The organism is Stenotrophomonas sp. YJH_SMC_14-1, assembly GCF_059372275.1.
The window spans coordinates 617037-674329 of the sequence record NZ_JCAFVK010000002.1 but is presented as its reverse complement, the minus strand read 5'-3'; the positions used below and the strand labels follow the sequence as shown (position 1 = coordinate 674329).

The following is a 57293-nucleotide window of genomic DNA, read 5'->3' as shown; positions in this document are numbered from 1 at the left end:
GCCATGTCGCTGGCGCTGGCGTTGACGCCAGCCGCCGGGGCAACACGGTAGTAGGTCGGCTTCGGTGTCAGCGACACCCAGCCGTTGCGGCTGCGCACGTGCGGACGCGCCCAGCGCGAGCTGGCCTGGATGCCGGCCAGGCCGAGGCTGGCATCGTTCATGCCCAGCGGCTTGAAGATGCGGCGCTCGACCGACTGCTCGTAGAAGCTGCCGGAGGCGGCATAGACGACGTCGCCGATCAGGCTGAAGGCCACGTTCTGGTAGGCGTAGCAGTCGCCCGGCAGGCACTTCAGGCTGGTGTTGGCCAGCTTCTGGGTCAGCGCGTAGTACTCGGCGTTGCCTTCGATGTCGCGGTCGTAGGCGTTGTAGGGCAGCCCGACGCGGTGGCTGAGCACATCGGCCACGGTCAGGCGGTCGGTGGCTTCGGGCGAGTTGAGGCGGAAGCCCGGCACATAGTCGGTGACCTTGCTGTCCCAGCGCAGCGTGCCGTCGTTGACCAGCAGGCCGGCCATGGTGCCGGCGAAGGCCTTGGACAGCGACGCCAGGCGGAACACGGTGTGGGCGTCGACCGGCAGCGGATTGTTGACGTCAGTGACGCCATAGCCGCGCGCGCTGAGGATGCGGCCGCCCTGCACGATGGCCACGGCCATGCCCGGCACGCGCTCGCCATAGGTGAGCTGCTGCGCCATCGATTCGATATTGGCGACGTTGAAGCCTGCGGCGGGCGCCTGCACCTGCGGCACCAGCCCGGTACGGTAGGCTGCCGGCTGGGTGTGGGCAACGGCGGTGGCCGCAGCGGACTCGATGTTGGCCGGCATCGGCGGCAACGGCGGCGGGGTCTGCGCGGTGGTGGACAAGGCAACGGGCATCAACATGCCCAGCAAACCGGTGGCCGCCGAACGGATCGGACGACGCAGGCTGTTCTTTTTCATCGGTGGGACCCGTGCGCGACTGCTGACGGCGATTCTAGCGCCGCTTTTCCTCTGTGCACAAAAAAAGCGAAGATGAATGCGCATCTCGTTGAAAAAGTTGGGATTTTGACGCCTCGAAAGCGTGTATCGGAACGTGTCATCCGGACCCGGTCATGACACCGCGTTGCGGCCTTCAAACGGCTACCTGCTGGCGATGTTGCAGTGCATTGGATAACGTACGCGCTTCACCGCCCCGGAGCCTGCCATGCCGCTGTCCAACCGCCGTCATCTGGCGAGGGACGCCGCGTGAGCGCGGTACGAGGGAAGGGCCCGCTGCAGGGGCTGATGGCGGCACTGCGCGAGTCCCCGGCGCTGTGGTGGTCGTTCCTGTACTTCTTCTGCCTGCTCAGCGGCTACTACGTGCTGCGTCCGGTGCGTGAAGCCATGGCCGCCTCGGCGGACCTGGAAACGGTGTTCCCGCCAATGCTGATTGCCTGGTTCGCCGGTCACGGCATCGCGCTGAAGGACTTCGTCCTGCAGTTCCTGTTCTCCTGTGTGTTCGTGATCATGCTGGTGCTGCAGCCGGTGTACGGCTGGCTGGTCAGCCGCTTCCCGCGACGGGTGTTCCTGCCGGCGGTGTATGGGTTCTTCATCGTGACCCTGCTTGGCTTCTACATGATGTTCGACAGCGGCGTGCCTGGCCGCGGCATGGCTTTCTTCTTCTGGATCACCGTCTTCAACCTGTTCGCAGTGGCGGTGTTCTGGAGTTTCATGGCCGATGTCTTCTCCAATGTGCAGGCCCGGGCCTTCTATGGCTACATCGGCGCGGCGGGCACCGTCGGTGCCTTCCTTGGTCCGGTCATCACCAGTGCGCTGGTGCAGCGCGTGGGCATCGCCAACCTGATGCTGGTGTCGGCCGGTTTCCTGGCGATCTGCTTGTTCTGCATCTGGCGCCTGCGGCACTGGGCGGTGCTGCGCGAGCAGGAGCAGCAGTTGGTATCGGGTGAGAAGCCGATGGGCGGCAGTGTGCTGGATGGCCTGAAACTGATCGTGCGCGAGCCGTTGCTGCGCTGGCTGGCGATCATGGTGGTGTTCGGCGTGGGCGTGGGGACGCTGCTCTACAACCAGCAGGCTGCAATCGTGCGCGCGGCGTTCACCGACCCGGCGGCCAGTACCGCGTTCTTCTCGCGCATCGACCTGGCGGTGAACGCGCTGGCGCTGCTGATGCAGGTAGGCCTGACCCGCTGGCTGCTGTCGCGCCACGGCATCGCGCCGGCGCTGCTGATTCCCGGTTTCGCGATCCTGATCGGCTTCTCGGTGCTGGCAGCCTCGCCGATGCCGTTGATGGTCGCGGTGGTGCAGGTGATGACCCGCGCCAGCGAATTTGCACTGGCCAAGCCGGCGCGCGAGACCATCTACACGCGCGTGGACCGGCAGTGGCGCTACAAGGCCGGCGCAGCGATCGACACCGTGGTCTACCGCGGTGCGGACCTGAGCTTTGCCTGGGTGCACAAGGGCCTGTCATTGTTCGGCTCGCACGTGGTGTTCATCGGCGGCATGCTGGTGGCCGCGTGCATGACCGCAGCCGCGTTCGGTGTACTGCGCGAAGAAAAGAAACTGCCGCGCGACCGCTGATTTTCCGGGGCCCGATCCCCATCCCTGTCCAAGGAACTGCCCATGTACTGGATCGCACTCACCCTGACGTTGCTCGTCGCCCTGCTGCACGTCTATTTCCTGGTGCTGGAGATGTTCCTGTGGACCCGCCCGCTGGGCCTGAAGACCTTCCGCAACACGCCGGAGAAGGCGGAGACCACGCGGGTGCTGGCGGCCAACCAGGGCCTGTACAACGGCTTCCTGGCAGCAGGCATCGTGGTGGGGCTGGTGATCGGGCAGCCGGTGCTGGTGACGTTCTCGCTGGCCTGTGTGATGGTGGCGGGGTGCTATGGCGCGTACAGCGTGAGCCGGCGCATTTTCATGATCCAGGCGGTGCCGGCGATCCTGGCGTTGGTGTTTCGCGCGCTGGCGTAGTTTCCAGCCAACGGCGCAGCCCCTCGTGGGTTGGTCGCGGAATGCGGGTCGTGGATCTTGCCGGGCGGATGGGCTGGGCAGGGGACGCCGTAAACCCGTCCCTGGGGGCTTGGCCGCGGCATCCATGCCGCGGACACCCCTGCCCAGCCCATCCGCCCGACCCCGGACAGGTTCCGTGTGCGGCCAGCCCACGGAGAAGAAAAAGAAGATCAAGAGCAACAGCGGGTCGCTGCGCTCGTGGGTTCTGCGCGCACGAAAAAAGCGGCCAGTGGGCCGCTTTTGCTTTTGTTCTTATTTTTTTCTTGCGTGGGTGGACGCCGCAGAAATCTGTCAGAGGCTGGGGGCGGTGAGTTCGCGGGGGTGTCCGCGGCATGGATGCCGCGGCCAAGCCCCCAAGGACGGGTTCACGGCGTCCCCCGCGAACTCACCGCCCCCAGCCAAACCAAGGCTTTCCGCGATCAACCGTCCACCCACGAGGAGCTGCGCCGTTCGCGGGAACACTACTTCGCCGGCGACATCCACATGTCGATGACCGCGCTGAACACCTCCGTCCCCGCGCGGTCGCGCACACTCACCGTCACCGGCAGTGCATAGCCCTCGGCAGCGGCCACGATCGGCTGGGCCGGCAATGCCACCGCCTGCAGCATGCCCCGTGCCTTGGCCAGGTACTGCACCTGCATCCCCTTCGGAATCCAGCGCATGCCCTTCGGCAGCGAGGCGTCGACCATCAGCCCGGCGGTCAGTTCGGCCAGGTTGCACATCGCGATCGCGTGCACCGTGCCGATGTGGTTGCGCACCCTGCGGCGGTCGGCCAGCGTGCCTTCGCAGCGGCCGTGTTCCAGGCGGGTGATGCGCGGCGCGATGCTGGCGAAGTAGGGCGCCTTGAAGCAGACCGCGCGCGAGAACAGCCAGGTGCCGGCAGGCCAGCGTTGCAGCCGGTGGTAGAGCGAGAGCAGAGGCGTGGACATGGTCGGTGTTCCGGTCGTCGGATAGAGCGACGGCGGGCCGAGGCCCGCCGTCGAAGGCAACGCGTATCGCGGGCGATCAGGCGGCCTGCGAATGCGGATCCTTGTGCTGGCGGTCGTAGTAGCTGGCCGCGCGCAGTTCGTGGGTGTCGAAGTCGTCCACGGTGATCGTATCCAGAGTCAGCGTGCGCAGCTCTTCCAGCAGGCTGCGCTCGTCCTGGGTGATCACGCCCTCGGCCACGGCTTCGTCCAGCTGGCTCTTGAAGTCCAGCGCCTCGATGCCCTTGCTCTTCAGCGCCTTCAGGAACTTGCGCTCCACCGGCTCGGCCATGATCGCCTTGCTCAGGTAGCTGTTGATGCGGCCACCCGGGTTGTTCTCGCACGGGGTCAGGAACACGCCACTGGCCAAGCGGTCGCGGGCTTCGTTCGGCGCCATCAGCAGGGCGGCGACGCGGCGGCTCAGGCGGTCGCCCGGGGCCTCGGCACGACGGCCCAGCGGGAAGATCAGCGCCCACATCAGCCAGCCGATCGGGCGGATCGGGAAGTTGCGCAGGGCCGCCGACAGCGATTCCTCGATCTTGTGCACGCTGTCATGGAAGGCCCAGGCCAGCAGCGGCTGGTCGGCCTGCGGTGCGCCCTCGTCGTGGTAGCGCTTGAGCATGGCGCTGGTCATGTAGACGTGGCTCAGCACGTCGCCCAGGCGGCCGGACAGCGATTCCTTGAACTTCAGCTTGCCGCCGAGGGTCATCATCGAGATGTCGGCCATCAGCGCCAGGTTGGCCGAGTAACGGTCCAGCTTGCGGAAGTAGCGGCGGGTGTAGGCGTCACCCGGGGCGGCGCCGAAGCGCGCGCCGGTCAGGCCAAACCAGAACGAGCGCACGGCATTGGAGATGCCGAAGCGGATGTGGCCGAACAGGCTGCGGTCGAAGTCCTGCAGGCCGGCACGGGTATCCGGATCCTGCGCGGCCTTCATTTCCTTCAGTACCCACGGGTGGCAGAGGATCGCACCCTGGCCGAAGATCAGCAGGCTGCGGGTCATGATGTTGGCGCCTTCCACGGTGATCGCGATCGGCGCGGCCTGCCAGCTGCGGCCGGCGAAGTTGCGCGGCCCCAGGATGATGCCCTTGCCGCCGATCACGTCCATCATGTCCGAGATCACTTCGCGGCTCATGGTGGTGCAGTGGTACTTGGCGATGGCCGACGGTACCGACGGCACGTCACCACGGTCGACTGCAGCAGCGGTGGCCTGCGACAGCGCGCTGATCTTGTACGCCTTGCCGCCGATGCGGGCCAGCGCTTCTTCCACGCCTTCGAAGCGGCCGACCGACAGGCCGAACTGCTTGCGGATGCGTGCATAGGCGCCGGTCACGGCGGCACCGGCCTTGGCTCCGCCACTGGCGGTGGACGGCAGGGTGATCGAGCGGCCCACGGCCAGGCACTCGTTGAGCATGTTCCAGCCCTTGCCGGCCATGGCCGCGCCACCGATCAGCTGGGTCAGCGGAATGAACACGTCCTTGCCGCGGATCGGGCCGTTCTGGAACGTCGAGTTCAGCGGGAAGTGGCGACGGCCGATTTCAACGCCGGCGGTGTCGCGCGGCAGCAGGCCCAGGGTGATGCCGATGTCGCGGGTGTCGCCGATCAGGCCATCCGGGTCGTACATGCGGAAGGCCAGGCCGATCAGCGAAGCGACCGGGGCCAGGGTGATGTAACGCTTGTCGAAGGTCAGCTTGACGCCGAGCACCTGCTCGCCGTTCCACTCGCCCCTGCAGACGATGCCGTAGTCCGGAATCGAGGTGGCGTCGGAGCCGGCGAACGGACCGGTCAGGCCGAAGCAGGGCACTTCGCGGCCATCGGCCAGGCGTGGCAGGTACTGGTCCTTCTGTTCCTGGGTGCCGTAATGCACCAGCAGTTCACCCGGGCCCAGCGAGTTGGGCACACCGACGGTGGAGCTGACCACCGAGGACACCGAGGCCAGCTTCTGGATCACCTTGTGGTGGGCCAGCGCAGAGAAGCCCAGGCCGCCATATTCCTTCGGGATGATCATGCCGAAGAACTTGTTCTTCTTGATGAAGGCCCACAGCTCCGGCGGCAGGTCAGCGTGGACGTGGGTGATTTCCCAGTCGTTGACCATCGTGCACAGCTCTTCGACCGGGCCATCGAGGAAGGCCTGTTCTTCGGCGGTCAGCTGCGGCTTGGGGTAATTGAGCAGGATGTTCCAGTCCGGATCACCGGTGAACAGTTCGCCCTCGAAGCCAACCGAGCCGGTTTCCAGCGCGATGCGCTCGGTCTGCGACAGCGGCGGCAGCACCTTGCGGAACACCTTCATCATCGGGCCGGTCAGCAGCGGCTTGCGGATGAACGGCAGCAGCAGCGGCACGGCGATGACGGCCAATACGGCGGCAGCCACGATCGTGGCGGTCTGGTTGACGTAGGGAATGAACCAGCAGGCGACCAGCAGGGCCACGCTGATCAGCGTCCAGGTAACCAGCCGCATGCGGTGGTAGGCGACGAACGCGCCTGCCAGCAGCAGGGCGAGGAAGGGAAGAACGATGCTCATGAGCGTGCTCCGGTGACGTGCTCGTTTGTGGCGGACGAAGCTGCAGCATCCGCTGCGGGCAACACGTCCAGATAGTCCAACACAGTAGCGGTAAAGGCGTCGTTGTCATCGCCGGCGACCATGTGCGTGGCCTGCGGCAGCTGTACATGACGCGCGTGCGGTGCCAACGCCAGGAATTCGGCCACGGTCTGTGGCGTGACCAGGTCGCTTCGGCCGCCGCTGACCAGCAGCAGCGGGCACTTCACCTGGCGTGCGGCCTCGGCCAGCGCATCCTGGTGCTGCTCGCTGTCGCGCGCCAGTTCGGCCACCAGGCGCGGGTCCCAGTGCCAACGCCAGCGGCCGTGGCCGTCCTCGCGCAGCAGTGCGCGCAGCGACTGCTCGGATTTGCGCGGACGGTGCGGCATGTAGGCCGAGATCACATCGGCGGCCTGGGTGAGCGAGGCAAAGCCGTCGGGATGGGCGGTCATGAAGGCCAGGATGCGTTCAACACCGGCGGTATCCCAACGCGGGGTGATGTCCACCAGCACCATCGCCGAGAACAGGCCCGGCCAGCGCGATTCGGCCAGCAGGCCGAACAGGCCGCCCATCGAGGCTGCGACCAGCACCGGCGGGCGTGGCTGTTCCCCGGCCAGCACGATCAGGTCATCAGCGAACTGCTCGCCGTGATAGGGCAGTTCGGCAGAATTCCAGTCCGAATCGCCGTGGCCACGGGCGTCGTAGGCCAGCGTCTGCAGCCCCGCCGCAGACAGGGCCCGCGCGGTCGCGTTCCATGCGCGCCGGGTCTGGCCGAAGCCATGCGCGAACAACACGCGGCCACGGCGACCGTGGTCGCTGGCGGTTGCGGCCAGGCGTGCGCCATGGGCGGCCTCCAGGCGAAGATCATGGAACGCAGCGGGAGTAGGGGACGTAACCATACTTGCTAGTATGGATCGCTTGTGAGGGAAGTCAATACTGCACGGTATGGTGCGCTGCGGCAGGTGCCCAGGCGGGCGTCGCGACGGTTTCGGCCGCAACCGCGTACTGCAACGAACCCCGGCGTATGGTTAAATCAGCCCATGAATCAACCTGACGCTTCCGCCGGCGAACCGCGCGCCGGCCGCAACAGCCGCCTGAGTGCCGAAGACTGGGCCCAGGCCGCTCTCGATCTGATTGCTGAACAAGGTGTGGGGGCCGTCGCGGTGGAACCGTTGGCGCGGCGCCTGGGCGTGACCAAGGGCAGTTTCTACTGGCACTTCCCCTCGCGTGATGCACTGCTGCAGGCGGCGCTGGAACGCTGGGAACTGTTCGAACAGGAACAGGTGTTCGGCAGCCTGGAGGACGTGCCGGATCCGCGCGTGCGCCTGCGCCAGCTGTTCCAGATGGTGGCGCACGAAGTGCAGCCGCACATCATCTACAGCGAACTGCTGAAGGCGCTGGACCACCCGATGGTGCGCCCGGTGATCGACCGCGTTTCGCAGCGCCGGCTCGACTACCTGGTTGCTTCGTTCCGCCAGGCCGGGCTCAGCTCCACCGATGCACGGCATCGCGCGCGCCTGGCCTATGCCGCCTACGTCGGCTTCCTGCAGCTGTCGCTGCAGCTGCAGCAACCCAAGCAGGCCCGCGAGGATTTCGAGGCCTATGTCGAGCATCTGATCGAGACGCTCATTCCCAGCTGAATGGGAGAATGGCGCCCTGCAAGTGCCGAATGCGCCTTGCAGGCGACCTCAATGCGCCAACGTATGTCGTGGTGAGGCTGGTTTCACGCGATTTGGGCATTTTCTTAACGACTCTTTAATTCCAGATCAAGTGTGGCTACTATCGGGTCACCAGCCGTTTTTTGTGCCTCCCTTTTGGGGCACGTCGGTTGGACTCAGCACACAACCCAAGATCCATGGAGAGAGAGCCCATGAAGTTGAACAGCAACAAGCTGCGCGATGCAGTGTGCGTTGCGCTGGCCGCCAGCGCCGCATCCGTTGCCGGTACCGGGGTGGCGTCTGCCCAGACCGCCACCAACCTGGACCGCATCGAAGTCACCGGTTCGCGCATCCGTACCGTCGACGTCGAAACCGCCCAGCCGGTCCTGACCCTCAACCGCGCTGACATCGAGAAGCAGGGTTTCTCGTCGGTCGCTGACATCCTGCAGAACATCAGCGCCGTGGGTACGCCGCCGATCAGCCGTGCCCAGCCGCTGTCCTCGGGCGAAGCCGTCGGCGGCACCTACATCAGCCTGCGTGACCTGGGCGCCACCCGCACCCTGGTGCTGCTCAACGGCAAGCGCCTGGGCATCACCACCGGTGGCCTGCAGGACATCTCGACCGTGCCGGTCTCGGCCATCGAGCGCATCGAAGTGCTGAAGGACGGCGCTTCGTCGATCTACGGTTCCGATGCCATCGCCGGCGTCATCAACATCATCACCCGTACCAACTTCGAAGGCGCCACCGGCAGCGTCTACTACGGCCAGTACAGTGAAGGCGACGGTGCCACCCGCACCATGGACTTCACCATGGGCGTGAAGGGTGAGCGCGGTTCGCTGACCATCGGTGCCGAGTACGCCAAGGAAGACAAGGTGCGGGCGGCCGATCGTCCGTACGGTGCGTTCCCGCGCAGCTCCAACCACCCGGACTTCGGTTGGACCACCGTCGGTGAGTTCGGCGGTTTCGTCAGCCGTCCGGCCGATGGCCTGCCGGGCGTCACCTATCCGGCCGCCAGCGCATCCAACCCGAACCGCGAAGTGCGCGTGATCCTGCGTGAGGGTGGCAACGCGAACAACAAGGCCGACTACGTCGCGCAGAACGTCAACAGCTTCTCCACCAAGGACAAGACCAACACCAACCTGCAGACCGACCTGCGTACCCCGCAGGAACGCCGTGCAGTGTTCGTCGATGGCATCTACGACCTGACCGACAACGTGCGCCTGCGCACCAACATGCTGTACAGCTTCCGCGATTCGAACCGCCAGATCGCCGGCTACCCGTACGGCGCACTGGCCTTCGGTTCGCCGATTTCGGCCAGCAGTGTGTTCAATCCGCTGGGTGCTGACATCGCCAACTGGTGGCGTCGTACTTCGGAAGTGCCGCGCAACACCCGCGCCGAGCTGACCACCTTCCGCTTCAGCGGCGGCCTGGAAGGCAGCTTCGAGTTCTCCGACCGCCTGTTCGACTGGGATGTCGGCTACCTGTACAACAACAACAAGCTGGTCCAGACCAGCACCGGCGACCTCAACCTGACCGCGCTGCGTGCGGCGGTGGGTCCGTCCTTCATCAACAGCAGCGGCGTGGCGCAGTGCGGTACCGTGGCCAACCCGATCGGGCTGAACCAGTGCGTGCCGTACAACCCGTTCCTGCATGCCGGCATCCAGAGCAACGGTGCCAACGGCGCATTGACCGGCAACACCGCCCTGCAGAACCTGCTGTTCCCGTCCGCGCACTCCACCGCCGAGACCACCACCAAGGTCATCACCGCCAACCTGGCCGGCAGCCTGTTCACCCTGCCTGCCGGCGACCTGGGCTTCGCCGTGGGTGTCGAGCACCGCAAGGAAACCGGCAGCTTCAGCCCGGACGCGCTGGTGCAGTCGGGCAACACCTCCGGCCTGGCCAACTTCCCCACCGGTGGTGGCTACAAGGTTGACGAAGTCTATGCCGAGTTCAACGTGCCGATCCTGGCCGACCTGCCGGGCGCCCGCGAGCTGAGCCTCAACGCGGCCACCCGCCATTCGGACTACGACACCTTCGGCACCACGCTGAACAGCAAGTTCGGCTTCAAGTGGAAGCCGATCGACTCGCTGCTCATCCGCGGTACCTGGGCGGAAGGCTTCCGTGCCCCGACCATCGCCGACCTGTACAGCGGCGGTTCGCAGTCGTTCGACTTCTTCACCGATCCGTGCGATTCGGTCTACGGTGCGGCGCGCACCAATCCTGCGGTGCGTGCCCGTTGCGCCGCCGCACTGCCGGCCGGCGTAAATGCAGCCAACTTCCGCCAGCAGCAGCAGGGCTTCACCCCGACCACCGCTGCATCGTCGCAGACCCCGCTGGCCTTCGTCTCCGGCTCCAACGACCAGCTGACCCCGGAAACCTCGACGTCCAAGACCCTGGGCTTCGTCTGGAGCCCGGGTTTCATCCAGAACTTCAACATGTCGCTGGACTGGTGGGAAATCCGCGTCGAGAACACCATCATCTCGGACACGGCCAACCTGATCCTCAACGACTGCTACATCAACGACATCGCGGCACGCTGCTCGGCGTTCACGCGTGACCCGGTGACCGGCATCGTCAACAACCTCAAGCGCACCGGCATCAACGCCGGTTACCGCGAGGTGGAAGGCTTCGACCTGGATGTCAGCTACCGCCTGCCGACCGATCGTTTCGGCAACTTTAGCGCGCAGTGGACCAGCACCTACACCTCGCGTGATGACCTGGTCACCACCAAGAACGCGGTCACCCACCCGAACCCCCGCACCGGCGTGGGCTGGGCTGGCTACGCCTTCCGCGTGCGTTCGAACCTGAACCTGGGTTGGGAAATGGGTGACTTCGGCGCCAGCTGGACCGTCCGTTACTTCTCCGGCATGAAGGAAGCGTGCCTGAGTGCCGTGACGTTCCCGGAAGAGTGCAACCTGCCGAACTACGCTTCGCCGAACAACCAGGGCGTGGCGGTGGGCAGCGCGACCAACCAGCGTGGCGCGACCGTATTCAACGACGTCCAGCTGCGCTGGAACGCACCGTGGAATGCGACCGTGGCCGTGGGTGCCAACAACGTGTTCGGCCGCGTGGGCCCGACCATGTACAGCCAGCCGAGCGCGAACGTCTCCTACTACGGTGGCTTCGACATCGGTCGCTTCCTGTACATGAAGTACACCCAGCGCTTCTGATCGCGGCGTAATATGTATGTGTGACATGGCCACGCCCCGAAAGGGGCGTGGCTTTTTTCATGGGGCAGCCAGGCTTGATGGCGCAGGCCTTTGCGCAGCCGTGCTGGACCAGGCCGCGCACAGGCGCTTGCGCATCGCCGCGTGGTGGCGGCGAGGTGTCATTACGGGGATGGGCGAAGGGAGCGCGCGCGGAAACGTCGCGGTGAGGCAGCAGGGAGCTTACAGGTCCTGCTCGTAGCGCACGTACGGCACGGTGCCGTCGTCGTTGCTTTCGTTGCGTGGCGAGAACGGATTCTTGCCGCGGCTGATCACGTTCTCGGCGCCCACGGTGAGCTGGCCGGACCATGGCGTGCGCCAGGTCAGGCCGATACCCAGGCCTTCCCACTTGCCGGGCTTGCCGGGCACGTCGATGACGCGGCCGATGATGCTGCCGGTGAAATTGCCGTAGCCGGCGCCGATGCTCAGGCTCTTGCTGTCCCAGCGGTCGGCAATGGCCGGCGAGGCGTCGGCCAGCGGCACCAGGCGGGCCTTGGCGTAGGTGCCGGCGATGGACACGAAGCCTTCGCGGCCGATGTTCTTCTGCGCGAACACGGTCAGGTCATTCTGCTCGGCGCGCAGCGAAGGGGTCTTGTTCGGGCCTGCCAGCCATGCCGGCAGGGTTTCACGGCCGGTGCCGGCGGTGATGCCGAGGCGGCTGCTGCCACGGTTCAATGCGGCGGTGCCGGTGAAACGCCGGCTGTTGAGGTCGTCCTCGTCGCCGAGGCTGGCCAGCATGCAGTGGCTGGCCAGGCCGCTCATGCTGGTCCCGCTGCTGCTGCAGAGCAGGCCCAGCGAATCGCCGGAGGACAGGCCAAAGGCCGCATCCAGCGAGTTGCGGCCGAAATGCCAGCGCGCCCCGGCCGCCTGCTCACCGGTCGGCTCCAGGTACAGCAGGGCCTCGACCTTGCCGCTGCCCTTGTTCCATACCGGCAGCACGGTGCGGGTGTCCTTGCTCTGCGCATGCACGCCCGTGATCGCGCCAAGGGCGATCATCATGGCCAGCGGTAGACGCAGGAAGGTACGCATCGGACCAGTTCAGACAGGGACGGACAACGGAAGTTCCCGTGGGGACGGGAACTTGATCCTAGGGTGTTTATGAATTCTTAACAAGCCTTGATCCTCCCCAGGTACAAGACTGCCGTTCATTGAAGCCGTTCAGGCGCCGGTACAGCCCCCTGGGCGCCGTGGAACAGTATGCCGAACTCCGTCAATGGAAAGTGATACTCACGCCCGCAGAATTCGCAACGGACCTCGACGGCGCCGGTGTCTGCAGCCGCTGCACGGGCCTCTTCCTCACCCAGCGACTGCAGCATCGCCGCCACCCGCTCGCGGGAACAGGAGCAGGCAAAGGACAGCGGCTTTTCGCCCATCAGCGCCGGCTTCTCTTCGTGGAACAGGCGGTGCAGCAGCTGCTCGGCCGGGGTGGCCAGCAGTTCAGCCTTGCCCAGGGTCTCGAACAGGGCGCTGGCGCGCGCCCAGCCGTCCTCGTCGCCCTCGTCGCCCGGCAGCTTCTGCAGCAGCAGGCCGGCGGCACCATTGCGGTCGGCCGCCAGCAGCAGGCGGGTCGGCAGCTGCTCGGACTGGCGGAAGTAGTCCTCGAAGGCCTCGTCCAGTTCCGGCGCGGTCAGTCCGACCAGGCTCTGGTAGCGCTGTGGTTCACGCGGGTCCAGGCCGGGGTTCTCGATGGTGATGGCGAGGATCGCGTCATCGCCCAGGCTGGACAGGTCGCGCGGCGCGTCGCCGCCTTCGCTGAGCTGGGCGATGCCGCGCAGGGTGCCGGCGGCGGTGCATTCGGCGAACAGGGTGCGCAGGGCAGTGCTGCTGCGCAGCTGGATCGACAGGCGTCCATCGATCTTGGTATGGCCGGTGAACAGCGCCGAGGCCACGCAGGCCTCGCCGAGCAGTTCGGCGGCGGTATCCGGGTACTCGGCGTGGGACAGGATCTCCTGCCAGGTAGCCTGCAGGCGCACGTGGACGCCGCGGACGCCGGCGTCGGGGAGCAGGAAGCGGATCAGGGAATCGGAGTTGGCGGTCATCGGCTCACATCGCGCGTAAACGGGGGCAGTTGCCGGATAATGCGCCGACAACCAGATAGAAGAAGGATGCACCAGTAATGGGGGCAGGGGGAGAGCAGCACAAGGTGGAAGCTGTCGTAGAAGGCCCGCGCCGCAGGCGCTGGCGCTGGAAACGGCTGCTGTGGCTGCCGGTGCTGCTGGCTGCTTTCAGCTGCCTGCAGGTCCTGGTGCTGCGGTTCATCGACCCGCCCGTGTCCATGGTGATGCTGTGGCGCTATGGCGAGGCGCTGGGCGAGGCCGATTGGTCCTATCGCCTGCATTACCAGTGGCGCGACCTTGACCAGATGGCGCCGAGCCTGCCGATTTCGCTGGTGGCCGCCGAGGACCAGCGTTTCCCCGACCACAACGGCTTCGACCTGCAGGCCATCGAGAAGGCCCGCGACCACAATGCCAAGGGCGGGCGACTGCGTGGCGCCAGCACGATCAGCCAGCAGGTGGCCAAGAACCTGTTCCTCTGGCAGGGCCGCAGCTGGATCCGCAAGGGGCTGGAGGTCTGGTACACCGTGCTGATCGAAGCGCTGTGGCCAAAGGAGCGCATCCTGGAGATGTACGCCAACATCGCCGAGTTCGGTGATGGCGTGTACGGAGCTCAGGCGGCGGCGCAGAAGTTCTGGGGCAAGGACGCGGCCAGGTTGAGCCCGGCCGATAGCGCGCGGTTGGCGGCGGTGCTGCCGGCACCGCGGCGCTACAACGCCGCAAAGCCAGGGCCGTACGTGCAGCGGCGCGCCGCCTGGATCCAGCGGCAGGCACGGCAGCTGGGCGGGGCCGCGTACCTTTCGGAAGAGTGAGCGCGCGCCGCCTGATCTACGGCCGGCGGCAACGTACAATCCGGGCATGACCCGCGAACGGCTCACTTTCGTCATCGCCGCCTACAACGAGGCCCTGGCACTGCCGTTGCTGCATCCGCGGTTGTGCGCGGTGCTCGACGCGCTGCCCGACATCGACGGCCACATTCTGTACGTGGACGACGGCAGCCATGACGGGACCTGGGAGGTGATCGCCCGCCTGGCCCAATCCGACGCGCGGGTCTCCGCGCTGAAGCTGTCGCGCAATTTCGGCAAGGAAGCCGCACTGACCGCTGGCCTGGACCTGGTGCGCGAAGGGGCGGCGATGATCCTGGATGCCGATGGCCAGGACCCGCCGGAGATTGTGCCGCAGTTCGTCGCGCGCTGGCGCGAGGGCCATGACAACGTCTATGGCACGCGCCTGGCGCGCGATGGCGAGGCCTGGATCAAGCGTGCCACGGCGGCGATCTTCTACCGCGTGATGGGGCGCCTTTCGCGTACGCCGATCCCGGCCGATACCGGGGATTTCCGCCTGCTGTCACCACGCGCGCTGAGTGCGCTGCGCGAGATGCGTGAGCGCCATCGTTTCATGAAGGGGCTTTTCAGCTGGGTGGGTTTCAAGCGCGTGGCGGTGCCCTATCACCGCCACGCACGCGTGGCCGGCACCAGCAAGTTCAGCCTGTGGCGGCTGTGGAACTTCGCCCTGGAAGGCATTACCGGGTTCTCGACCGTGCCTCTGCGCGCGGCGACCTACCTGGGGCTGGCAACCGCGGCGGTGGCCTTCGTGTTCGGCATGTGGGTGATCGTCAAGGCCGCGCTGTACGGCGACCGGGTGGCGGGCTGGCCGACGATGATGGCGGTGATCCTGTTCCTGGGCGGGGTGCAGTTGATCGCGCTGGGCCTGATCGGTGAGTACCTGGGGCGCCTGTACGAAGAGTCCAAGCAGCGGCCGTTGTACCTGGTTGACGCGTGGCTAGCATCCGCCGTGGCAGACTCGGCCCTGCAACCCACCCTCGGAGGGCAGGCAGATGACCACGGTACGGCAACTGTTGGACGGCAAGTCTCCTGAAGTACATGCGGTCGCGCCGGATGCGGCGGTGATCGATGCGATCCGGTTGATGGCGGAAAAGGGCATTGGCGCGGTCCTGGTGATGGACGGGCCGCGGTTGGTCGGGATCCTTTCGGAGCGCGATTACGCGCGCAAGATCGTGTTGCGTGATCGTTCTTCGCGCGATACGGCGGTGGCCGAGATCATGACGACGCAGGTGGTGACGGTGTCGCCGGGCGAACAGGTGGAGCATTGCCTGCAGCTGGTGACCGACTACCGCATCCGCCACCTGCCGGTGGTGGAGGGCGTGCAGGTGCTGGGGGTGATTTCCATTGGCGACCTGGTGAAGTCGGTGATCGATGCGCAGCGCAGGGAGCTGGATCAGCTGCAGCAGTACATCGTGGCGGGATGAGTTTTTCGCTGGCGGGCCTGCGGCCCGCCGGCCCGCTTTTCGAAGCCAGAGCCACAGCCAAAGCCACAGCAGCGCCTTCCTGATACGTTGGGAGGCGGAGGGTGCGGCTGGGCAGGACACGCCGTAAACCCATCCATGGGGCTCGATGGCGCCATCCATGGCGCCAACGGTCCTGCCCAGCCGCACCCTCCGCCTCTGGACACATTTCTGCCAGCGCGGTGCGTACATGCGCGGTGCCTCGCCCTTGGTAGCGGCCAACCTTGGTTGGCAACAGCTTTTGACTTTGCTTTTTTCTTTTGACTTTGAATTTCCGCTCTCGTTCCGCGCGCGCAGGAAACTGTCGGAAGGGGGACGGGTGACGCAGGCAGGACCGTTGGCGCCATGGATGGCGCCATCGAGCCTACAGGGACGTACTTGCGGCGTGTCCTGCCTGCGTCACCCGTCCCCCTCAGGCCGCGATCAATGCAGGCGCCGCGAACAACGCTGTAAACCTACTTCGCATACTGCCCCCCGCAGTCGGCATCCTTCCCCGGCCCCAGTTCGATCGTCGCCAGCAACGCCGCCGGCGGGGCGATGCTGCCCAGCGCCAGGGCCACGGCGCCACGAATACCCAGCGCCTTGAAGTCCGGGCGGAACGACGGGTCCTTGAACGTGCCACTGATACGCAGCGGAGAGCGCAGCACCAGGATGCTCTTGTCCTTAGGGCGCGGTTTCAGCAGCAGGTCCAGGGTCTCGTCGCGCAGGCTGACCGTGCCTTCGCCGATGAGGATCGTGTCGGTGGTATCCACCGCCAGTGCCTGGCTGGTCATCAGGCCGTCGCGCACGCCGAAGTCGGCGAAGGCGCAGCGCAGGGGGATCTGCTTGTCGCCGGTCACCAGGAATTTCAGCGATTCGGTAATGTCCAGCCCCGCCAGTTCCATTACCAGGTTACCGACATGGCCGCGGCCCATCGCCAGGCCGACCTTGCCATCGCTGCTGCCCAGCATCGCGGCGATCGAGTTGCCACGGCCGCTCAGGTCCACTTCGCCGCCGATGCCGCCCTTGGCCTGCTCGGCCAGCTTCGCGTCCGGGAGCAGCTGGCCCAGCTGCACGCCGCGCACGCTGGCCTTCAGCGCGGTGCGGATCTGCGGCTGACGTGCATCCATGCGGATCGTGCTGCGGATATCGCCGCCGGCCACGCCGAAGTTCAGCGGGTCCAGCCGCAGCACGCCGTCATCCAGCAGCAGGTGCGCGTCCATGTCGTCCAGTGGCAACGAGGGCGCGTTGATGCGGTGGGCCTTCCAGCGCACGTCGGCATCCATCGCACGCAGCTTGCCGAGGTTGTAGGGCGTGTCGGGCAGCACGCGTGCACGGGCAGCAACGCGTGCGGCCTCGGCCTTCTGTTCTGCGTTGGCGGTTTCGCCGCCGCCGGTCTTCGGTGGCGCGCCGACGAAGCCGGCCAGGTCATCGAAGTCCAGGCGCCTGGATTCCAGTGTCGCGGTCAGCCGTGGACGGTCGCGTCCCACCTCGAACTGCAGGTTGCCAGCGAGGTCGCTGTCACCGACCTTGCCGGTGAAGCTGTCGTAGCGCCAGACGTTGTGGTCGCGCTTCAGGCGTCCGTCCAACGCATAGGGCGGTGAGGGCGGGATGGCGATGCCGAGCAGCGGGTAGAGATCGGCCAGATCCTGGCCACTGAGCGCGAACTGCAGGTCGAACACGCGCAGCTGGAAGGGGTTGGTGAGCGTGCCGCGGGCCACTGCGTGGGTGGCACCGGCGCGGCCGTCGAGGTGGATGCGGAACGGGTGGTCGCTGTCGGTCAGTTCCAGCGGTGATTCGGTACCGCCCTGGAGGGTGAACGGGTTGCCCTGCCAGCGGCCCTTGCCCCGCACCAGCAGCGGCGGCGAGGCATCGGCCTGTTTCGGTTGGCCGCTGCGCACGCCCACGCGGATGTCGGTGCGGCCCAGTGCGTCGAGGAACTGCAGCCGGCCGTCGTCGATGCGCAGGCGCTTGAGTTGCGGGCTGGTGCCGCCAGCGCTGTCACCGAGGAAATCCCAGTTGCCCGGCTCGCCCTTGCGCGGGGCGGTTTCCAGCAGCACGTCCGGTCGGGTCAGGCGCACTTCCGGCAGCTGCACGCTGCCGCGCAGCAGGGGCCATACCCGCACGTCGATCTCGACGCGGTCGGCCGTGGCCATATTCGGCTGCTTCGCCCAGGCGGCATTGGCGAAAGTGATCGCATCGGCACGGATGGTGCTGGTGCGGCCGAGGTCGACATCCAGGTGGCCGATGTGCAGTGCACGACCGGTGCGTGCATGCACCGCGCGCTCGACCGGACCCTTGAACCAGTTCCAGTCCCACAGCGCGATCACCACCAGGATCACTGCCAGCAGGAAGACCAGGACCGTGAGCCAGCGCCGGCCGCGCGGGCCAGGTCTGCGGAGGCGCCAGCGGCAAGCGCGCGTTGCGGCAGGGGAGGCGGCAGCATTCACGCTGCCATGGTTGCCCCTTCATCGTGGACGGGGCGCGAAGCGTCCATGTGCGTGGTGTGCACAACCCGCGCCGTTACAGCACCTGCATGGTCACCGCGACGAAGTGGCAGACGCTGCCGCCGATCACGAACAGGTGCCAGATCGCGTGCGAATAGGGGATCGATTCGCGGTGATAGAAATAGGTGCCCAGCGTGTACGACAGGCCGCCGGCCAGCAGCCAGCCCAGCGTCCAGCCGTCGATCGAGGCCAGCATCGGCTTGATGGCCACGATCACCAGCCAGCCCATGGCGATGTAGATGCCGGTGGAAAGCGCCTTGAAGCGGCCGGTGTAGAACAGCTTGAACACCACCCCGGCCAGGGCCAGGGTCCAGATCGCGGCGAACAGGCCCCAGCCCCACGGGCCACGCAGGCCGATCAGGGTGAACGGGGTATAGGTGCCGGCGATCAATACGTAGATTGCGCAGTGGTCGAACACCTTCAGGCGGCCCTTGGCGACCGGGTGCTGGATGGCGTGGTACAGCGTGGAGGCGGTGTACAGCAGCAGAAGCGCAATGCCGAATACGATCGCGCCGGCCAGCTGCCAGCCATCGCTGTAGATGGCGGCCAGGGTGATCAGTACCGCACCGGCGCCCAGGGCGAGCACGGCACCGAGGCCGTGGGTCAGGGCGCTGGCGATTTCTTCGCGGATCGAAGCAACGGAAGTCGTGGACATGGCGTAGGCATCGTTCGCGGGGAGGGGGACCCGCACCCCCCTATCATCGCCGCGATGGGCGGCGTCTGCACGCCCGTCACCGTATGGTCGATGAATTGCCGGCCTGCGCCGGGTCCATGGTAGATCCACGCCATGCGTGGATGAACGCCCGGCACTGCAGGAGTCAGAGCCCTTTCCTGCGGAAAGGGATCCGACCGCGTGGCATCAGCCCGCCGAAACCGTATGCGCCGCTTCGCGGGTGGCCGAGAAGCGCACGTCCGGCGAGCGTTCCTGCGCCAGCTGAAGGTTGACCCGGGTCGGTGCCAGGTAGACCAGGTGGCCGGCCGCATCCAGTGCCAGGTTCAGTGCGTTCTTCTCGCGGAACTCTTCCAGCTTCTTTTCGTTGCTGCAGTGGACCCAACGCGCAGTAGTCACGCTGACCGGCTCGAAGGTGGCTTCCACGCCGTACTCGTCCTTCAGGCGGTACGCGGCCACGTCGAACTGCAGCACACCGACCGCACCCAGGATCAGGTCGTTGCTGGTCAGCGGGCGGAAGAACTGGGTCGCACCTTCCTCGGACAGCTGGGCCAGGCCCTTCTGCAGCTGCTTGAGCTTGAGCGGATCACGCAGGCGTGCGCGACGGAACAGCTCCGGGGCGAAGTTCGGAATACCGGTGAAGGTGACCGCTTCGCCTTCGGTGAAGGTATCGCCGATGGAAATGGTGCCGTGGTTGTGGATGCCGATCACATCGCCCGGCCACGCTTCGGCGGCGATTTCACGATCGCTGGCCATGAAGGTCAGCGCGTTGGCCAGCTTCATTTCCTTGCCGGTGCGCACGTGGAAGGTCTTCATGCCGGCGCTGAAACGGCCCGAGCAGACGCGCATGAACGCCACGCGGTCACGGTGCTGCGGGTCCATGTTGGCCTGGATCTTGAACACGAAGCCGGTCAGCTTGTTCTCTTCCGGGGCAATCTCGCGGCCGGTGGTGGAGCGTGCCTGCGGCGACGGCGCATGCTCGACGAAGAAGTCCAGCAGCGGCTGCACGCCGAAGTTGTTCACGCCCGAGCCGAAGAACACCGGGGTCTGCTTGCCGGCGCGGTAGGCCTCCAGGTCGAACGGGTGGCTGGCGCCCTGCACCAGTTCCAGTTCGTCGCGCAGGTCGGCCAGCATCTGTGCACCGATCTTCTCGGCCAGGCCGGGGGCATCGATGGACGGGAAGATGGTCGAGTCCTGGCGGGTGAAGTTGCGGCCCGGTTCGTACAGGTGCACTTCGCCGGTGAGCAGATGCACCACGCCCTTCAGGCGCTGGCCCATGCCGATCGGCCAGGTGACCGGGGCGCACTGGATGCCCAGCACGGTTTCCACTTCATCCAGCAGCTCGATCGGGTCCTTGCCCTCGCGGTCGAGCTTGTTGATGAAGGTCATGATCGGGGTATCGCGCAGGCGGCACACTTCCATCAGCTTGATGGTGCGCTCTTCCACGCCCTTGGCCACGTCGATCACCATCAGCGCCGAGTCCACCGCAGTCAGCACGCGGTAGGTGTCCTCGCCGAAGTCGGCGTGGCCGGGGGTGTCGAGCAGGTTGACGATCTTGTCTTCGTACGGGAACTGCATCACCGAAGAGGTGACGGAGATGCCGCGTTCCTTTTCCAATGCCATCCAGTCGGAGGTGGCGTGGCGGGCGGCCTTGCGGCCCTTGACCGAACCGGCCATCTGGATCGCGCCTCCGAACAGCAGCAGCTTTTCGGTCAGCGTGGTCTTGCCGGCGTCAGGATGGGAAATGATGGCGAAGGTGCGGCGACGCGACGCTTCGTTGGCGACTTCGGACATGGCAGTGGCGCCCGCCCGGGGCGCTTTTCAAAGAGATAAGCGCCCGATTATACCGGCCGGGGCCGTTCAGCGCCCGATGCCGCCCTCGGCCTCGCCCTGGCGGGCGAACTGCAGCTGGCCCTGCTCGGCGAAGATGCGTGCCGGCACCGAACGCAGGCCCATGCCGCGGTTGACCTGCACCACGAAGTGCAGGTGCGGTGCGCTGCTGAAGCCGCTGTTGCCGGACAGGCCGATCGGCTGCCCGGTGCCCACCGCCTGGCCGCGACGCACGCGCATGCCGCCGGCCTGCAGGTGGCCGTACAGGGCCATGCTGCCGTCGCTGTGCAGCACGCGGATGAAGTTGGCGCGGGCACCATCACGTTCGCGGTCCTGGCCGTTGCCTCGGAAGCCATCCTGGATCTGCATCACCGTGCCCTCGCGCGCGGCCAGCACCAGTGTGCCCTCCGGCAGTGCGAAGTCGACCGCGTCGCGGTTTTCCTCGTCGTCGTGGCTGAACCGGCCCTGCGGCGCCTGGTCCACGCGCGGGCGTGCATCATCGAAGGGCAGGCGGTAGGCCACATCCTCGGCCTGTGCGGCGGGGTTGCCTGGTACCGACTGCAGGCGCAGGTCCAGCATCGGGCCGTTGACCGGCGCGGGGAGGTGGCCGACGACCAGGCTGCTGTCGCCCTGTATCAGTGACTGCACCGGCAAGCCGTCGACCGGGTGCCCAGGGGCGGCGCGCAGTTCGATCTGCAACGGCCCGGCCAGGGTGTTGTCGATCCGGGCCTGCCACTGTTCGCCGATCGACTGCAGGCGCAGCTGGGCCATCGGAAGGGGGGCCTTCGCCTCCGCGCTGGCGGGGGCAGGCGCCTTCGGCAGCATCCCCCAGCCCTGGCGCCAGTCGCTGGCGCCGGCAGAGGCGCTGGCCAGCAGCGGCAGGAGCAGGCAGGTCAAGGGCAGGCGTGGCATCAGCGGATTCAGGAAAACGGACCGTCCGGACTGTACCCGATCCTGAACGGAGCGACCGCGACGCCTCTCGCATACCTGTTGCGAAAATATTCATCGCTTTATCCGCATGAAGGGATTGACAGCGCCCGGAAGCGCTGGCATCGTGGCCTCACCATCGAGACCGGCAGAGGGACAGGCCCTTTGAAGCCGGGGCAGCCCGCGGATGCGAAAGCGTTCGCGTAGGTGCCAAATCCTGCGGGGACCGTGGCGTCCACCGAAAGATGGTTCGATCCATGCACCGCACGTGCATCTCGAACGCGAGCCCCGCGAAGGCTCGATGGCCGATTCCCCAACCGGATCCCGCCATGAGCTTCGCTGCCAGTACCGCCGTTCGCCCCGAACCCTTTGTCCCCGTCAGCGTGCCGGTCGAAGACCGCGTGCATGCCGAGCGCGGTGAGTTCGCCGCGGTGCTGTCGATGCGTCACGCTGGCCCCAGCCCGGTGCGCCTGCGCTATGAGTGGGTCGGCCCGGCCAATGCGCCGGTGGTGGTGCTGGCCGGCGGCATCTCCGCCCATCGCCATGTGGCGTCCAACGCACAGTTCAGCGAGAAGGGCTGGGCCGAAGACCTGGTCGGCAGTGGTCGCACGCTGGATCCGCAGCAGTTGCGCGTACTGGCGTTCGACTTCATCGGGGCCGACGGTGCGTTGGACGTGCCGATCGATACCGCTGACCAGGCCGATGCGCTGGCACTGCTGCTGGATCATCTGGGTATCCGCACGCTGAAGGCCTTCGTCGGCTACTCGTATGGCGCGCTGGTCGGCCAGCAGTTCGCGATCCGTCATCGAGCCCGGGTGCGCCAGCTGGTGCTGGCCAGCGGCGCGCATCGTCCGCACCCGTATGCCGCGGCCTGGCGCGCACTGCAGCGCCGCGCCGTCGCCCTCGGCCAACTGCAGTGCGGCGAAGACCACGGCCTGGCGCTGGCCCGGCAGTTCGCCATGCTCAGCTACCGCACCCCGGAAGAGTTCGGCGAGCGCTTCGACGCCGCGCCGGAAGTGATCAACGGCCGCGTGCGGGTCGCCGCCGAGGACTATCTGGACGCCGCCGGCGCGCAGTACGTCGCGCGCACGCCGGTGACCGCCTACCTGCGCCTGTCCGAATCGATCGACCTGCACCGCGTGGACCCCGCCGCCATCCTGCCGCCGACCGTGGTGGTCGCGGTGGAGGGTGACCGCCTGGTGCCGCTGGCCGACCTGGTCGGCCTGGTCGAGGGGCTGGGGCCGCGCGGAAGCCTGCGCGTGCTGCGCTCGCCCTATGGCCACGACGCCTTCCTCAAAGAAACCGATCGCATCGACGCGATCCTCGCCACCGCCTTCCGCACCTCTGGAGAGTCCGCATGAGCCTGCACGCCAACGAGCCGTCCTGTAGCCGCACCACTGCCGCCGTCCGTGCCGGCATCGATCGGGACACCGCGCATGGCGCGGTCACGCCGCCGATCGTGCTGTCGTCGAACTTCAGCTTTGAAGGCTTCGGCAACAAGCGCCAGTACGACTACACGCGCAGTGGCAACCCGACCCGCGACCTGTTGGGTGAAGCGCTGGCCGAGCTGGAAGGCGGTGCGGGCGGCGTGATCACCGCCACCGGCATGGGCGCGATCAACCTGGTGCTGAACGCGCTGCTTCAGCCGGGCGATACCCTGGTCGTGCCGCACGACGCGTACGGTGGCAGCTGGCGGCTGTTCAATGCGCTGGCGAAGAAGGGCCATTTCGAGCTGGTCACCGCCGACCTGACCGATCCGCGCGCGCTGTCGCAGTCGCTGGCCACCCAGCCGAAGCTGGTGCTGGTGGAAACGCCGTCCAATCCGCTGCTGCGCATCACCGACCTGCGCTTCGTCATCGATGCCGCGCACAAGGCAGGTGCTCTGGTTGTGGTCGACAACACCTTCCTGTCGCCGGCCCTGCAGCAACCACTGTCGTTCGGTGCGGATCTGGTGCTGCATTCCACCACCAAGTACATCAACGGCCACAGCGACGTGGTGGGTGGTGCGGTCGTCGCGCGCGATCCGGCACTGCATGAGCAGCTGGTGTGGTGGGGCAACGCGCTGGGCCTGACGGGTTCGCCGTTTGATGCCTTCCTGACCCTGCGTGGCCTGCGCACGCTGGATGCGCGCCTGCGCGTGCATCAGGAGAACACCACGTCGATCGTTGCGCTGCTGGATCAGCATCCGGCGGTCGGCCGCGTCTATTATCCGGGTCTGGCCGATCACCCGGGCCACTCCATCGCTGCTCGCCAGCAGAGTGGCTTTGGCGCGATGCTGTCGTTCGAACTGGCGCACTGCGCGGGTGATGATCCGCACGCGGCGGTGCGCGCGTTCGTCGATGGCCTGCGCTGTTTCACCCTGGCCGAATCGCTGGGCGGCGTCGAAAGCCTGATCGCGCACCCCGCCACCATGACCCATGCGGCGATGACCGCCGAAGCGCGTGCTGCGGCCGGCATCAGCGAAGGCCTGCTGCGCCTGTCCGTTGGTATCGAGGCCGAGCGTGACCTGTTGGCCGATCTCGGCGCCGCGCTGCAGCGTGCCGAAGCGGTGATTGATGCGGCTGCGCGCCGCAAACAGGTGGTGGATGCATGAGCGCGCTCGCCGCAGAAATTCCTGCTCTGGGCGTGGGACGCCTGGCGCTGCTGGGCACCGGCACGGTCGGCTCGGCCTTCGTACAGCGTTACCAGGCATTGCGGGCGCGTGGGCTGGAACTGCCCAGCGTGCAGTGGCTGGCCAATTCACGCACTGCGCTGGAGATCGATCGTGACCTGGCCTTGCCGCTGGAACTGGCACGGCGTGCACCGCGCGATGGCCAGAGTTCGCCACCGTGGGCGAGTGCGGAAGGACTGGAGCGTGGCGACGTGGTGGTCGACGCCACCGCCAGCGAAGACGTGGCCGCGCGCCACGTGCAGTGGCTGGCGCGGGGCGTGCATGTGGTGACCGCCAACAAGCTGGGGCGTGGTGCGCAGCTGGCCCGCGCGCAGGCCATTGCGGAAAGCTGTGCCGACAGTGGCGCACGCTATGGCGACAGCGCGACGGTGGGCGCGGGCCTGCCGCTGTTGAGCAGCCTGCGTGCACTGGTGGCCGGTGGCGATCACATCCATGCCATCGAAGGCGTGCTGTCCGGTTCGCTGGCGTGGCTGTTCCATCGTTATGACGGCCAGTCGCCGTTCTCGGCGGCGGTGCGCGAGGCGCTGGCTGCCGGCTACACCGAGCCCGATCCGCGCCTGGACCTTTCCGGTGAAGACGTGCGTCGCAAGCTGCTGATCCTCGCTCGCAGCAGCGGGTTGGCGCTGGATGCGTCGCAGGTAGAGGTGGATTCACTGGTGCCTGAAGCGCTGGCAGCGCTGCCGCTGGAGGATGCGGTGGCGGCGCTCGAGCAGCTGGATGCGCCGTTGCAGGCGCGCTGGCAGCAGGCGCATGACAATGGCCGCGTGCTGCGTTTCGTTGGCCGTGTTGATGGCGAGGGTGCGCAGGTGGGCCTGCGTGAGTTGCCTGCCGATCACCCGTTGGCGCAGGGCGCGGGCACCGACAATCGGGTGGCCATCCACAGCGATCGCTATCACCGCCAGCCGTTGTTGATCCAGGGCCCGGGCGCGGGCGCGGAAGTCACCGCCGCCGCGCTGCTGGATGACGTGTTGCGGATCGTCGGCTGATCGCACTGCTTCTGTAGAGCCGAGCCCATGCTCGGCTGCTACTGGCTAGATCCCTCTTGCTGGATAAGCCGAACATGGCTCGACTCTACAGGGGAGGGCTGCCGTTCAATGCGCCTTCAATGCCTTCAGCAACGCCGCGTTGAACTGCTTCGGGTCCTGCACCTGCGGCGAATGGCCCAGTTCGGCGAACTCGATCAGCGTCGCGCCGGGAATCGCCGCGGCTGCCGCCTTCCCGAGCACCGGATAGTTGCCCAGCGTCGCCTTCACCGCTGGTGGCGCCAGGTCGCGACCGATCGCGGTGCGGTCCTTCTGGCCGATGAACAGCGTGGTCGGCACCTGAACATTCTTGAGTTCGTAGACCACCGGCTGGTTGAACACCATGTCCGAGGCCAGTGCCTGGCTCCATGCAACGGCCTGCTTGCCGGGCCCTTCGTACATGCCCGACTGCATCCGTGCCCACGGTTCATACGCCGGCTTCCATTTTCCGTCGTAGTACACGTCCAGCTGGTAGCGGCGGATGCTGTCATAGCTGATGTTCATTTCGCCGGCGTACCACGCGTCCACGCTGCGCCAGGGAACACCCAGCGCCTTCCAGTCTTCCAGCCCGATCGGGTTGACCAGTGACAGGCTGCGCAGGTCCTGCGGGAACATCAGCGCATAGCGCACCGCCAGCATGCCGCCCATCGAATGACCGACCAGGTGCACCGGGACATCACCCAGTTGCAGCTGTTGCAGCAGGGCATGGGTGTTGGCGGCCAGCTGCGCGAACGAATACTGGTAACGCTCGGGCTTGCTGGATTTGCAGAAGCCCACCTGGTCCGGGGCGATCACCCGATAGCCGGCGGCAACCAGTGGCTTGATCGATTCCTTCCAGGTGGCGGCACAGAAGTTCTTGCCGTGCAGCAGCACCACCACGCCGATGGGTGCCTTCTTCGGCGCGATGTCGAGGTAGGCCATTTCCAGCGGCTGCCGCTGCGATTCCAGCGCGAAGGTCTTCACTGGATAGCCGTAGTCGAAACCCTCCAGCCGCGGCCCGTAAGTGGGTGCGGCCAGCGCAGGCAGTGGAAGGCAGGCAAGCAGGGCGGCAGCGATAACGCGCATGGGGCAGTCCTGGGTAGGGGAGCCCCGAGCCTAACCGGAACGCAGTGACGGTGTCGTCCGACCGGGCAAGGGCGACGAGGTAGAGTCGACTGTTAGGCGACTACCTTCCCCACAACGAGCGAAAATCCCGCGCCGCGCGCGATAGTCGACCAACGGTCGACTCTACCTGCGGCCCGGCGCCATCGCGCCGGGACCGGTCGACCTCAACACTCGATGACGTTCACCGCCAGGCCGCCACGGCTGGTTTCCTTGTACTTGTCCTGCATGTCGCGGCCGGTATCGCGCATGGTCTTGATCACCTTGTCCAGCGACACCTTGTGCTTGCCGTCGCCGCGCATCGCCATGCGCGAGGCATTGATCGCCTTCACCGCGCCCATCGCATTGCGCTCGATGCAGGGGATCTGCACCAGCCCGCCGATCGGGTCACAGGTCAGGCCGAGGTTGTGTTCCATGCCGATTTCCGCGGCGTTCTCGATCTGGCTCGGGTTGCCACCCAGCGCTGCGACCAGGCCACCGGCCGCCATCGAGCAGGCCACGCCCACTTCGCCCTGGCAGCCCACTTCGGCGCCGGAGATCGAGGCGTTTTCCTTGTACAGGATGCCGATCGCTGCCGAGGTCAGCAGGAAGTCGAATACGCGCTGTTCGTTGGCGCCGGGGCAGAAACGGTCGAAGTAATGCAGCACCGCCGGCAGCACGCCGGCAGCGCCGTTGGTCGGCGCAGTCACCACGCGACCACCGGCGGCGTTCTCTTCGTTCACCGCCAGCGCGTACAGGTTGACCCAGTCCAGCGTGGTCAGCGGATCGCGCATCGCTGCTTCCGGCTTCGACGACAGCTCGCGGTACAGCGCCGGTGCACGACGGCCGACCTTCAGGCCACCCGGCAGCACGCCTTCCTCGCGGATGCCGCGCGCCACGCACGACTGCATCGCGCTCCAGATCTCGCGCAGGTTGGCGCGGATCTCGTCTTCGCTGCGCCAGCACTTCTCGTTCTCGAACATCAGCTGGGCGATGCTCAGGCCGCTGCGCGCGGTCTGCGCCAGCAGCTCGTCGCCGCTCTTGAACGGGTAGGGCAGCGGGGTCTCGTCGGGCACGATGCGGTCATCGGCCGCGTCGTCCTGGTTGACCACGAAGCCGCCACCGACCGAGTAATAGTCACGGGTGGCGATCACTTCATCCTCGGCGTTGTACGCGGTGAAACGCATGCCGTTGGTGTGGTACGGCAACTTCTGGCGCTTGTTCATGCCGAGGTCGCGCTTCTCGTCGAAGGCGATCTCGTGCTGGCCCATCAGCTGGATGCGCTTGCTGCTGCGGATGCGCTCCAGGGTGGCCGGAATGATGTCCGGATCGATCAGGTTCGGCCGCTGGCCTTCCAGGCCCAGCAGGATCGCCTTGTCGGTGCCATGGCCGCGGCCGGTCAGCGCCAGCGAGCCATAGACATCGGCGCGGATGCGCGCGACCTCGTGCAGGCGGCCCGGGTCAAGCAGCCAGCGATGGATGAATCGCTCGGCGGCCTTCATCGGCCCGACGGTGTGCGAGGAGCTCGGGCCAATGCCGATCTTGAAAACGTCGAACGTGCTGACAGCCATGGTTGCCGTACTGCGGGTACCGGAGGAGACCGCTATTCTAGCGGTTCACGCCGCACTTCCATGGCTGCGGCGCAGCATTTCGGCAGAGGGAGCAAAACCGGTGTTGACCCTGTTCCAGCGCGATGACTGCCACCTGTGCGACATGGCCCTGGCCGAGCTGGCCAAGGCGCGGGCACCGGAGTTCGAATCGGTGTTCCTGGACGATCAGCCTGCGCTGGAAGCGCGCTACGGCGCGCGGGTGCCGGTGCTGCGTGACGAGACTGGCGGTCGTGAGCTGGACTGGCCGTTCGACGCGGCCACAGTGCAGGCCTGGCTGGCCGTCGACCGGTAGTGCCGGCCGTTGGCCGGCAACCCCGCGACGCCCGGTGATGCCGGCCAGCGGCCGGCACTACCAGACGCGGTTTATTTCGCGTCGAACTTCACGATCGTGCTGATCGCGGTTTCGTCCGGGATGGTCTTGGTGTCGGCCCAGTCGCCGCCGCCGACGCCGAAGTCCAGGCGCTTGACCGTGGCCTTGCCGGTCAGCACCGGCTGGGTGCCCGGCTTCCAGGTGAAGGTGAGGGTGACCGGCTTGCTGACGCCCCGCAGTTCCAGTGTGCCATCGGCGGCGAACTGGTCATTGCCCACCGCGCGGAAGCCCTTGGCGGTGTAGCGTGCGGTGGCGAACTTGCCAACATTGAAGAAGTCGGCGGTCTGCAGGGTCGAGTCACGGTCGCTGTTGCCGCTCTTGGCGCCGGCCAGCGGGATCACCACGTCCAGCGAACCGGCGGCAGGATTGGCCGGGTCGAAGCTGAGCTTGGTGGCAAAGCCCGGGAAGCTGCCGGTAAACACTTCGCCGTCGTACTTGGTGGCGAACACCAGGATCGAGCCGGCGCCGGGCGCCTGTGCGTAGTCGGCGGCGAACACCGGGGTGGTGGCCAGCATGCCGGCCAGGGCGGCGGCCACGGCGGCCGGAGTGGTCAGTTTCAGGTTCATCGGTCAGTCCTTCTGAGGGGAGGCAAGCCAGCCGCGCGGCAACATGCGGGACAAGGTCGCATCGCGCTGGAACAGGTGGTGGTAGAAGGCAGCGCCGGCATGGGCCAGCACCACCGCGATCAACAGCCAGAAGCCGTACTCGTGGATGGCATGCGATACCGCGACCACCTGCGGGTCGGGGGCGCTCAGCTTGGGCACGTCGACCAGGCCGAACCAGCGGAACGGGCGCAGGCCGCTGGCCGAGTCGTACAGCCACCCCGACAGCGGGATGGCGAACATCAGCACGTAGAGCAGCACGTGGGTGGCACTGGCGATGCGTTCCTGCCAGCTGGGCACGCCCGGCACCGGCTTGGGGGCACCGGCATACAGGCGCCAGCCGAGGCGGAAGAGCACGAGCGCCAGCACGGTGATGCCGATCGATTTGTGCGCGGTATAGACCCAGAAATACTTGGGGGTCTTGGGCAGTTCGCCCATGGTCAGGCCGACCACGCCCAGGGCGAGGATCAGCAATGCGATCAACCAATGCAGGATCTGGCTGACACTCCCCCAGGCGGCGGGGGTGTTCTTGGCGGTCATGAAGGGTCCTCTAGGGGGCCGTCTTGGGGTCGGAGTGTGGAACGGGAGCGGGAGTTCCCGGGGCGTCGCTGCGGTCGAGGGTGGCTTCGGCCTCGATCCTCAGCTGTACTGCATCACCGATGACGCCCGGCCAGGCGGTGATGCCGAACGCGCGCCGGCTCAGCGTGGTGCTGGCGGAAAAACCGGCGGTGCGTCGGAACGGGGGGAGGGGGTAGCGCTTGATGGCGTTGAGGGTCACGTCCAGCGTGATCTCTCGGCTGACCCCGCGCAGGGTCAGGGTGCCGATCACGCGGGCGCGCCTGGCATCGATCGGTTCGATCCGGCTGGAGACGAAATGTGCCTTCGGGAAACGCTCGCCATCCAGAAGGCTGCGGGCCAGCGTGGCCTGGTTCCATTTGGCATCGCCAAGGTCCAATCGCGACACGGGGACCTCGACATCCAGTGTGGCCTCGCGCCAGTTGTCGGGATCGAACTGCAGGCGGCCCTCACTGCCGGAGACCGTGCCCATCGCCTGCGAGTAGCCCGCGTGGTCGATGCTGAACAGCACACGCGTGTGCACCGGATCGAGGCGATAGGTATCTGCATCCGCCCAGGCGGGAGCGGTGGCGAGCAGCATCGGCAGCAGGGCCAGGCAGGGACGCATCGATGGCGGGCTCCGGAAGGGGGACGCTGTGATCATACGCACAGGCCCCTGCCAAGGATGCGTGCATGGCTGCAACAGTTCGTGGTGGTCCTGCCCCGGCAACAGGCTGTTGCAGCCATGACCCCGGCCCTGTGTGACAATCGGGACAGGACAGGGGGTTCAGGATGACGAGCAGCTGGCGCCTGTGGTGCCTGGGCATCGCGGCAACGGGGCTGCTGCTGTTGGCGTCTGCCACGGCGGCTGCAGCCCTGGACATGGCAGAAACACCACGCCTGCGGCGCTTCGGTGCCGCCGAAGGCATGCCTTCGCGCATGGTGCTGGCGCTGGCCGAGGACCGCCAGGGCCATGTCTGGGCCGCAACCGATGGCGGTCTGGTGCGCTACGACGGCAGCTCGCTGCGGGTCTGGGAACATGACCCGGAACAGCCCGGTTCGTTGCCCGGCAACGAGATCGAGACCCTGCTGGTCGATCCGCTGGACCGTGTGTGGGTGGGCATCAATGGCAAGGGCGTGGCCCGCCTGGATGCCGACCGCGAGCGGTTCAAGACCTTCGATGCGGTCAATGGTCCGTGCCTGGGCCAGTTCTGGACGCTGGCCTACGCCGGGGATGCGTTGTGGATCGGCACCAGCAGCCAGGGTATCTGCCGGTTCGGGGAGGACGGCAGTCTGCGCTTCTTCAAGCACGACCCGGCCCGTGCCGACGGCCTGCCCAGCAACACCATCTACAGCAGTCTGGTCGATGCGCGGGGGCGCCTGTGGATCGGTACCGAGGCCGGCGTCGCACGCTGGAATGGCCGTGACTTCGAGCCCGTGGCACCACACGCGCTGGGCGCATTGAGCGTGCTGCGGATGAGCCGCGATCCGGATGGCTCGATCTGGGTCGGCAGCCAGAACGATGGCCTGTACCGCATCGATGCGCAGGACCGGGTCAGTCGTCCGCGCTGGAGCGACAGCGCCGGCCTGCGCTCGGCGCTGGTGCTGGCCGATCGACAGGGCGGGTACTGGGCGGGCACGTCCGATGGCCTGCTGCGTGGCGACGCAAGTGCGCTATGGCGGCTCGACGGCGACCGCGGCAGTGGGTTCCTCACTGCACAGAGCGGTGTGCTCGATCTGCTGCAGGACCATGAGGGCGGATTGTGGGTCGCCCTGCTGACCCAGGGACTGGCCTACCTCCCGCCGGACTGGCGCCGCTTCTCGATCTGGAACCAGCTCGATGGCAAGCCGCTGGACAGCCAGTACCTGCTGGGCGCGGCCAGTGATGGCCAGAACTACTACGTGGGTTCGGCGCACGGCGTGTATCAGCTGGACGCGCATGGCACGTTGCGCCTGCTGGCCAGCGACCGCGAGATCGGCAGCGGTGCGGTGTGGTCGGTACTGCCGCGGTCGGACGGGCGCCTGTGGCTGGGGCGTGCCGGCCGCATCAGCGTGTATGACCCGGCCACCCGCGCGCTGCACGACTGGCACATCGGTGGAGGCGCCGATCTGCGCCAGCGCATCGACCTGATGCGGCAGGCACCCGATGGCACGGTCTGGCTTTCGGTGATGAACCTGGGCCTGCAGCAGCGCAGTGCGGAGGGCCGGGTGCTGCGCAGCTATCCTCTCGACGATTTCCGCAAGGCGGCCGACTCACCCATCGAGCAGATCCGCTTCGATGCCCATGGCAAGGCATGGGTGATGGGCGACATGGGCATCTGGCGTGAGCAGGCCGGTCGCTTCGAAGCGGTGCCGGGGGTCTCGCGCGGGCTGATCTACGACCTGGTGTGGGTGGATCCGCAGCAGTTGTGGCTGGCCCGCCAGGGCGCGCTGGAGCGCTACCAGTGGGATGGCATGAGCCTGCGCCTGATCCAGCGCATTGATGGAAGCGCCGGTGTGCCGCCGGTCAGCATGGGGGGCCTGGCATTGGCCGACAATGGCCGGGTGTGGGCGACCACGCCGCGCGGCCTGCTGCGCTGGGACCCGAAAGCACGACGCCTGCAGTTGTTCAATGAACGCGATGGCCTGTCCGATGCCGAGTTCACCAGCCGGCCGCCAGCGGTGAATGCCGATGGTCGCGTTCTGGCCGTCGCCCAGACCGGCCTGGTTGCATTCGACGTGAATGCCGACGACGTGGTGCTGCCCGGGTCGTCGCTGGTGATTGCCGAGGTGCGCGTGCGCCGCGACGATGCACGCGGCTGGCAGCCGCTGCCGAACACCGGCACCCTGCTGCTGGGACCGGATGATCGCGACCTGCAGATCGATGCACGGTTGTTGTCGTATGCCAATCCCCAGGGCAACCGCTACCGCTTCCGGGTACGCGGGTATGACCAGAACTGGGTGGAGCAGGGCGGCGACGGCCAGCGCACGCTGTCGCGACTGCCGACCGGCAGCTACGTCATCGAAGTGCAGGCGGCCACCGCCAATGGTGCATGGACGCCTTCGCAGCAGCTGCAGGTGAAGGTGCTGCCACCCTGGTGGCGCAGCGGCATGGCGATCTTCGGCTACATCCTGATCGGTTCGCTGCTGCTGCTCGTCCTGGTCTGGTCGATCCGTGCGCGCCTGCGCCGTCGCCAGCAATGGCAGCTGACCGTGCACAAGCAGGAGCTGGCCGAACAGGCCTCGCAGGCCAAGAGCCGGTTCCTGGCCACGCTGGGGCATGAAGTGCGCACGCCGATGACCGGCGTGCTTGGCATGAGCGAGTTGCTGCTGGCCACACCGCTGGACCCGGTGCAGCGCAGCTATGCCGGCTCCATCCAGCAGGCCGGCAGCCATCTGCTGCGGTTGGTCAACGATGCGCTGGACCTCGCGCGCATCGAAGCCGGTCGACTGGAGCTGGATCTGCGTCCGTTCGACCTGGCCGGCCTGCTCGACCAGGTGCAGGCGCTGATGCAGCCCATGGCGAAACAGCGCAAGCTGGATTTCCAGCGTGGCGACGATCCGCCCGGCCCGATCAGCGTCAGTGGCGACGAGATGCGCGTGCGGCAGATCCTGCTCAACCTGCTGGGCAATGCCATCAAATTCACCGAGCGCGGTCATGTCGGCCTGGCCGTGCACCTGGAAGAGAACGGCGGCGGTCTCTGCTTCGAAGTGCACGACAGTGGTCCGGGTATCAATGCCGAGCAGCAGGAGCGGCTGTTCCACCGATTCGAACAGGCGGAGGGGCCGCGCACGGCCTCGCGCTATGGTGGAAGCGGGCTGGGCCTGGCGATCTGCCAGGAGCTGGCCGTGGCGATGGGCGGGCGCATTGAAGTGGACAGCCAGCCAGGCAAGGGCGCGCGTTTCCGGGTGCGGTTGCCGCTGCCCTGGACCCGGCAGGCAGCCGCCACGGGCGAAGCGCCGGCACTGCCGATGCTGCCGCCACTGCGCATCCTGCTGGTGGAGGACGATGCCACCGTGGCCGAGGTCATCGCCGGCCTGCTGCGCAGCCGCGGCCATGAGGTGGTGCATGTGCTGCATGGCCTGGGGGCTTTGTCGGAGATCGCTACCGACGGCTTCGATGTCGGCCTGCTCGATCTCGACCTGCCTGCGCTGGACGGCACTGCGATCGCCCGCCAGCTGCGCACCCTGGGCTACGAACTGCCACTGGTGGCGGTGACCGCCCGCTCCGATGCGTATGCCGAATCGCAGGTGCTCGCTGCCGGTTTCGATGGTTTCCTGCGCAAGCCGGTGACCGGCGACATGCTGGTGGCAGCGATCATCCAGGCTCGCGCCAAACGACAGACCACACCTTGAAAACGTCGACGCCGGGCGTGAACGGCGCGACTTTCGGTTTACCATGCCGACGCCCGCGGCGCGGGAATCATCAGGCAGCGTGAGGAGGCAATCGGTGGTGTATCTGCGGGCGGCAATGCTGCTGCTGATCCTCCTGTGCGGCCTGTCACCCGCTGCCGCGCAGCCGGTGCCACCGAGCCCGCGCCAGGTGACGGTATTCGACGGCCTGCCGTCCAATACCGTCAACCGCATGGCCGAAGACCGCTATGGCTACCTGTGGATCGCCACCAACGACGGCCTGGCCCGTTACGACGGGCGCAACTACCGGATCTGGCGTTCTGAGGATGGCCTGCGCGACAACCGCATCTGGACGGTCCTGGTCGATGCGCGCAACCAGCTCTGGATCGGGACCGAGAACGCGGGCCTGGTACGGATGTCGGCCGACCGCCGCCAGCTGCATTTCTACGACCGCAGCAGCCAGCCGTTGATGGGGACCAACACGGTCTGGAGCCTGGCGACCACGCCGGACGGTGCGATCTGGTTCGGCACCCACGAAGGTGGGCTGTACCGGCTGGACAGCCAGGACCGCCTGCAGCGTTTCCTGCCCGAGGCCAACAATCCCCGCAGCCTGCCTGCCGCCTCGGTGCCGTACCTGGCTACGCTGGCCGATGGCAGCCTGTGGGTCGGCACCAAGCATGGCGTGGCGCGCTGGACCGGCACCGACTTCGAGCGGGTCGGCACCGACGTCATTCCCAGCCTGCTGATCAATGGGTTGACCAGCGAACCCGATGGCAGCCTGTGGATCAGTACGATGGCCGGCGCCACGGTGCGTCGCCCCGACGGGCGTTTTGAATCGCCGCCCTGGAAACTGCCGCCAGGCGAGCAGGTGCTCGGCATGATGCTGCGCGATGAACAGGGCGGGCATTGGTTGGATACCCGTACCGGGCTTGGTCGGGCCGTGGATGGGCAGTACCAGACCGTTCCGCTGTACAGCGCCGTTGCGCGCGGGCCGGTGCGGCCGAACTGGACGGGCGCCTACGAGGACCGCGAAGGCGGCATCTGGTTGGCCAGTACCAATGCCGGCCTGTGGCATCTGCTGCCGCGCTGGTGGCAGTTCTCGGTGCTGTCGCGATTGGAGGATGACACCGGTTCGCTGCGCAATGCCTTCGTGCTCGGCACCAGCCCTTCCAGCAATGGCGGCATCTGGACGGTCGGCAGCCACGGCGCGCTGGACCGGTTCGATCCCAGGACCGGCAAGATCGAGCAGCACCGCACCTGGGTCAATGGCATGTACTGGCTGTCCTCGGTACGCGAGGATCGCCGCGGCCAGGTCTGGATCGGCTCGACCGATGCGTTGCTGCGCTATGACCCGAAGCGACGTGAGCTACGTCGCTGGGGCCGTGATGCCGGGGCCGACGCGACCATGGAAGGGGTCATCGAGTCGATGATGACCTGTGACGGCGACAGTCTATGGTTGATGTTGCCTGCAGGCCTGCAGCAGCGTGACCTCGACGGTCGCCTGCGCCGCCAGCTGGAAAACGGCCAGCGCGGCCTGCAGCAGGGCCAGCTCAACCTGGATGTGGAATGCGGGCCGCAGGACCACATCTGGCTGGCCAGTAGCCGTGGCCTGCTGCAGTGGCTGCCGGAAAGCGAGCGCTTCCAGCCGGTGCCGGGCGCGCCGGCGACCGCGATCCATGCGTTGCACGTGGGCCGCGATGGCCAGGTCTGGCTGTCGGAGGATGGCCGCCTGTCGCGCTACCGCTGGAGCCAGGGCCGGCTTGAACGGCAGGCCGTGGTCGGCGCGGAGCAGGGTTACCCGGCGATCTCCGCTTCCGGGCTGGTGGTCGACGCACAGGGGGTGGCCTGGGCCACCAGTGCGCGCGGCCTGGTCCGGGTTGGCGCCGACGGCCAGAGCGTGCGCCTGTACGGCGTCCACGACGGCCTGCCCAGCCAGGAGTTCCGCGAGCACACGTTGACGATGTCCGGCGATGGCCATCTGGTGGCCGGTACCCCGGCCGGCGTGGTGGTGTTCGACCCGGAACAGGTGCGGCCGTCGGTGCGGCGGGCGCCGTTGGTGATCGAACGGGTCGAAGTCCGCCGCAACGAGCAGGTACTCGACCTGACCCACGACACGCCCTTGCAGATTGCCGATGGTGACCGTGACCTGCGCATCGTCGCGCGATTGTTGTCATTCGCCGATTCGGCCTCCAACAGCTACCGCTACCGCCTGGCCGGCTACGACCCCGATTGGGTGGAAGTGGGGCCGGCTGGTGAGCGCCTGTTCTCGCGCCTGCCGCCGGGCAGCTACCGCCTGGAGGTACAGGCGCGCTCGGCCGACCATGTCTGGTCGCGGGTGCAGAGCCTGGAATTCCGTGTACAGCCACCGTGGTGGCGCAGCCTGTCCGGGCTGCTGGTGCTGGCCTCGATCGCGCTTCTGCTGACCAGTTGGTTTGCCTGGTTGTATCGCCGTCGCCTGCAGCGGCGCCATGCCTATCAGCTGGCACTGCATAAACAGGAACTGGCCGAACAGGCCTCGGCGGCCAAGACCCGCTTCCTGGCCAATCTCGGCCACGAAATCCGCACGCCGATGACCGGTGTGCTCGGCATGAGCGAACTGCTGCTGGCCTCGCCGCTGGACCCGCAGCAGCGCGGTTACACGCAGTCGATCCGGCACGCCGGCGAACACCTGCTTCACCTGGTCAACGATGCACTGGACCTGGCACGGATCGAATCCGGACGGCTGGAGCTGCAGTCCAAGCCGTTCGCGCTGAGCTGCCTGCTGCAGGACCTGGCTGCGCTGATGGGACCGCTGGCAGCGCAGAAGGGCCTGCGCTTCACCCTCGACAACCAGTTGCCGCCGGGCCTGCAGGCGACCGGCGATGCGATGCGGGTAAGGCAGATCCTGCTCAACCTGCTCTCCAACGCGGTCAAGTTCACCAGCCGCGGAACCATCACCCTGCATGCGCGCAGCGACGGCGAGCTGCGCGCGTTGCATTTCGAAGTGCGCGACACCGGGCCGGGCATCAGCCAGGAACAGCAGCAGCGCCTGTTCCGCCGCTTCGAGCAGGCCGATGGCGCCCGCACCGCGGCGCAGTACGGCGGCAGCGGCCTGGGCCTGGCGATCTGCCGCGAACTGGCGCAGGCGATGCAGGGGCGTATCCAGGTGGAGAGCCAGCTCGGCCGCGGCACGTGTTTTGGCGTGACCCTGCCGTTGCCGCTGGTGGTCGATGCCAATGCAGAGTCCGAGGGCGAAGTGCACCGCGAGGATGCGGCCAACATGCCGCCATTGCGCGTGCTGCTGGTCGAGGATGATGCAACCGTGGCTGATGTGGTGCGCGGGCTTTTGAGTGCGCGCGGCCATGAAGTGGTGCATGCGGGCCATGCGCTGGCGGCACTGCGCGAGATCAGCGCAGGGGATTTCGACGTCGGCCTGCTGGATCTGGACCTGCCGGGCCTGAGCGGCTTCGAGCTGGCCCAGCACCTGCGCAACCAAGGCTACATGCTGCCACTGCTCGCCGTGACGGCACGGACCGATCCGGACCTTCAGCAGCAGGTGGAAGCGGCCGGCATCGGTGGTTTCCTGCGCAAGCCGGTGACCGGTGAACTGCTGGTGGAAGCGATCGCCAGGGCGATGGGCAGGTAGGGTTTATTGCAGGGCTTGCAGCCCTGCACCTGCTGCAAGCCGGAGCAACAGCAACAGCCGAAGCAAAAGCTGGCGTCCTGTGGGATGGCGGGGTGGATCCGGTTGCGGGAGACGCCGTGAACCCATCCATGGGGGCTTGGCCGCGGCATCCATGCCGCGGACACTCCCGCAACCGGACCCACCCCGCCTTCGACAGTTTTCCGCGATCTGTCGGAGCACAGGGTCGGATCCCGTTGCTGCGCAACGGGCTCTGACCCCAATCTGGAATTCGAGATCTGACAGATGTGTCGACCAAGGTCGACACCTACCAACAACCGCGCGTTCCAACAGTCGCTGTTACCCACAGCCGCGTGAACCTGTCAGAGGTGGGGCGGTGTGGGCTTGCAGGACCGTTGGCGCCATGGATGGCGCCATCGAGCCCCCAGGGATGGGTTTACGGCGTGTGCTGCAAGCCCACACCGCCCCGCCAACCCACGGAATGCTCGCTGTTGCTGTTGCTTCGGCTTCTGCGGGTACAGGGCCGCAGGCCCTGCCGAAGCACCCTCACTCCGCAACGTGTTCGACCTGCCGTGGCTCCGGCTTGGTATCGGGCAGCTGCCAGAAGATCATCGTCGAGGTCAGGGTGATCGCGCCCACGCACAGGAACGTGGCATGCAGCGCGGCGGTGGCGCTGTTGCTGTCCAGGTGGTTGCCGAACGCGGCCAGCAGGCTGCCGGCCGCAGCAGCACCAAAGCCGGCGGCGAGCATCATCACCATCGACAGCAGGCTGTTGCCGGAACTGGCGAACTCACGGTCCAGATCGCGCAGGGTCACGGTGTTCATCACGGTGAACTGCAGCGAATTGACCGCGCCGAAGAACGCAAGCTGCAACAGGCGCCAGGCCAGGTGCTGGCCGGGTGTCATCAGGATGAAGCTGGCCATCGCCAGGCCCACCAGCACGGTGTTGACCATCAGCACGCGGCGGTAGCCGTAGCGCTCCACCAGCTTCACCGCCAGTTTCTTTGAGACCATGCCGGCGGCTGCCACCGGCACCATCATCAGGCCGGCGTTCATCGGGCCCAGGCCCAGGCCGACCTGCAGCAGCAACGGGATCAGCATCGGCATGGCGCTGCTGCCGATGCGCGAGAAAAGATTGCCGAGAATGCCGATGCGGTAGCTGGGTACGCGGAACAGCGCCAGCGAGAACAACGGCGCCGTCGAATTGGCAGCGTGCAGCCAGTAACCCACCAGCGCCGCCAGCCCTGCAACGGTCATCAGCATCACCAACGCGTGTGGCGTGCCCAGTCCGGAGATGCCGTCCAGTGCCAGTGACAGCACCACCATCGCGAAGGCCAGCATGATGTAGCCACGCAGGTCGAAACGGGTGCGATGGCTGGCGTAGTGGTCGGGCATGATCTTCATCGCGGCGATGAATCCGATCACGCCGATCGGCAGGTTGATCAGGAACACCCAGTGCCACGAGGCGATCTCCACCAGCCAGCCGCCCAGCGTGGGGCCGATCAGCGGGCCGACCAGGGCCGGGATGGCGATGAAGCTCATCGCGCGCAGGAAATCCTCGCGCGGCACTGATCGCATCACTGCCAGCCGGCCGACCGGCAGCAGCATTGCGCCGCCGATGCCCTGCAGCACGCGCGCACCGACCAGCTGGTGCAGGTGCTGGGCCAGCGCGCAGGCCAGCGAGCCGAGGGTGAACAGAATGATCGCCACCAGGAAGGTGCGACGGGTGCCGTAGCGGTCAGCGATCCAGCCCGAGGCGGGAATGAAGGTGGCCACCGCCAGCGCGTAGCTGAACACCACCGACTGCATCTGCAGCGGGCTTTCGCCCAGGCTGGCCGCCATCGCCGGCAATGCCGTGTTGACGATGGTCGAGTCCAGCATCTGCATGAAGATCGCCAAGGACACCAGCCACAGCAGGGGGCGCTGGCGGTTGTAGGTCGATGGCGATGTGGACATGGGGTGCGGCCGGTGCAGCGTGGGGGATGCCATGATCGCGCACTGTGGGTCACGGCGCGATCAACATCGCGCCGCAACCGTATGCCGAATGCTCAGCGCTGGCTGTGCGCGTGCACCGCGTCGACCAGCACCTGCACGTGGGCCGGGTCCATGTCCGGCGACATGCCGTGGCCGAGGTTGAACACATGGCCCTCGCGCGAACCGCCGTTGCCGGCGGCGTAGGTGTCGAGCACCCGCGCTGCGGCTGCGGCGATCGCATCCGGCGAGGCGTACAGCGTGGTCGGGTCGAGGTTGCCCTGCAGCGCGACGCGGCCACCGGTGCGGCGCATCGCCTCGTCCAGGTCCAGCGTCCAGTCCAGGCCCAGTGCATCGGCGCCGGTCTGCGACAGCGCTTCCAGGTGCAGGCCGGTACCCTTGCCGAACAGGATCAGCGGCGTGCGCTCGCTGCCTTCGCCGCGCTCCAGGCCCTCGGCGATGCGCTGCAGGTAGCGCAGCGAGAACTCGCGGTACATGGCCGGCGACAGCACGCCGCCCCAGGTGTCGAACACCTGCAGCGCCTGCGCACCGGCCGCGCGCTGCGCGCCCAGGTACGCAATCACCGCGTCGGTGGTGACCTCCAGCAGGCGGTGCAGGGCCTGCGGATGGTTCAGCGCCATTGCCTTGATGCGCGCGAAATCCTTGCTGCCGCCGCCTTCCACCATGTAGCAGGCCAGTGTCCAGGGGCTGCCGGAGAAGCCGATCAACGGTACCTGGCCGTCCAGCTCCCGACGGATCAGGCGCACTGCGTCCATCACATAGCCCAGGTCCTGCTCCATGTCCGGTACCGCCAGCCGGGCGATGGCCGCTTCGTCACGCACCGGATGGCGGAACTTCGGGCCTTCGCCTTCAACGAAGTACAGCTCCAGGCCCATCGCATCGGGAATGGTGAGGATGTCCGAGAACAGGATGGCTGCGTCCAACGGGAATCGGCGCAGCGGCTGCAGCGTGACTTCGCAGGCGATCTCCGGGTTCTTGGCCATGGCCAGGAAGCTGCCGGCCTTGGCCCGGGTTGCGCGGTACTCCGGCAGGTAGCGGCCGGCCTGGCGCATCAGCCAGACGGGGGTGCAGTCCACCGGTTCGCGGCGCAGGGCGCGCAGCAGGCGATCGTTGCGGAGAGGGCTGGTCACGATGGGCATTCCTTGGACGAAAGTTGGCAGCGGCGTCAGTCGCCGTGCGAGAGGATCTGGAAGCCGCGATGCAGTTCGGCATCGCGGGCCTTCTCGAAGGCATGACGGGCTTCGTCAGCCTGCAGGAACAGCTCGCGCCGCAGCTGCGAGCGGTTGCCGACGCGGCCGCTCTCGCGCAGCAGCTCCCAGCCGCCGAACAGGTCCGGCTGCAGGCTCAGGCGCAGGAAGCGCGGTGCCTGCGCACCGGCATCGGGATGTTGCAGGTAGACGTGCATGGGCCGATTGTAGCGGGGCCAGGGTGACCCCGGCCGCAACGCGGTCGTGCCGGCGGCTGGCGGGCTTCCTCGTTGCTGACGTTGCCGGCCAGCGGCCGGCACTACCGGGCCGACAGCACCTTCAGCACCGCCGCCTCACCTACGTCCGGCACCACTTCGGCGCGGCCCATGCCGCGCCACAGCACCAGGCGCAGACGGCCGGCCACATTCTTCTTGTCCAGCCGCATGCGGCCGAGCAGGGCCTGCGGGTCCAGCCCGGCCGGGATCGACACCGGCAGGCCGAGCCGTTCCAGCAGCGCCTGCAGGCGTGCGCGATCGGCATCGTCGGCCAGGCCCAGATCGGTGGACAGCTTCGCGGCCAGCACCATGCCCACCGCCACCGCCTCGCCGTGGTTCAGTGCATCGCGGCCCGGGGCCGAGTAGCCCTGCTCGGTCTCGATGGCATGGCCGAAGGTATGGCCGAGGTTGAGCAGGGCGCGCTCGCCCTTCTCGAACGGATCACGCTCGACGATGGCGGCCTTGTGCCGGCAGCTTCGCGCGATGGCTTCGGCCAGTACCGCATCGTCGCCGGCCAGCAGCGCATCGGCATGCTGCTGCAGCCATTCGAAGAACACGGCATCACCCAGCGCGCCGTACTTCACCACTTCGGCCAGGCCGGCACGCAGCTCGCGCGGCGGCAGGGTGGCCAGCACACGGGTATCGGCGATCACCGCGCGCGGCGGATGGAACGCGCCGACCAGGTTCTTGCCGGCCGGGATGTCGACCGCAGTCTTGCCGCCCACCGACGAATCGACCATCGCCAACAGGGTGGTCGGCAGCTGCACGCAGTCCACGCCGCGCATCCAGCAGGCCGCGGCGAAGCCGGCGAGATCACCGACCACGCCGCCGCCGAGGGCGAACACGCAGGCGTCGCGGGTGGCGCCAAGCGCGGCCAGCGCTTCGATCGCACGGCCGAATTCAGCCAGCGTCTTGGAGGCTTCGCCCGCGGCCAGCACATGCTCGCCGACGATCAGGTCGGGGCGTGCGGTCAGAAGGGTCTGCTTCACGGCATCCAGATAGCGCGGGGCCACTTCGCTGTCGCTGAGCAAAAGCACGTGGCGGCCACGCACATGCGAGGCCAGCGCGGTGCCGTCGGCCTGCGCACCGGCGCCGATGGTGATGGAGTAAGGGCGGTCGCCGCCGACGGCGACCTGCAGCAGGGCGGGGGAAGTCATGGGGTCAGGTCCTGGCGCTGCCATTGCGTGGCCAGCTTGACCACCAGGTGGGCGGTCGCGTCGGCAGCGGTGTACGGGTCGGTATCAAGGGTGATGTCGGCCAGTTCGCGGTACAGCGGGTCGCGGTGCGCGGCCAGATCGTGCAGCACCTGCTCACGATCCGGGCGCTGCAGCAGCGGCCTGCCTTTGTCGCGGGCCAGGCGTTCCAGCTGCGCGGTCACGCTGACCCGCAGGTAGACCACGAAGCCGCGCTGGGCGATCAACGCGCGGTTGCCAGGTTCCAGCACCGCGCCGCCACCGGTGGAGACCAGCTGGCCGCGACCTTCCAGCACGCGGGCAAGCGCCTCGCGTTCATGGCTGCGGAAGCCGGCTTCGCCGGAGTGCTCGAAAATGGTCGGGATGCTGGCGCCGGCGGCATCGACGATGGCCTGGTCGACATCGACGAAGTCCAGCGTGAAGCGCTCGGCCAGGCGGCGGCCGATGCAGGTTTTGCCGGCGCCCATCGGGCCGATCAGGATCAGGTTCGGAGCAGGATTCATGCCCTGTGATGCTAACACCTCCGTGCCCTGGCCTTTACGTTCTTCACGTCAGGGTAGGCGTTCCTGCGGGGTCTCCCGCGCCAGCCGGAGTACAGGCCATGACGGTCGCCAAGGTCATCGAAATCACCGCCTCCTCGCCGAAAAGCGTGGAGGACGCCGTGCGCAGCGGTCTGAAGAAGGTCTCCGAGACGGTCAAGGGCATCCAGGGCGCCTGGGTGAACGAGACCAAGGTGGTGACCAATGGCAGCGGCGAAATAACCGAATGGCGGGTCAACCTGCGGGTGACCTTCCTGGTGGAATAGGCGCGCTCAGCGCACGTCCTGCACCTGTCGCTGGCCGTCCAGCACCACCACGTGGTCGGCCAGGGCGGGCAGGGCATGCAGCGCCTGGCGGCTGACCCGCTCGTAGTACTGCACGAAGCGCTCCAGCTGTGGCCGGCTCATGCCGTGCCGGCCCGGCTGCGCGGCCTGCAGGTTCTGCTCCTGCTGCCAGCGCCAGCGCGGTACCACCGAGAAATCCGGCGGCTGCAGGAACCACAGGCGGTCGCAGCGCTGCCACAGCACCGGGTAGTCGCGGGCCAGCGCCTGGTTGCACCAGCGCCGCCAGCGACCATCGGCGTCGGCTTCGCGCTCCAGTGCGTTCAACGGGCTGTCCAGCGCGTCGTCATCCTGCGCGGGGGTGCCCAGGAACCAGCCTTCGAAGACCAGCAGGTCAAGCGGTCGTTGCAGCTGCGGCCAGTGCGCTTCGGGCAGGCGTTCATCGGCCAGCTTGTCGAAGCGAGGCATCGCGAAGGGCTGGCGTGTGGCCACGGCGTCCAGCACTGCATGGGCCAACGGCAGGTCATGGGTGCCCGGCGGGCCTCGGGTGATCAGCAGCGGGTGCACTTGGCGGGCCAGACGCTGCCGCTGTGCGCGGGTCAGGTAGACATCATCGATGGACAGCGTGGCGGCGTTCAGGCCGCGCGACTGGGCGCGCGCCACCACCTGCGCGGCCAGCGTCGATTTGCCGCTCCCCTGCAGGCCACTGATCGCCAATACTGGAACCGCTGCAGCGTTGCCCAGTGCATCGTCCAGCACCTGTTCGGCCAATGTTTCGGGGAATCCTTTCACCTGGGGCATATACGCAGCAGCGGCCATGCAGCCACAATAGCCCAATCCGTGTGAGAAGAACGCAATCATGAGCGACCTGTACGCCGAAGCCCTGTCCACGTTTGCCGGCCTGTTCGAAGAAGCCAAACAGAGCCGCGAGGTCGAGCCGAACGCGATGACCGTGGCCACTGCCGATACGCACGGCCGTCCCTCGGCACGTACCGTGCTGCTGAAGGCGTTCGACGAGCGTGGTTTCGTGTTCTACACCCACATGGACAGCCACAAGGGCCAGGAACTGCAGGCCAATCCGCAGGCCGCGCTGTTGTTCCTGTGGCGCAGCCTGCGCGAGGCCGGTATCCAGGTGCGCATTGAAGGCCGTGTCGAGCAGGTTGCCGATGCCGAAGCCGATGCCTATTTCGCCAGCCGCCCGCGCATGAGCCAGATCGGCGCGTGGGCCTCGCAGCAGTCGAAGACGCTGGCAACGCGCGAGGAATTCGATGCGCGCGTGGCCGAGGTCGAAGCCCGCTTCGAGGGCAAGGATGTGCCGCGCCCGGAGGGCTGGAGTGGCCTGCGCGTGGTGCCCGACCGCATCGAGTTCTGGTACGGCGCGCAGTTCCGCCTGCACGAACGCTGGTGCTATGAAGCCGGCGCCGAAGGGCGCTGGAGCAAGCGCCTGCTGTACCCGTGATCGCCAGCGCGCCCACGATCCGCCAGGCCACGCCGGCCGATGCGGGCGCGTGGGCGCAGTTGCGTCTCGGCCTGTGGACTGATGCCGATGATCCGCTGGAGGAACTGACGCAGTCGCTGGCAGATGCCGAAGGTGCTGTGTTCTTGGCCTGTGCGGCGGATGGCGAGGCGGTTGGTTTCGCTGAAGTGCGCCTGCGCCATGACTACGTGAACGGCACCGAGTCTTCGCCGGTGGGGTTCCTGGAGGGCTGGTGCGTGCAGCCGCAGTGGCAAGGCCGCGGCGTCGGCCGCGCCCTGCTGACGGCGGTGCAGGCGTGGACGCGCGATGCGGGCTGCCGCGAACTGGCCTCGGACAGTCGCGTGGAAGACGTGCAGGCTCACGCCGCGCATCGGGCCTGCGGCTTCGAAGAGACCGAACGGGTCGTCTATTTCCGCATGCCGCTGGAGCCATCGGCGTGAATCGCGTGGCGCTGTACCGCGTGGTGGTGTTCGTGCCGTCGGCAGCACTGGGCGCTGTGAAGCAGGGCATCCTGGCGGTGGATGCGTTGGCGGCCGGCGACTACGAGCACGGTATGTGGTGGTCGGCGCCGGGGTTCGAACAGTTCCGCCCGCGCGTGGGTGCGTCGCCCGTGCAGGGTGAGGCGGGGCGCACCGAAGTGGTCGACAGCGTACGCCTGGAATTCTGCCTGCCGCGAGATCCGCAGCGGCTGCAGCGCATCTTCGAACAGGGCATCGTGCCGCATCATCCGTGGCAGGTGCCGGTGGTGCAGGTGGAGGAAATCGAGCTTCTGCTGGCCGACGCACGCCTTTTGTAGAGTCGAGCCCTGCTCGGCTGCTGCTCCGACGCATGAGGCAGTCGACCAGGGCTCGACTCCACAAGAGCAGGCTGTCGCAAATGGACCGGATTGCTTCATCTGCGAGCAGGCCCATAACCGGCACACTCCGATGGATGATCTCGACTTCCGGAGTTGCCATGCCCTCCTGGCGTTGCCTGTTTGCGGTGCCGCCGCCGCGTCACGGCGTGGAAGCGTTCCTGCTGTTGATCGCCCGCATCGTCGCCGGGGTGATGTTCTGCGTGTCCGGCTGGAACAAGGTGTTCACCGATGCGGGCCGCGAACGCATGGTGCATACGCTGGTTGATGCGGGGATCCCGTTCCCGGTGTTCAGTGCGCCGGTGCTCGGCGGCATTTAATGGATTGCGGGCGGCCTGCTGGTGCTGGGCCTGCTCAGCCGGCCTTCGGCCCTGCTGCTGGCGGGGATCTGTGCGGTGGCAGCGCTGACCGATGGCATCGCGCGCATTCCTGCGGGACTGAGCGTGCCGGATTGGTTGAGCTGGTTCTTCTACCTGAGCGAAGTGCCGCTGGGTGTGTTGCTGTTGTGGATTGCCGCAGTGGGGAGTGGACGGTTCGCGATCGAAGCGCGTTGGGCGCGCTGATTGCACTTTATTCCGCGCCCGGCCGACGAGCGTGCTGTAGCGCCTGGACGCTCCAGTAGATCCACGCCAGCGTGGATGGGATGATTGGGAAAAGCGGTGCGAACCAAGGTTCGCACCCACCGGGAATCGCTTCGCACCGCCGAGGGCATCGGTTTGCCCCCAAACAGACATCGGCATCGGTTCGCCCCGGCCAGAGATCGGTGTGCACCAGCCAGATGGCAGGACGTTACAATCCCTCCGCGCGCAGCCAGCGCCATAGCGTGGTGCGTGAGACGCCCAGCGCCTGTGCCATGCCCTCGCGGTCATTGCGGTGTTCCTGCAACAGCGTTTCCAACTGCGCACGCGGCGGCCGCTTGCCATTGCTTTCCACTGGTAGCGCAGCGGCGCCCTCATTCACCAGCTCGGGTGCCAGCTGCAGCAGTCGCGCGGCATCAATCAGCCCCTCACCAGGTTGCCAATGGATGCGCAGCCGATCCACCAGATTGCGCAATTCGCGCACATTTCCGGGCCACTCTGCGGTGGTCAGCACCGCCAGTGCCTCCGCATCCAGTGGCGCGTCGATACCACGCATCTGGCGGAAGAAATGCTGCGCCAGCAGCGCGATGTCACCGCGCCGGGCACGCAGTGCGGGCAGGGCGATGCGCAGCGCGGCCAGGCGGTAATACAGGTCGCGGCGGAAGCTGCCGGCCGCCACGCGCTGCTCGAGCGACTGCAGGGTCGCGGCCACCACGCGAAGGTCGACCGGGGTCGGTTCGGTGGCACCGACACGCAGTACCTCGCGTTCTTCCAGCACCCGCAGCAGGCGGGTCTGCAGTGGCAGCGGCAGTTCGCCGATTTCATCCAGGAACAGGGTGCCGCCGTCAGCGGCCTCGACCAGGCCGACGCGGCCGCCACGGCGTGCGCCGGTGAAGGCGCCATCGCTGTAGCCGAACAGCTCCGCTTCCAGCAGCGATTCGCTGATCGCGCCACAGTTCAGTGCCACGAAGCGGCCACGGCGTCCGCTGGCGGCGTGCAGCTGGCGCGCCACCAGTTCCTTGCCGGTGCCGGTTTCGCCGGTGACCAGTACGGTGCTGTCATGCGGGGCGTACAGCGCGATCTGTGCGCGCACCTGTGCCATGGCCTCGCTGTCGCCGAGCAGGTCGTGGGCATCGCTGCGCGGTGCGGCACGGCGGCGCGGCGCGGGCCGGCTGCCGCCGGAGCGGGCCAGGGTCTGGGTCAGTTCCAACGCGTGCTCGAACGCTTGCCGTACCGAATCTGCCGAGTACAGCAGCACGCCGGGCAGTCCGGCCTGTTCGGCGTGGTCGATGGCCATGCCGGTGCCGACGATCACCTCGATGCCGTTGGCGCGCAGGTCGGCGATGCAGTCGCGGGCGTCCTCGCGGGTGACGAAGCGGCGATGCTCGATGTCCAGGCCGAAGCTCTGCTGGAAGTTGCTGAACACCGGCACGTCGCTGGCGTGGGTGACCAGGCCGATACGGCCGGCGATCCGCCGTGCGCGCGCCAAGGCTTCCATCAGGTCGAAGCCGTTGGCCTGGATCGGCACCAGCGGCAGCTCCAGCCGGCTGCGCAGCCAGGCCGCGTTGGAGCCGCCGGCGATGACCACGTCGCAGTGCTCGCGGCGCAGGCGCTGGCCGATCACGTCCACCGCTTCCTCGAAGCCGAGGTTGATCTGCTCGATACGCGCGCGGCGATCGAACTCGGGAATGACGTCGCCGAGAAGACCGGTCAGCCGCGAGACGCTGACGGTCCAGATCACCGGCCGACTGGGGTCGGCATCGGCGTGGCGCAGGGGCGAGCGGGGCAGGTACATGGCGGCGCGCGTTGGACGGGATGTTTCATGATACATCTGTTTCAATGTTTCATATGTTTCGCTGTTGCATGGGCGTCATTCCCGTGAAATCAACGGCTTGCAGCTTGGCATGGTGCTTGCGCTCTCTTTCCCGTACTTCAACCTGGATTGCCGCATGACCGCTTCCACTCCTTTCTCCGCCGGTGCCCGCTTCCGTGAGGCGCTGGCTGCCGAATCGCCGCTGCAGGTGATCGGCGCGATCAACGCCAACCACGCCCTGCTGGCCAAGCGCGCCGGCTTCCGCGCCATCTACCTGTCCGGCGGCGGTGTTGCCGCGGGCTCGCTGGGCCTGCCGGACCTGGGCATCAACACCCTGGAAGACGTGCTGGTGGACGTGCGCCGCATCACCGATGTCTGCGACCTGCCGTTGATGGTCGACATCGACACCGGCTTCGGCCCGAGCGCGTTCAACATCGCGCGCACCGTGAAGTCGCTGATCAAGGCCGGCGCGGCCGCCTGCCACATCGAAGACCAGGTCGGCGCCAAGCGCTGCGGTCACCGCCCGGGCAAGGAAATCGTCTCGCAGGGTGAAATGGTCGACCGCGTGAAGGCGGCTGCCGATGCCAAGACCGATCCGGACTTCTTCCTGATCGCGCGTACCGACGCCATCCAGGTGGACGGCGTGGACAAGGCCATCGAGCGCGCCATCGCCTGTGTCGAGGCCGGTGCCGACGGCATCTTCGCCGAGGCGGCCTACGACCTGGACACCTATCGCCGCTTCGTCGACGCGGTGAAGGTGCCGGTGCTGGCGAACATCACCGAGTTCGGCGCCACCCCGCTGTTCAGCCGCGATGAACTGGCTTCTGCCGGCGTTGCGATCCAGCTGTTCCCGCTGTCGGCCTTCCGCGCCGCCAACAAGGCCGCCGAGAACGTCTACCAGGCGGTGCGCCGCGATGGCCACCAGCGCAACGTGGTGGAGACCATGCAGACCCGCGAAGAACTCTACGACCGCATCGGCTACCACGCCTTCGAGCAGCAGCTCGATGCACTGTTCGCCGCCAAGAAATAAGCAGTACCCTGCACCATCAAGTTTTCGGAGGGAAACATGAACGATACGACCGCAACCCCGACCTTCAAGCCGAAGAAGTCCGTCGCCCTGTCCGGCACCGCCGCCGGCAACACCGCGCTGTGCAGCGTGGGCCGCAGCGGCAACGACCTGCACTACCGCGGCTACGACATCCTGGACCTGGCCAACACCAGCGAGTTCGAGGAAATCGCCTACCTGCTGGTGCACGGCAAGCTGCCGACCCGCGCCGAGCTGGTTTCGTACAAGGCCAAACTGAAGTCGCTGCGTGGCATTCCTGCTGCGGTGAAGGCGGCGCTGGAAGAGCTTCCGCCGTCGGCACACCCGATGGACGTGATGCGTACCGGCGTGTCCGTGCTCGGCTGCGTGGCGCCGGAGAAGGACGACCACAACCATCCGGGCGCGCGTGACATCGCCGACAAGCTGATGGCCTGCCTCGGTTCGATGCTGCTGTACTGGTACCACTGGAGCCACAACGGCCGCGCCATCGACGTGGAAACCGACGATGACTCGATCGGTGGCCACTTCCTGCACCTGCTGCACGGCGAGAAGCCGCAGGAATCGTGGGTGAAGGCGATGCACACCTCGCTGATCCTGTACGCGGAGCACGAGTTCAACGCCTCGACGTTCACCTGCCGCGTCATCGCCGGCACCGGCAGCGACATGTACAGCGCGATCTGCGGTGGCATCGGCGCGCTGCGCGGTCCGAAGCACGGCGGCGCCAACGAAGTGGCGTTCGAAGTGCAGAAGCGCTACGACAGTCCCGATGAGGCCGAGGAAGACATCAAGGCCCGCGTCGAGCGCAAGGAAGTGGTGATCGGTTTCGGCCACCCGGTCTACACCGTCTCTGATCCGCGCAACAAGGTGATCAAGGACGTGGCCCGCGAGCTGTCCGAAGAGCAGTCGAGCATGAAGATGTACAACATCGCCGAACGCCTGGAATCGGTGATGTGGGACATCAAGAAGATGTTCCCGAACCTGGACTGGTTCAGCGCCGTCAGCTACCACATGATGGGCGTGCCGACCGCGATGTTCACTCCCCTGTTCGTGATCGCCCGCACCGCCGGCTGGAGCGCGCACATCGTCGAGCAGCGTATCGACGGCAAGATCATCCGCCCGAGCGCCAACTACATCGGTCCGGAAGACCGCGACTTCGTCGCCATCGACAAGCGCGTCTGATCCACCTGCCGTACCCATCCGGCCGGCCGCGTGCCGGCCGGGTGCTTTCGCCGCCGCACCGCCGGCACCCGGCCCGCCCCAAGTACTCCGCCAGCCCATGAATACCGATTACCGCAAGAACCTCCCCGGCAGCGCGCTGGATTATTTCGACGCGCGTGCCGCTGTCGATGCGATCCAGCCCGGCGCCTACGCCACCCTGCCGTACACCTCGCGCGTGCTGGCCGAGAACCTGGTGCGTCGCTGCGATCCGGCCACGCTCGGCGATTCGCTGAAGCAGCTGATCGAGCGCCGTCGCGACCTCGATTTCCCGTGGTTCCCGGCGCGCGTGGTCTGCCACGACATCCTCGGCCAGACCGCGCTGGTGGACCTGGCCGGCCTGCGTGATGCGATCGCCGACAAGGGTGGCGACCCGGCCAAGGTCAACCCGGTTGTGCCGGTGCAGCTGATCGTCGATCACTCGCTGGCGGTGGAGTGCGGTGGTTTCGATCCGCAGGCGTTCGAAAAGAACCGCGCGATCGAAGATCGTCGCAATGAAGACCGTTTCCACTTCATCGACTGGACCAAGCAGGCATTCCAGAACGTGGATGTGATTCCGCCGGGCAACGGCATCATGCACCAGATCAACCTGGAGAAGATGTCTCCGGTGATCTACGTGCAGGACGGCGTGGCCTTCCCGGATACCTGCGTGGGCACCGACAGCCACACCCCGCACGTGGATGCGCTGGGCGTGATCGCCATTGGTGTGGGTGGTCTGGAAGCGGAGAACGTGATGCTGGGCCGCGCGTCGTGGATGCGCCTGCCCGACACCGTCGGTGTCGAACTGACTGGCCGCCCGCAGCCGGGCATCACCGCCACCGACGTGGTGCTGGCGTTGACCGAGTTCCTGCGCAGGGAACGCGTGGTCGGCGCGTGGCTTGAATTCTTCGGCGAGGGTGCCGCGGCACTGACCATCGGTGACCGTGCCACCATCTCCAACATGTGCCCCGAATACGGGGCCACCGCCGCGATGTTCTACATCGACGCGCAGACCACCGATTACCTGCGCCTGACCGGGCGCGAGGAGTCGCAGGTAGCGCTGGTGGAAAACTACGCACGTACCACCGGTCTGTGGGCCGACGATCTGGCGACCGCGCAGTACGAGCGCGTGCTGCACTTCGACCTGTCCAGCGTGGTGCGCAACATGGCTGGCCCGTCCAACCCGCACAAGCGCGTGGCCACTGCCGATCTGGCCGAGCGCGGCATCGCCGACGAGGCCAAGCTGGAAGCGGGCAAGGCCGAGCAGGCGCAGGGCCTGATGCCCGATGGCGCGGTGATCATCGCGGCCATCACCAGCTGCACCAACACCTCCAATCCGCGCAACGTGATCGCCGCCGCACTGCTGGCGCGCAACGCCAACGCACGTGGCCTGCAGCGCAAGCCGTGGGTGAAGTCGTCGCTGGCGCCGGGTTCCAAGGCCGTCCAGCTGTACCTGGAAGAATCCGGCCTGCTGCCGGACCTGGAGCAGCTCGGCTTCGGCATCGTCGCCTTCGCGTGCACTACCTGCAATGGCATGAGTGGTGCGCTGGATCCGAAGATCCAGCAGGAAATCATCGACCGTGACCTGTATTCCACGGCCGTGCTGTCGGGTAACCGCAACTTCGATGGCCGCATCCATCCGTACGCCAAGCAGGCCTTCCTGGCGTCGCCACCGCTGGTGATCGCCTATGCCATCGCCGGCACTGTGCGCTTTGACATCGAGAAGGACGTGCTGGGCGTGGACGCCGACGGCAACGAGGTGCGCCTGAAGGACATCTGGCCGAGCGACGCCGAGATCGACGCGGTGGTGAAGGCCTCGGTGAAGCCCGAGCAGTTCCGCAAGGTCTACAACCCGATGTTCAACGTGCGCGTGGAGCACGGCGCCGCGGTCAGCCCGCTGTACGACTGGCGCCCGCAGAGCACCTACATCCGTCGTCCTCCGTACTGGGAGGGCGCACTGGCCGGCGAGCGCACGCTGGCAGGCATGCGCGCGCTGGCGGTGCTGCCGGACAACATCACCACCGACCACCTGTCGCCGTCCAACGCGATTCTGGCGTCCAGTGCCGCCGGCGAATACCTCGCGAAGATGGGCCTGCCGGAAGAGGACTTCAATTCCTACGCCACCCATCGCGGCGACCACCTGACCGCGCAGCGCGCCACCTTCGCCAATCCGAAGCTGTTCAACGAAATGGTGCGCAATGACGACGGCAGCGTGAAGCAGGGTTCGCTGGCGCGCGTGGAGCCGGAAGGCAAGGTGATGCGCATGTGGGAGGCGATCGAGACCTACATGGAGCGCAAGCAGCCGCTGATCATCATCGCCGGCGCCGACTACGGCCAGGGCAGCTCGCGTGACTGGGCCGCAAAGGGCGTGCGCCTGGCTGGCGTCGAGGCGATCGTGGCCGAGGGCTTCGAACGCATCCACCGTACCAACCTGATCGGCATGGGCGTGCTGCCGCTGGAGTTCAAGCCGGGCACCACCCGCCTGACCGTGGGGATCGACGGTACCGAGACCTTTGACGTGATCGGCGAGCGTACCCCGCGTGCCGAACTGACCCTGGTCATCCACCGCCGCGACGGCCAGGACGTGATCGTGCCGGTCACCTGCCGCCTGGACAGCGACGAGGAAGTGGCGATCTACGAGGCCGGCGGCGTGCTGCAGCGCTTCGCCCAGGACTTCCTGGAAGGCGCCAAGGTGGCGTAAGGCAGCAGATAGCTGACTTGTATCGAGTTGCCGCCATGCTGGCTTCGGCCCGCATGGCGGTGGTCACGGAGGAGAGGGGTGTTGCCCCATCTGCATGGGAACGGCGTTCTACAACATCGCAGGCACGGTCAACACCGCCTTCATCCTGCTGAGCCTATTGGGTGTGGGCGCGCAGTTGCGCCTGGTGCGCAACCGTCGGGAGCGTGCGGACGCGACTGACAGCGCCACTGCAGTATTGTCGCTGAATCAATTCACGGTCAGCTTCCTGGCGTACCTGTCTTTCTTCGTCTATGGCTACAGCGTCACGCCGTTCAATCACTTCATTGTCTGGCCACGCTTGCTCGCGTCGGTGCTGGTCATGGCCATCCTGGTGGAGATCTGGCGCGACCGACGGAATCGCTCCGCGACGACCAGCGTGTTGGCAGCCGCGCTGCTGCTGATCTGCGCGCTGACCGGCTTGGCCTGGGGTGATCGTCACGCGGACGAGGGCAGGGTGGTGGCCAGTGCGATGATCGTGGCCATCACTGCCTTGCTGGCGCAGGGCTATACGCATCAGATCCTGTTGATCCTTCGCAATGGCCATACCGGTGCAGTGTCGCTGCGGATGAGCCAGTGGATCCTGCTCATGGACCTGTCCACGATCGTATTTGCCTTCGCCATGGGCCTACGGATGGGATGGCCGTTGCTGCTGCTGGCAGTGGTGAGTGGCAGTACCAAGCTGGTCATCCTGTACCTGTTCCGATGGCAGCAGGGAACGTCCGCGCGGGCGCGGCGAAGTCATACTGGAGCGCCTGCGTGATGGCGAAGGCCTCTTTAAGCAACGGCTGGCGCTTTCTGCCCTTGTCGTTGCCTTTGGTGCCTCGCAGACTGTCGCGTGACAGTTCCGCAGTGGAGGTCTATATGGTCAATGTCAACGTGGTGCTGACTGATGAGCTCAAACAGTTCGTGGACCAGGAAGTTCGTGAAGGCGACTACGCCAGCGCTTCCGAGTACGTTCGCGACCTTATCCGTCAGCGTCGGCGAAGCAAGGCTGAAGACCTGCTTCGCCAGTTGATCGCTGAAGGTCTTGCTTCGGGGCCTCCGGCCCCCTGCCTCTGGGGCACTTCCAGAAACTGCTCGAGCGCGCATCGAATCGAAGATGAAGCCAGTACATATGGCCCACCTTAGGGCGGTGCACGGCTCCCAGAGAATTGTTTCACTGCACACAGGAACCCGATCCATGACCTTCCTCCCGCAACTCCGTATTCCCGCTACCTACATGCGCGGTGGCACCAGCAAGGGCGTGTTCTTCCGCCTGCAGGACCTGCCCGAGGCCGCGCAGGTGCCGGGCGCCGCACGCGATGCACTGCTGATGCGCGTGATCGGCTCGCCCGATCCGTATGGCAAGCAGACCGATGGCATGGGCGGTGCAACGTCCAGCACCAGCAAATGCGTGATCATCTCCACCGCTTCTGTGCCGGACCACGATGTGGACTACCTGTACGGCCAGGTCTCGATCGATACCGCCTTCGTCGACTGGAGCGGCAACTGCGGCAACCTCAGCACTGCGGTCGGCCCGTTCGCGATTGCCAACGGCCTGATCGATCCCGCCCGCGTGCCGCGCGATGGCCTGTGCACCGTACGCATCTGGCAGGCCAACATCGGCAAGACCATCATCGCGCACGTGCCGATGCGCGATGGCGAAGTACAGGAGACCGGCGATTTCGAGCTGGATGGCGTGACCTTCCCGGCGGCCGAGATCCAGCTGGAATTCATCGATCCGTCCGACGACGGTGATGCGGGCGCGATGTTCCCGACCGGCAATCTGGTCGATACATTGGACGTGCCCGGCGTGGGCAGCTTCGAGGTGACCATGATCACCGCCGGCATCCCGACCATCTTCCTCAACGCCGCCGACCTCGGCTACACCGGGACCGAGCTGCAGCCGGCAATCAACGAAGACAAGGCGGCACTACAGAAGTTCGAGACCATTCGTGCCTACGGCGCGCTGCGCATGGGCCTGATCAACACGCTGGAAGACGCGGCAACCCGCCAGCACACACCGAAGGTCGCCTTCGTGGCACCGGCACAGGACTACGTGTCGTCCAGCGGCAAGGCCATTCCGGCCTCGGCGATCGACCTGCATGCGCGTGCGCTGTCGATGGGCAAGCTGCATCACGCGATGATGGGGACCGCCGCCGTGGCGATCGGTACCGCAGCGGCGATTCCGGGCACGCTGGTCAATCGCGCGGCCGGTGGCGGCGAACGCGAAGCAGTAACCTTCGGCCATCCCTCCGGCACGCTGCGCGTGGGCGCGCTGGCCGGCCTCGTTGACGGCCAGTGGACGGTGACCAAGGCCATCATGAGCCGCAGCGCCCGCGTATTGATGGAAGGCAAGGTGCGGGTACCGGCCGAGTAACCAGCCGAACGGCGCCGGCATCACATGCTCTGGTGGATGCCAACCTTGGTTGGCATTGCATTGGCACCGCCCGGGTACGGTCCAGCGCCAGCCTAGGTTGGCGATTACCGGGAGGCGCGGCCTGACCTGCTTCTGAAGAGGAGATCGACGATGTCCGACAACCACACCCCATCCAACGAGCGTGCAGCGTGGGATGCACTGCTGGTGGATATCGTCGATTACGTGCGCGATGCCCGCATCGACTCTCCGCTGGCCTTCCAGACCGCGCACCACTGCCTGCTCGATACGCTGGGCTGTGGCCTGGAAGCGCTGTCCTTCCCGGCCTGCAGCAAGCTGCTCGGGCCGCTGGTGCCAGGCATCAGCGTGGTCAACGGCGCGCGCGTACCGGGCACGCACTACGTGCTGGATCCGGTGCAGGCCGCCTTCAACATCGGCGCAATGGTGCGCTGGCTGGATTTCAACGACACCTGGCTCGCCGCCGAATGGGGGCACCCGTCGGACAACCTGGGCGGCATCCTCGCCGTCTGCGATTGGCTGGGCCGCAACGCGCAGGCCCTGCGCCGACCGCCGCCGACCGTGCACGACGTGTTGCTGGCGATGATCAAGGCGCACGAGATCCAGGGCGTGCTGGCCCTGCAGAACTCCTTCAACCAGGTCGGGCTGGACCATGTGGTGCTGGTCAAGGTCGCCACCACGGCGGTGGTCTCGCAGCTGCTCGGGCTGGACCGCGAGCGCATGCTCAATGCGCTGTCGCTGGCCTGGGTCGATGGCCAAGCGCTGCGCACCTACCGGCACGCACCCAACACCGGCTCGCGCAAGAGCTGGGCGGCCGGCGATGCGACCAGCCGTGGCGTGCGCCTGGCCTTGATGGCAGCCAGCGGTGAGATGGGCTATGCCAGCGTGCTGAGCGCGCCAACCTGGGGCTTCGAGGCCGTGTCCATGCGCGGTCAGGCACTGACGCTGGGGCGACCGTTAGGCAGCTATGTGATGGAGAACGTGCTGTTCAAGATCAGCTACCCGGCCGAGTTCCACGGCCAGACCGCAGTGGAGGCCGCGGTCATGCTGCACCAGCAGTTGCTTGCGATGGGGCGGCGGGTCGAGGACATTGCGCACATCGCGATCCGGACCCAGGAAGCCTGCATCCGCATCATCGACAAGCAGGGCCCACTGCATAACCCGGCCGACCGCGACCACTGCGTGCAGTACATGGTCGCCATCGCATTGCTGCATGGGCGGCTGGTGGCAGAGGACTACGAGGACGATGTGGCGGCGGATCCGCGCATCGATGCACTGCGCGCGAAGATGGGCTGTCATGAGGATCCGCAGCTCAGCGCCGATTACCTGGACCCGGACAAGCGCAGCATCGCCAACGGCCTGAGTGTGCGCTTCAGCGACGGTACTGAGCTGCCCGAGGTACTGGTGGAATACCCGCTGGGCCACGCGCGCCGACGTGAGGAGGGCATTCCGTTGCTGATGGACAAGTTCCGCCGGCACCTGGCCCACCGCTTCCCGACCACCCAGCAGCAGCGCATCCTGGCCGCATCGCTGGACCCTGTGGCGCTGGCGGCGATGCCGGTGACCGACTACGTGGACCTGTACCTGCCGGGCTAGAGCGATCGGTAGTGCCGGCCGCTGGCCGGCAATTCCATCCAATCTGCCATGCCGGTTGCCGGCCAGCGGCCGGCACTACCCGCACTTGGGGCAATTGCCGAATTCGCGTCAACACTTTGACGTGGCCTGCCTATAATGGCCGCCTCGATCAAGGAGTGACGACATGAGCGGTCCGGCACGGCGGAAGCGGTGGGGATGGGCGGCGGCGGTACTGGCAGGAGGCCTGTTGCTGGGCCTGGCTGGCTGCCGCAATGACAGCGGGCAGCTGCCCAAGGCCAGCGGTGAAGCCATCACCACCAAGGCCGAGCAGGTGAAGGAATTCACCCTGCTGCGTGCCTACCCGGACCAGAAGAATGACGGCCTGTCGCTGGCGCTGGAGTTCTCGCGCCCGCTGGTCGGCACCCAGGATTTCGACAAGCTGGTGCGCTTCGAAGAGAAGGTCGGCACCGACGACAGCAGCTGGACGCTGTCCGATGACGGCCTGACCCTGCGCTACCCGTTCGTCGAGGCCGGCAAGGAGTTCAGCCTGGTGGTCTCGCCGGACCTGCTGGCCGCCGATGGCAGCCGCCTGGGCAAGGAGCTGAAACAGAAGGTGTTCAGCGGCGAGCTGAAACCGGTGGTCGGCTTCGCCTCGCAGGGCAGCGTGCTGCCGGCCAAGGACAGTCGTGGCCTGCCGGTGG

At 66.9% G+C, this 57293-nt stretch carries 47 protein-coding genes, 1 pseudogene and 1 riboswitch (2 of these 49 cut by a window edge); of the genes and pseudogenes, 26 read left to right on the top strand and 22 right to left on the bottom strand.

Annotation, left to right across the window (positions count from 1 at the left end; all coding sequences use genetic code 11):
- Positions 1–932: the 5' portion of a serine hydrolase domain-containing protein gene (locus AC5P9P_RS08060; RefSeq protein ID WP_005410697.1), read on the bottom strand. Its footprint begins 469 nt before the window's first position; 932 of the gene's 1401 nt are visible here — the first part of the coding sequence; it begins with the start codon at positions 930–932; its stop codon lies off the left edge, out of view.
- A gap of 324 nt (positions 933–1256) precedes the next feature.
- On the opposite strand from AC5P9P_RS08060, the gene AC5P9P_RS08055 reads away from it, so the two are divergent.
- Positions 1257–2546 (top strand): NTP/NDP exchange transporter, encoded by a 1290-nt coding sequence (locus AC5P9P_RS08055; protein WP_172958442.1) that lies wholly within the window; start codon positions 1257–1259, stop codon positions 2544–2546.
- Positions 2547–2588: 42 nt separating this feature from the next.
- On the top strand, positions 2589–2939 hold the full coding sequence (locus tag AC5P9P_RS08050; RefSeq protein WP_111189609.1) for a DUF1304 domain-containing protein: 351 nt from the start codon (positions 2589–2591) through the stop codon (positions 2937–2939).
- 500 nt (positions 2940–3439) lie between these two features.
- On the opposite strand, the gene AC5P9P_RS08045 is transcribed toward AC5P9P_RS08050, so the two are convergent.
- The 3 genes from AC5P9P_RS08045 to AC5P9P_RS08035 all read right to left on the bottom strand — a co-directional run bounded on the left by AC5P9P_RS08045 (position 3440) and on the right by AC5P9P_RS08035 (position 7375).
- A complete protein-coding gene (locus AC5P9P_RS08045; RefSeq protein WP_005410693.1) occupies positions 3440–3907 on the bottom strand; it encodes a hotdog fold domain-containing protein in 468 nt (155 codons plus the stop codon).
- Positions 3908–3983: 76 nt separating this feature from the next.
- On the bottom strand, positions 3984–6461 hold the full coding sequence (locus AC5P9P_RS08040) for an acyl-CoA dehydrogenase (protein WP_005410692.1): 2478 nt from the start codon (positions 6459–6461) through the stop codon (positions 3984–3986).
- Positions 6458–7375 (bottom strand): alpha/beta fold hydrolase, encoded by a 918-nt coding sequence (locus AC5P9P_RS08035; protein WP_049452908.1) that lies wholly within the window; start codon positions 7373–7375, stop codon positions 6458–6460. The genes AC5P9P_RS08040 and AC5P9P_RS08035 overlap by 4 nt, the downstream gene beginning before the upstream one ends.
- Before the next feature lie 141 nt (positions 7376–7516).
- Here AC5P9P_RS08035 and AC5P9P_RS08030 point away from each other — a divergent pair, with 141 nt between their 5' ends.
- Positions 7517–8116 carry a TetR/AcrR family transcriptional regulator gene (locus AC5P9P_RS08030; RefSeq protein ID WP_005410690.1) on the top strand — a complete coding sequence of 200 codons (600 nt, stop codon included), beginning with the start codon at positions 7517–7519 and terminating at the stop codon, positions 8114–8116.
- A gap of 230 nt (positions 8117–8346) precedes the next feature.
- A complete protein-coding gene (locus AC5P9P_RS08025) occupies positions 8347–11304 on the top strand; it encodes a TonB-dependent receptor domain-containing protein (protein WP_033834033.1) in 2958 nt (985 codons plus the stop codon).
- Positions 11305–11523: 219 nt separating this feature from the next.
- Here AC5P9P_RS08025 and AC5P9P_RS08020 read toward each other — a convergent pair whose 3' ends face one another.
- Both AC5P9P_RS08020 and hslO read right to left on the bottom strand, forming a co-directional pair.
- The gene (locus tag AC5P9P_RS08020) at positions 11524–12336 is read right to left on the bottom strand and encodes an XOO1806 family protein (RefSeq protein ID WP_024956328.1); all 813 of its coding nucleotides are present in this window, start codon (positions 12334–12336) and stop codon (positions 11524–11526) included.
- Positions 12337–12485: 149 nt separating this feature from the next.
- Positions 12486–13379: an Hsp33 family molecular chaperone HslO gene (hslO, locus tag AC5P9P_RS08015; RefSeq protein WP_005414237.1), complete on the bottom strand. Its 894-nt coding sequence runs from the start codon at positions 13377–13379 to the stop codon at positions 12486–12488.
- Between the two features lie 77 nt (positions 13380–13456).
- Between hslO and mtgA the strand changes: the two genes are divergently transcribed.
- Genes mtgA through AC5P9P_RS08000 form a run of 3 tightly spaced genes read left to right on the top strand, consistent with a single transcriptional unit; the run spans position 13457 to position 15663 of the window.
- Positions 13457–14206, top strand: coding sequence for a monofunctional biosynthetic peptidoglycan transglycosylase (gene mtgA / locus AC5P9P_RS08010; protein WP_005410686.1), 750 nt, complete (start codon positions 13457–13459; stop codon positions 14204–14206).
- Positions 14207–14252: 46 nt separating this feature from the next.
- Positions 14253–15272 carry a glycosyltransferase family 2 protein gene (locus tag AC5P9P_RS08005; protein WP_012481027.1) on the top strand — a complete coding sequence of 340 codons (1020 nt, stop codon included), beginning with the start codon at positions 14253–14255 and terminating at the stop codon, positions 15270–15272.
- Positions 15232–15663, top strand: coding sequence for a CBS domain-containing protein (locus AC5P9P_RS08000; protein ID WP_033834030.1), 432 nt, complete (start codon positions 15232–15234; stop codon positions 15661–15663). The genes AC5P9P_RS08005 and AC5P9P_RS08000 overlap by 41 nt, the downstream gene beginning before the upstream one ends.
- 491 nt (positions 15664–16154) lie before the next feature.
- Here AC5P9P_RS08000 and AC5P9P_RS07995 read toward each other — a convergent pair whose 3' ends face one another.
- From AC5P9P_RS07995 to AC5P9P_RS07980, 4 genes are all read right to left on the bottom strand, one after another.
- Positions 16155–18128: an AsmA family protein gene (locus AC5P9P_RS07995; RefSeq protein WP_495232681.1), complete on the bottom strand. Its 1974-nt coding sequence runs from the start codon at positions 18126–18128 to the stop codon at positions 16155–16157.
- A gap of 73 nt (positions 18129–18201) precedes the next feature.
- On the bottom strand, positions 18202–18840 hold the full coding sequence (gene trhA, locus AC5P9P_RS07990) for a PAQR family membrane homeostasis protein TrhA (RefSeq protein WP_010482744.1): 639 nt from the start codon (positions 18838–18840) through the stop codon (positions 18202–18204).
- A gap of 204 nt (positions 18841–19044) precedes the next feature.
- The gene (locus AC5P9P_RS07985; protein ID WP_049404528.1) at positions 19045–20649 is read right to left on the bottom strand and encodes a peptide chain release factor 3; all 1605 of its coding nucleotides are present in this window, start codon (positions 20647–20649) and stop codon (positions 19045–19047) included.
- A 66-nt stretch (positions 20650–20715) separates the two neighbouring features.
- On the bottom strand, positions 20716–21597 hold the full coding sequence (locus AC5P9P_RS07980) for a M23 family metallopeptidase (protein ID WP_495232680.1): 882 nt from the start codon (positions 21595–21597) through the stop codon (positions 20716–20718).
- Between the two features lie 148 nt (positions 21598–21745).
- Positions 21746–21864, top strand: a riboswitch (SAM riboswitch).
- A gap of 77 nt (positions 21865–21941) precedes the next feature.
- Here AC5P9P_RS07980 and metX point away from each other — a divergent pair.
- Genes metX through AC5P9P_RS07965 form a run of 3 tightly spaced genes read left to right on the top strand, consistent with a single transcriptional unit; the run spans position 21942 to position 25269 of the window.
- On the top strand, positions 21942–22973 hold the full coding sequence (gene metX / locus AC5P9P_RS07975; protein WP_005410679.1) for a homoserine O-succinyltransferase MetX: 1032 nt from the start codon (positions 21942–21944) through the stop codon (positions 22971–22973).
- Complete coding sequence (locus tag AC5P9P_RS07970; RefSeq protein ID WP_049432013.1) at positions 22970–24205, top strand: O-succinylhomoserine (thiol)-lyase; 1236 nt, start codon at positions 22970–22972, stop codon at positions 24203–24205. Before metX ends, AC5P9P_RS07970 begins: the two co-directional genes overlap by 4 nt.
- Positions 24202–25269 (top strand): homoserine dehydrogenase family protein, encoded by a 1068-nt coding sequence (locus AC5P9P_RS07965; RefSeq protein ID WP_049404532.1) that lies wholly within the window; start codon positions 24202–24204, stop codon positions 25267–25269. The genes AC5P9P_RS07970 and AC5P9P_RS07965 overlap by 4 nt, the downstream gene beginning before the upstream one ends.
- Before the next feature lie 105 nt (positions 25270–25374).
- On the opposite strand, the gene AC5P9P_RS07960 is transcribed toward AC5P9P_RS07965, so the two are convergent.
- Positions 25375–26370, bottom strand: coding sequence for an alpha/beta fold hydrolase (locus AC5P9P_RS07960; RefSeq protein WP_012481022.1), 996 nt, complete (start codon positions 26368–26370; stop codon positions 25375–25377).
- Positions 26371–26573: 203 nt separating this feature from the next.
- The gene (locus tag AC5P9P_RS07955; protein WP_024956918.1) at positions 26574–27956 is read right to left on the bottom strand and encodes an L-serine ammonia-lyase; all 1383 of its coding nucleotides are present in this window, start codon (positions 27954–27956) and stop codon (positions 26574–26576) included.
- A gap of 100 nt (positions 27957–28056) precedes the next feature.
- On the opposite strand from AC5P9P_RS07955, the gene AC5P9P_RS07950 reads away from it, so the two are divergent.
- Positions 28057–28287 (top strand): glutaredoxin family protein, encoded by a 231-nt coding sequence (locus tag AC5P9P_RS07950; RefSeq protein ID WP_024956919.1) that lies wholly within the window; start codon positions 28057–28059, stop codon positions 28285–28287.
- A gap of 71 nt (positions 28288–28358) precedes the next feature.
- Here the strand turns inward: AC5P9P_RS07950 and AC5P9P_RS07945 are convergent, their stop codons facing one another.
- Genes AC5P9P_RS07945 through AC5P9P_RS07935 form a run of 3 tightly spaced genes read right to left on the bottom strand, consistent with a single transcriptional unit; the run spans position 28359 to position 30150 of the window.
- Entirely contained in the window at positions 28359–28931 is a 573-nt protein-coding gene (locus tag AC5P9P_RS07945; protein ID WP_005414145.1) for a YceI family protein, read from the bottom strand.
- 3 nt (positions 28932–28934) lie between these two features.
- Positions 28935–29507 (bottom strand): cytochrome b, encoded by a 573-nt coding sequence (locus AC5P9P_RS07940; protein ID WP_049396075.1) that lies wholly within the window; start codon positions 29505–29507, stop codon positions 28935–28937.
- A gap of 10 nt (positions 29508–29517) precedes the next feature.
- Positions 29518–30150, bottom strand: a complete 633-nt coding sequence (locus AC5P9P_RS07935; RefSeq protein ID WP_495232679.1) for a YceI family protein — start codon at positions 30148–30150, stop codon at positions 29518–29520.
- Between the two features lie 164 nt (positions 30151–30314).
- Here AC5P9P_RS07935 and AC5P9P_RS07930 point away from each other — a divergent pair, with 164 nt between their 5' ends.
- Positions 30315–33857 carry a sensor histidine kinase gene (locus AC5P9P_RS07930; protein WP_049432000.1) on the top strand — a complete coding sequence of 1181 codons (3543 nt, stop codon included), beginning with the start codon at positions 30315–30317 and terminating at the stop codon, positions 33855–33857.
- Positions 33858–33951: 94 nt separating this feature from the next.
- On the top strand, positions 33952–37479 hold the full coding sequence (locus AC5P9P_RS07925) for a hybrid sensor histidine kinase/response regulator (protein ID WP_033835392.1): 3528 nt from the start codon (positions 33952–33954) through the stop codon (positions 37477–37479).
- Between the two features lie 543 nt (positions 37480–38022).
- On the opposite strand, the gene mdtD is transcribed toward AC5P9P_RS07925, so the two are convergent.
- The 5 genes from mdtD to AC5P9P_RS07900 form a co-directional block, all read right to left on the bottom strand.
- Positions 38023–39432, bottom strand: a complete 1410-nt coding sequence (mdtD, locus tag AC5P9P_RS07920; protein WP_010482759.1) for a multidrug transporter subunit MdtD — start codon at positions 39430–39432, stop codon at positions 38023–38025.
- Between the two features lie 92 nt (positions 39433–39524).
- Positions 39525–40607 (bottom strand): uroporphyrinogen decarboxylase, encoded by a 1083-nt coding sequence (gene hemE / locus AC5P9P_RS07915; protein WP_012481016.1) that lies wholly within the window; start codon positions 40605–40607, stop codon positions 39525–39527.
- A gap of 26 nt (positions 40608–40633) precedes the next feature.
- Positions 40634–40873, bottom strand: coding sequence for a WGR domain-containing protein (locus AC5P9P_RS07910; protein ID WP_005410666.1), 240 nt, complete (start codon positions 40871–40873; stop codon positions 40634–40636).
- Positions 40874–40974: 101 nt separating this feature from the next.
- On the bottom strand, positions 40975–42087 hold the full coding sequence (aroB, locus tag AC5P9P_RS07905) for a 3-dehydroquinate synthase (protein ID WP_049431686.1): 1113 nt from the start codon (positions 42085–42087) through the stop codon (positions 40975–40977).
- The gene (locus AC5P9P_RS07900; protein WP_049431684.1) at positions 42084–42626 is read right to left on the bottom strand and encodes a shikimate kinase; all 543 of its coding nucleotides are present in this window, start codon (positions 42624–42626) and stop codon (positions 42084–42086) included. The genes aroB and AC5P9P_RS07900 overlap by 4 nt, the downstream gene beginning before the upstream one ends.
- Before the next feature lie 98 nt (positions 42627–42724).
- Between AC5P9P_RS07900 and AC5P9P_RS07895 the strand changes: the two genes are divergently transcribed.
- On the top strand, positions 42725–42928 hold the full coding sequence (locus AC5P9P_RS07895; protein ID WP_005410663.1) for a dodecin family protein: 204 nt from the start codon (positions 42725–42727) through the stop codon (positions 42926–42928).
- Between the two features lie 6 nt (positions 42929–42934).
- On the opposite strand, the gene AC5P9P_RS07890 is transcribed toward AC5P9P_RS07895, so the two are convergent.
- Positions 42935–43762, bottom strand: a complete 828-nt coding sequence (locus AC5P9P_RS07890) for a kinase (protein ID WP_049431680.1) — start codon at positions 43760–43762, stop codon at positions 42935–42937.
- A 40-nt stretch (positions 43763–43802) separates the two neighbouring features.
- Between AC5P9P_RS07890 and pdxH the strand changes: the two genes are divergently transcribed.
- From pdxH to AC5P9P_RS07870, 4 genes and pseudogenes are all read left to right on the top strand, one after another.
- Positions 43803–44402 (top strand): pyridoxamine 5'-phosphate oxidase, encoded by a 600-nt coding sequence (gene pdxH, locus AC5P9P_RS07885; RefSeq protein WP_033835389.1) that lies wholly within the window; start codon positions 43803–43805, stop codon positions 44400–44402.
- Positions 44399–44860 carry an aminoglycoside N-acetyltransferase AAC(6')-Iz gene (gene aac(6')-Iz, locus AC5P9P_RS07880; RefSeq protein WP_071846310.1) on the top strand — a complete coding sequence of 154 codons (462 nt, stop codon included), beginning with the start codon at positions 44399–44401 and terminating at the stop codon, positions 44858–44860. Before pdxH ends, aac(6')-Iz begins: the two co-directional genes overlap by 4 nt.
- The gene (locus AC5P9P_RS07875; RefSeq protein WP_049431676.1) at positions 44857–45216 is read left to right on the top strand and encodes a YqfO family protein; all 360 of its coding nucleotides are present in this window, start codon (positions 44857–44859) and stop codon (positions 45214–45216) included. Before aac(6')-Iz ends, AC5P9P_RS07875 begins: the two co-directional genes overlap by 4 nt.
- Before the next feature lie 158 nt (positions 45217–45374).
- Positions 45375–45836 (top strand): annotated as a pseudogene (locus AC5P9P_RS07870) (DoxX family protein).
- 226 nt (positions 45837–46062) lie between these two features.
- Here the strand turns inward: AC5P9P_RS07870 and prpR are convergent.
- Complete coding sequence (gene prpR, locus AC5P9P_RS07865; RefSeq protein WP_495232678.1) at positions 46063–47646, bottom strand: propionate catabolism operon regulatory protein PrpR; 1584 nt, start codon at positions 47644–47646, stop codon at positions 46063–46065.
- A gap of 154 nt (positions 47647–47800) precedes the next feature.
- Here prpR and prpB point away from each other — a divergent pair, with 154 nt between their 5' ends.
- The 8 genes from prpB to AC5P9P_RS07825 form a co-directional block, all read left to right on the top strand.
- Positions 47801–48694 carry a methylisocitrate lyase gene (gene prpB, locus AC5P9P_RS07860; RefSeq protein WP_010482769.1) on the top strand — a complete coding sequence of 298 codons (894 nt, stop codon included), beginning with the start codon at positions 47801–47803 and terminating at the stop codon, positions 48692–48694.
- Between the two features lie 36 nt (positions 48695–48730).
- Positions 48731–49888: a bifunctional 2-methylcitrate synthase/citrate synthase gene (gene prpC / locus AC5P9P_RS07855; protein WP_005410655.1), complete on the top strand. Its 1158-nt coding sequence runs from the start codon at positions 48731–48733 to the stop codon at positions 49886–49888.
- 97 nt (positions 49889–49985) lie between these two features.
- The gene (gene acnD / locus AC5P9P_RS07850) at positions 49986–52604 is read left to right on the top strand and encodes a Fe/S-dependent 2-methylisocitrate dehydratase AcnD (RefSeq protein ID WP_184014043.1); all 2619 of its coding nucleotides are present in this window, start codon (positions 49986–49988) and stop codon (positions 52602–52604) included.
- Positions 52605–52698: 94 nt separating this feature from the next.
- Entirely contained in the window at positions 52699–53403 is a 705-nt protein-coding gene (locus AC5P9P_RS07845; RefSeq protein ID WP_033835384.1) for a hypothetical protein, read from the top strand.
- Positions 53403–53771: a type II toxin-antitoxin system ParD family antitoxin gene (locus tag AC5P9P_RS07840; protein ID WP_231522733.1), complete on the top strand. Its 369-nt coding sequence runs from the start codon at positions 53403–53405 to the stop codon at positions 53769–53771. Before AC5P9P_RS07845 ends, AC5P9P_RS07840 begins: the two co-directional genes overlap by 1 nt.
- A gap of 52 nt (positions 53772–53823) precedes the next feature.
- On the top strand, positions 53824–55002 hold the full coding sequence (gene prpF, locus AC5P9P_RS07835; RefSeq protein WP_049431667.1) for a 2-methylaconitate cis-trans isomerase PrpF: 1179 nt from the start codon (positions 53824–53826) through the stop codon (positions 55000–55002).
- Positions 55003–55152: 150 nt separating this feature from the next.
- Entirely contained in the window at positions 55153–56613 is a 1461-nt protein-coding gene (locus AC5P9P_RS07830) for a bifunctional 2-methylcitrate dehydratase/aconitate hydratase (protein WP_049431665.1), read from the top strand.
- A 163-nt stretch (positions 56614–56776) separates the two neighbouring features.
- Positions 56777–57293 carry the start of an alpha-2-macroglobulin family protein gene (locus tag AC5P9P_RS07825; RefSeq protein WP_049404546.1) on the top strand. The gene runs 4391 nt beyond the window's last position, so 517 of the gene's 4908 nt are visible here — the first part of the coding sequence; its start codon is at positions 56777–56779; its stop codon lies off the right edge, out of view.

Bases quoted from the DNA above. Each gene is read 5' to 3' on its own strand.
- AC5P9P_RS08055 (WP_172958442.1), top strand. From the start codon at position 1,257: ATGGCGGCACTGCGCGAGTCCCCGGCGCTGTGGTGGTCGTTCCTGTAC.
- AC5P9P_RS08050 (WP_111189609.1), top strand. From the start codon at position 2,589: ATGTACTGGATCGCACTCACCCTGACGTTGCTCGTCGCCCTGCTGCAC.
- AC5P9P_RS08045 (WP_005410693.1), bottom strand. From the start codon at position 3,907: ATGTCCACGCCTCTGCTCTCGCTCTACCACCGGCTGCAACGCTGGCCT.
- AC5P9P_RS08040 (WP_005410692.1), bottom strand. From the start codon at position 6,461: ATGAGCATCGTTCTTCCCTTCCTCGCCCTGCTGCTGGCAGGCGCGTTC.
- AC5P9P_RS08035 (WP_049452908.1), bottom strand. From the start codon at position 7,375: ATGGTTACGTCCCCTACTCCCGCTGCGTTCCATGATCTTCGCCTGGAG.
- AC5P9P_RS08030 (WP_005410690.1), top strand. From the start codon at position 7,517: ATGAATCAACCTGACGCTTCCGCCGGCGAACCGCGCGCCGGCCGCAAC.
- AC5P9P_RS08025 (WP_033834033.1), top strand. From the start codon at position 8,347: ATGAAGTTGAACAGCAACAAGCTGCGCGATGCAGTGTGCGTTGCGCTG.
- AC5P9P_RS08020 (WP_024956328.1), bottom strand. From the start codon at position 12,336: ATGATCGCCCTTGGCGCGATCACGGGCGTGCATGCGCAGAGCAAGGAC.
- hslO (WP_005414237.1), bottom strand. From the start codon at position 13,379: ATGACCGCCAACTCCGATTCCCTGATCCGCTTCCTGCTCCCCGACGCC.
- mtgA (WP_005410686.1), top strand. From the start codon at position 13,457: ATGGGGGCAGGGGGAGAGCAGCACAAGGTGGAAGCTGTCGTAGAAGGC.
- AC5P9P_RS08005 (WP_012481027.1), top strand. From the start codon at position 14,253: ATGACCCGCGAACGGCTCACTTTCGTCATCGCCGCCTACAACGAGGCC.
- AC5P9P_RS08000 (WP_033834030.1), top strand. From the start codon at position 15,232: ATGACCACGGTACGGCAACTGTTGGACGGCAAGTCTCCTGAAGTACAT.
- trhA (WP_010482744.1), bottom strand. From the start codon at position 18,840: ATGTCCACGACTTCCGTTGCTTCGATCCGCGAAGAAATCGCCAGCGCC.
- AC5P9P_RS07985 (WP_049404528.1), bottom strand. From the start codon at position 20,649: ATGTCCGAAGTCGCCAACGAAGCGTCGCGTCGCCGCACCTTCGCCATC.
- AC5P9P_RS07980 (WP_495232680.1), bottom strand. From the start codon at position 21,597: ATGCCACGCCTGCCCTTGACCTGCCTGCTCCTGCCGCTGCTGGCCAGC.
- metX (WP_005410679.1), top strand. From the start codon at position 21,942: ATGAGCTTCGCTGCCAGTACCGCCGTTCGCCCCGAACCCTTTGTCCCC.
- AC5P9P_RS07970 (WP_049432013.1), top strand. From the start codon at position 22,970: ATGAGCCTGCACGCCAACGAGCCGTCCTGTAGCCGCACCACTGCCGCC.
- AC5P9P_RS07965 (WP_049404532.1), top strand. From the start codon at position 24,202: ATGAGCGCGCTCGCCGCAGAAATTCCTGCTCTGGGCGTGGGACGCCTG.
- AC5P9P_RS07960 (WP_012481022.1), bottom strand. From the start codon at position 26,370: ATGCGCGTTATCGCTGCCGCCCTGCTTGCCTGCCTTCCACTGCCTGCG.
- AC5P9P_RS07955 (WP_024956918.1), bottom strand. From the start codon at position 27,956: ATGGCTGTCAGCACGTTCGACGTTTTCAAGATCGGCATTGGCCCGAGC.
- AC5P9P_RS07945 (WP_005414145.1), bottom strand. From the start codon at position 28,931: ATGAACCTGAAACTGACCACTCCGGCCGCCGTGGCCGCCGCCCTGGCC.
- AC5P9P_RS07940 (WP_049396075.1), bottom strand. From the start codon at position 29,507: ATGACCGCCAAGAACACCCCCGCCGCCTGGGGGAGTGTCAGCCAGATC.
- AC5P9P_RS07935 (WP_495232679.1), bottom strand. From the start codon at position 30,150: ATGCGTCCCTGCCTGGCCCTGCTGCCGATGCTGCTCGCCACCGCTCCC.
- AC5P9P_RS07930 (WP_049432000.1), top strand. From the start codon at position 30,315: ATGACGAGCAGCTGGCGCCTGTGGTGCCTGGGCATCGCGGCAACGGGG.
- mdtD (WP_010482759.1), bottom strand. From the start codon at position 39,432: ATGTCCACATCGCCATCGACCTACAACCGCCAGCGCCCCCTGCTGTGG.
- hemE (WP_012481016.1), bottom strand. From the start codon at position 40,607: ATGCCCATCGTGACCAGCCCTCTCCGCAACGATCGCCTGCTGCGCGCC.
- AC5P9P_RS07910 (WP_005410666.1), bottom strand. From the start codon at position 40,873: ATGCACGTCTACCTGCAACATCCCGATGCCGGTGCGCAGGCACCGCGC.
- aroB (WP_049431686.1), bottom strand. From the start codon at position 42,087: ATGACTTCCCCCGCCCTGCTGCAGGTCGCCGTCGGCGGCGACCGCCCT.
- AC5P9P_RS07900 (WP_049431684.1), bottom strand. From the start codon at position 42,626: ATGAATCCTGCTCCGAACCTGATCCTGATCGGCCCGATGGGCGCCGGC.
- AC5P9P_RS07895 (WP_005410663.1), top strand. From the start codon at position 42,725: ATGACGGTCGCCAAGGTCATCGAAATCACCGCCTCCTCGCCGAAAAGC.
- AC5P9P_RS07890 (WP_049431680.1), bottom strand. From the start codon at position 43,762: ATGGCCGCTGCTGCGTATATGCCCCAGGTGAAAGGATTCCCCGAAACA.
- pdxH (WP_033835389.1), top strand. From the start codon at position 43,803: ATGAGCGACCTGTACGCCGAAGCCCTGTCCACGTTTGCCGGCCTGTTC.
- prpR (WP_495232678.1), bottom strand. From the start codon at position 47,646: ATGTACCTGCCCCGCTCGCCCCTGCGCCACGCCGATGCCGACCCCAGT.
- prpB (WP_010482769.1), top strand. From the start codon at position 47,801: ATGACCGCTTCCACTCCTTTCTCCGCCGGTGCCCGCTTCCGTGAGGCG.
- prpC (WP_005410655.1), top strand. From the start codon at position 48,731: ATGAACGATACGACCGCAACCCCGACCTTCAAGCCGAAGAAGTCCGTC.
- acnD (WP_184014043.1), top strand. From the start codon at position 49,986: ATGAATACCGATTACCGCAAGAACCTCCCCGGCAGCGCGCTGGATTAT.
- AC5P9P_RS07845 (WP_033835384.1), top strand. From the start codon at position 52,699: ATGGGAACGGCGTTCTACAACATCGCAGGCACGGTCAACACCGCCTTC.
- AC5P9P_RS07840 (WP_231522733.1), top strand. From the start codon at position 53,403: ATGGCGAAGGCCTCTTTAAGCAACGGCTGGCGCTTTCTGCCCTTGTCG.
- prpF (WP_049431667.1), top strand. From the start codon at position 53,824: ATGACCTTCCTCCCGCAACTCCGTATTCCCGCTACCTACATGCGCGGT.
- AC5P9P_RS07830 (WP_049431665.1), top strand. From the start codon at position 55,153: ATGTCCGACAACCACACCCCATCCAACGAGCGTGCAGCGTGGGATGCA.